The following is a 56,856-nucleotide window of genomic DNA, read 5'->3' on the forward strand; positions in this document are numbered from 1 at the left end:
TTCCAGAAGGACTGCTGGACGATCTCCCCGTAGAGCTCGGTAAAGCCCATCTCGAGGAGGATCTCCCGCATCTCGCCGATGATTCTCTGGTAGGGGTGGATCTTGCCGGGATATGCCTTCTTCGGCAGCTTGGTGACGTCGTAGCGGCGGAGATTTGCATTCTTCCACGAGCCGGAGATGATCTGTTCGCGGGTCAGGGTACCGGTCTCTTCGCGGAGGTCGAGGCCTTTTTTTGCCAGCGCAAGTCCCTCCGGGGTCGCCGCGATGAGGTACTTCACGGTCTCGGACAACTGGAGGATCCCGCGCTTGATGAGTTCCTTTGTCTTCGGATCGGAGAGCGACGGATTCTTCAGGGCGGCTTCATCGGCTTCTGTTGAGATGCCGGGAGTCTTTGTGACGGCAGACCCTTCGACTTTGATCAGCCCTTTCTTCCGGAGCTGCCCAAAGCCAATCCGGAACGACGGCTGTTTCTTGAGATCGTCCAGGGTTGTGCCCGGCAGGATATGGCGGAGGAGCTGTGTCTCGGGCAGGCCGTTTGCGGCATACTCTTTTCCTTCATCGGAGAGCGTGAAATCCGTGGACACAATCCGTTCCACGGTGGCAAAACCCTTGTCTTGTGCAAGATGGGCCCACTGGACAACCGCTTCAGGGGTAGCGTCCATGACCGCGGCAAGGTGCCCTGCGTCTGCTCTCTTCTCCGTTTCAAGGGTTGCAAGCAACCGTTTCTCGTTCTGCGTCAGTCCCGCCATCTTATATCCTGATCCTGTCCTTTGCTGCGTCCATCTTCTCCTTAAAGTCGTTCAGGAACGCAACAACCCGTTCAGCCGTCTCTTTCTTGCACTGGCCACAGGTGATCTCCCCGGCAGTGCACTTCCGCCGGATCTCCGCAAGTTCTGCATCGTCCGTCACCATGTGGAAGAGGTTGAGGAGATAGAGCGAGCACTTGTCGGGTTCGCCGCCCAGCCGCTTCTGCTCCTCCAGGGTCATCCTTCCCCCGGTGATTGCGCTCATCACTTTCTTTCGCACTATTGCCTCGGGTTCATGGAAGGAGATGAAACTCTCCGGGATGCTGCTCGACATCTTCCCTCCCGTGAGGCCGGGCATGAAGATATGGTATGTCGAGGAGGGGGTGAAGAACGCAAAACCCCCGCAAGCCCGCTCGATCTCCCGGACCTTTGCCTTGACATCGGTGCACTGCGCTCCCTTGATGTCAACATGCCCTTCGTACTTCTTTGCATGCGGGAATGCCTTTTTGACCGCTTCCATGGCCGCTTCCGGGGCATTCTTCGACCTGACGCTGATATACCCGTCACGCTCCTCGACAGTGAACATCCGCATCTTGTGCGCGATACCGCGGGTGAGGCGGATGTGCGGGTCCTGGTCTAAGCCCACCGGGACAACGGTCGGTGCAGGCTCGCGATCGATCTGCGGGTAGAGGATGTCGGCGACCTGCGTGATCACGCTGTCCGCGTGGGCAAGGTCCGTGTCGGGCCCGAAACCGTAGATTGCCGAGAGTTCCGAGAAGTTGACCTTTGTTGCCGCCTCGAAGGCAAGGTCCTTGAGCCGGTTGTTCCTGCTCTGGAAATAGGTCTCTCCTTCAAAACCGAGGGCATACAGGCAGGCGAGATACTCTTTCCCGTACTCATCGCACTTCTCCCAGGAGAGGCCGCGGACCGCGTGTGCCTCGCGGTCGGCGATCGTGATATACCCGCTGCCCCCCTGCTGGACGTGCCAGACAACCTCCTTCATCACCATCAGGTGGCCGAGATGCGGGTGGCCGCTCGGCATGAACCCGGTCAGGATATGGAACGGGGACTTGTTCCGGATCGCCCGGGCAATGGGGAGATAGTCCCGGTGGCCGACAACGATCCCCCGGCGCATGAAGTAGGGGATTTCCGGAAGTTCCGGAAGGACCGGTGCGATGGGATCGATACCAAACTCGGCAAATGTCTTTTCGATGTCAAGGGACGGGTTGCTTGACCAGGGGTTGATCTGCGGTTCCTGCATAATAAAAGCTCACAGCTTGATCCGTGCGAATTCGACGAACTGGATTCCTGAAGAATGTACAGCGCCAAACAACATCTTCTTTTTGACACTGTGCGCCATCCGCACGGAACGGGAGATGACGCTCATGGAGAGAGCAGCTTCTTTCTCGACCGCGTGCACGAGCAGGTCCGAGTGGACGGAGGTCCCGCAGTAAACGCGGAAGTGGTGCCCGAACTTGTATCCCGTCCGGGGCGTGAACCCGTGGCGGCGCAGTTCGGTATACACGGTATGTTTCAGGGTGAGCTCGCTGTCGCTCTCGCTTGCGAGAGTAAGATACCCGGCAAAACTCATATCCTGGTTCCCCCGCGTGAGCCGGATCGTACCCCGGTCCATGAGGTAGAGGAGTTCAACGGGGGCAAGCATCAGCCGCTCCGGGTCGAGCCGCTTGCCAAATCCCGCCTTTTCGAGGCTGGAACCCGCCGCTGCCCGGACCATTGCGGATTTGCCGGTCAGTATTGCATCCATGGGGGTGAGAGCCGGTGGCGTGCAGGAAGCATCTGCCAGTTTCTGGAGCTTGATCTCGTAATAGGTCAGTTCCTGTTCGTCGTCAACGACCGCAAGGATGTACTGTTTTCGCATATTACGCGAAGCGATCACTTCCTCGATCAGGCGTTCGAACAGGATAGGATCGCGCTCGGAGAGGACGCGGACAAGATAGAGCGACTCGCCTTTTCCGGGCTTCTCCCCCCGCCGGAAGACCCGGAAGTCATGCGGCCCGGTCTGGACCACATACCCCCGTTCGCGCAGGTCGCGGTACACGAGAAAACTCCGCATGACCGTGGGCTGATCGGAGAACTCGGCAAAGAGGGTGTCAAACGAGTACCCGGACACTTCGATCTTCTGGCGGTGAAGGAGATACAGGGCCTCCTGCGGGGAAAGCCGGAGACCGTCTTTTTCAGGCCTGCCGTACCCGCTCTGCTCGTAGAGGGGGCGGCCTTCCCGCCCGGTGCGGATGGTGGATCCATCGAATGTCGCTTTCACTGCCGGATCTATTTCTCCCGGATGGTATTAAGGGCGCCTGACACGCGCCAGGAGCAACCATGAAATTCTGTACATTACCCAGGTGAAATCCTTATGAATTACAAAAATGCGAATCAATGTCTATAAAAAGGTGAAAAACCAACCTTGAGAGTCCAATCGTATCTCATAAGTATGCTTATTTGCACGTCCCCGAGGATGAACACCATTCCGGGAAATCATGGGTAATACTATAGGATACACTGGTTCCCACACCGGAAATTTTTTCAAAGCCAGAAATACGCGGCGAAAAAAATGGTGAACGAATACAACGACCCCGGATGCCGACGCAGGAGAAGACTCAACCTCTCAGGGTATCTCCTGCATTCAACCGTAAACGGTCCCGGCACCCGGGCCGTTGTGTGGGTACAGGGGTGTCCCCTCCGGTGCAAAGGCTGTTTTAATCCGGCGTCATGGCCCTTCTCTCCTGCGCAGATCATTCCGGCTGAAGAACTCGCCTCCCGCATCCTTGCTGCGGACGATATCGACGGCATTACGTTCTCCGGCGGGGAGCCGTTTGCCCAGGCCGGGCCGCTCGCAGACGTGGCAGAGCGGGTCATTGGTACAGGGCTCACGGTTGTCACCTATTCCGGTTACACGTTTGAACAGCTGGCCTCATGCCGCGATCCGGAGTATGGCCGGCTGCTTGCGGCAACGGACCTTCTGATTGCCGGCCCGTACCGCGACGACCTTACCTGCAGCGACAGGTACCGGGGATCGAGAAACCAGCAGCTCATCCCCCTTTCCGGAAGGATCGCACCGGAACTCCTCCTTCCTTCACAGGCCCAGGAACATGCCGTGGAATTCAGCATCGCGCCTGATGGAACGATCACCACAACGGGTTTTCCCCCCGACAGTATGGTGATGCAGGTGGCCGCACGATGCAGGGGGGAGTAAGAGAGATGTCGCATTTCAGCCGTATCAGGACAACATTCCGGCACCGAGAAGCACTTGTACAGTGCATGCAGGAACTCGGGTATTCGGTGGAGACCGATACGACCATCAAAGGGCACCATGGCCTTCACAACGTGGATATCGCTGCACGGAAGAAGGGTGGGTATGCCCTTGGATTCGTGAAGAACGCTGACGGTGTATACGACCTCGTGGCAGACTGGTGGGGCGTCTCCGGTACGAACGAGCAGAAAACTGCAGAAGAGCTGAAACGGCAGGCCGGCGCCATCCAGCAGGAGTATGCAAAAAAACTGGTGCTGGAACAGGCAAAGAAGGAGGGCTTCGAGCTGGTATCTGAGAAGAATGAACAGGACGGGACGGTGCAGCTCGTGGTCCGGAGGTGGAGGTGAGGCCATGAAGATCGCTGAACCTGACTTTTCCCGCCGGCTGAATATCTCGCTCCGTGCCCGCGTGACCCTGATCGTTGTCATCACGCCCGAGGAGGAGCGGGCAGTATCCGGGATCCGCGAGGTATGCGAGTCCTGGGAACCTCCCCGCCAGTGCATTGCCTGGGACTGCGTGAGTGGCTTCTCCGTGCTTGCCGGTCCAAAAACTTTCCCCGGCCAGTCGCGGGATCCCCTCGCTGCGCTCGACGACATGATCAAGACCGGGGAAGACGCGGTCGTCATCTTAAAGGACTTCCACGAGTACTGGAACAACCCGCAGGTGAAACGCCGGATCCGCAACTTCTCCCAGGAATTCCGGTACAACCGGAGGACGATCGTGATCCTGACCCCGGCAACACGCGTTCCGGACGAGATCCGCGATGAAGCGGTGATCGTCCACTTCCCCCCGCCGAATGCAGCCGAACTCTCGGCAGATCTCAATACCCTGATTTCCACCAGCGGGATCACCTGCTCGCTCACCGAAGGGGGCCGCGAGAAGATTATCCAGGCGGCGCTTGGCATGACACTGAACCAGGCACGGCGGGCGTTCTCGAAAGCAATCGTTGCCCACGGCAGGCTCGATGACCGCGACATTGACGCCATCATCGCCGAAAAGAAGGATATCCTCAGCGCTTCAGACGCCCTGGAGTTCTACAGTTACACCGAAATGCCGGAGAATGTCGGGGGCCTTGCGGTGCTCAAGGAATGGCTGGTCCTGCGCGAGCGGGCGTTCACGCAGGAAGCGAGAAACTTCGGCCTTCCATCCCCCAAGGGAATTGCCCTCATAGGCATCCCGGGTACCGGAAAGAGCCTCACGGCAAAGATGATCGCCGATATATGGCACCTGCCACTCCTCCGGCTCGATGTGGGATCGCTTTTCGGGAGCCTTGTGGGGGAGTCCGAAGAGAGGACGCGCCGCGCCCTTGCCCTTGCAGAGACCATCAGCCCGTGCATCCTCTGGGTGGACGAGATCGAGAAGGCATTTGCGTTCGGCAGCGGGGATGCCGGGACAAGCCAGCGGGTCTTTGCCCACCTGCTGACCTGGATGCAGGACAAGACATCCCCCTGTTTTGTCGTTGCAACGGCAAACAATATCGCAGCGCTCCCGCCGGAACTCCTCAGGAAAGGCCGGTTCGACGAGATCTTCTTTTTAGACCTCCCGACCTTCGAGGAGCGGCGCGAGATCTTCTCAGTCCACTTGCGCAAGCGCAAGTGCATCCCGGCAGAGTTCGATCTCGAGACTCTTGCCCGGGAAAGTGACGGGTATGTTGGTGCGGAGATCGAGCAGACAATCATCGATGCCATGTACCGGGCGTTCAGCGAGAATATGCGCAGGGTCACGACAGAAGACATCCTCACCTGCATGCAGGCGCAGGTGCCCCTCTCGGTTTCGCAGCGGGAGACGGTAGCAGCGCTCCGCACCTGGCTTGCCGAAGGGCGCGCCCAGTCAGCTTCCCGGGCAACCACGTCCCGGGTACCGATCAATGGCAAGACGATTGCACTGGAGACATTTGTCCACGAGCGCCCGTAAGGGAATGAATGCATGAGATCTGCCGCTACGCTTCCCGTTTTCGGCCCCTTACTCCTCCGGCGCGAGGCAGGGAGACTGTCACGGAACCTCCGGGACGGGGATCTGTCCGCAATCGGAAACCTGGCAGACATTGCAGCAACTTGTGAGGACAAGGGTGCACGGCAGGTTGCCCGGGAGAGCCTTGCTTCCCTCGTGAACCAGGAAGCCATCGATGCCCTGTGTAATGAGGCCGTGTTGCGGGAGGATCCTTTCCTGCGGGATGTTGCTCTCGAAACGGGGTATACTCCCCTCGATCCCGGTGCAAAAGCATTGTTCCTGTTTCTTTCCGGGCAGGACGAGGCATTCCTCCGGTTCGATCCGGAGGACCATCATCCCAAGCTTGCAGGGGGATATGCAAACGCACCGGCACGGATCCGGTTGCACGCGCTCCGTTATGCCGCGGAAAATGCTGGCAAAACCCGGGGGAATATCCTCGCCCGTGCACTCCTGGGAAGAGAGCTTGACGGTGCTGCGGAGGACTGGTCGTACGGGGAATGGGAACTTGTCATGAAAACGCTTGCCTGCGATGCATCCTGGGACCTGCTCTGGAGACTCGTACGCATGGCACCACCGTCCCTCTCCCGTGCAGCGCTCGAAACCATGAACCGTGCAGGCTGGCACCCGGGAGGCGATGAACGGCAGGTCTTTGAAGAGCTCGTCGCTGACCTGCCGGAATCCTGGAATGGCCCTGTGCCGGAAAAGCCGCTCAGCTCCCATGCGGTAGTGGACAGCCAGGTGCTGCGCCTCTCGTTCTCCAGGGACAGCACCCTCCTCGCCGCAGGATCGTGCGATGGCTCCATTACCGCCTGGAATGTCGGGTCTGCCCGGCTCCTTGGTTCCTGCACTCCCGGTACCGGGTCCCCGCATTTCCTTGCATTCTCTCCTGACAATACCCTGCTGATAGCCGGGGGCGACAGGGGCACACTCCATGCAACCACCCACTCCGGTGAGCCGGTTTGGACCTTTGACGATCCTTCTCATCCCGTCAGGTGTGCGATCCTCTCGGCCAGTGGCGAGGAGATCCTTGCCGGGGACAGGGAGGGCGACCTTGTTTGTATAGGGTGCAAAACCGGGGCAGTCCGCCTCTCTGCACCCTGCCACCCCTCTCCCATAACCGCCCTTGCCCAGATAGCGGGAGGGGAGTTACTGGCAACGGGCCATGCTGACGGTACGGTCTGTTGCCTTGACGCACTGGCGGGGAAGGTGATCTGGACTGTGCCGGGAGCAGGCGACGCTGTACGGGCACTTGCCTTCTCTGAAGAAAGCGGTGACATCCTCGTGATCCGCGGTCACGCTCTTCCGGTCTGCCTGTCTGGGCAGACCGGGAACCTGGTCCGGGCATTTGCCCGGCACAGCGGCACGGTATCCTGCTCTGCTATCTCCCGGGGATGCCGGACTGTTGTTGTTGGCGGCGATACGAACGTGCTCCGTATCTGGCATGAAGGGGACAATCCGGCCGTGGAAATTCCGCTCTTCAACAGGGTGCCGTCCTGTTGCGCGATCACGCAGGACGGGACCTGTCTCATTGCGGGCTGCAATGACGGAACGGTGTTCTCGTTTCATCTTCCGGGCGGAGGTAAGATCCGGGAGATCCGTGCGTACCGCCGCCCGGTGAGTGCCTGCTCCCTGTCTCCAAATGGAAGACTCCTTGCCCTTGCAGGCTGGGACGGGACAGTCTCCCTGAGAACAGTCCCGGATGGGGAACTCCTGCGCACCCTCAGGCGCTCCGCCGGGGCCGTCACGTCCCTTGCCTTCTCTGAGAGAGATGCCATAATCCTTGCCGGAACAGCAGATGGGACTGTCCGGCTGTTCTTCCCGGGAAATGGCACGACAGGGCGGTGTATCGATCTCTATACCCCGTCATTACGAACGATCGCAGCAAGCCCTGACGGTGCAGTCCTTGCCTGTGCCGGAAAAGAGCCCGGCATCCGGTTCTGGGATATCCGGACCGGAAGCCTCCTTTCTTCCTGCAGCGGGCTGAAGACAACCGTGCGGTGCCTTGCTTTCCTGCCGGATGGGAAAACGCTCATTACCGGGGGATGGGATGGCCGGGTCCGGTTCTGGGACGTCCCCTCCGGGACGGCAAAAGTGGTCTGCAAAGGCCATACCAGCACGGTCACCTGTTGTGCCGTGAGCCCGTCAGGCGAGCTGTTCGTGACCGGCAGCAATGATACAACCGTCCGTATCTGGCGGAGTGCAGATACCAGGGAACCGCGGGTCCTTCGCGATGCGGGTAAGGAAGTCTCCTGTTGTGCCATCTCCCCGGAAGGCACACTTCTTGCAGCGGCCGGGGCAGAACCCGTGATACGGCTGTATCACCTGCCGGACGGGGTACGCGCATATGACATCCCACAAATCCCGGGAATCCCCACAGCACTCTCTTTTACGAGCAACGGCCTTTGTCTTGCTGCAGGGTACGCAGACGGGACGCTGGCGTTCTATTCCCTGCCTGACCGCCACGTAATCCGGACACTGCCTGCCCATGCCGGGGCAGTGACCGGGATCGTCAGTATCCCGGAAACAGAGAATATCGTGACCAGTGGTGAAGACGGGAGAGTCTGTACTTTCAAGGGGCCGTTCATCCGGCCCTTATTGTTCGCATCGTTTGCCGACCTGGAGTTCGCGCGGGAACAGGCCGGAGGCGTTGAGACAATGGCTTCCCCGTGGCGCTTTCTGTACCGGCTCCTTTCCCTCCGGTTCCAGGACGAGATCGAACTCTGCCCGGTCTTCCAGGATGCCGGGGCGCTGGATATCCAGATTGTCGGGTGAGGCTGTGGGGAATTATCCATGAAAGCACCGGAACCAGCACCCCTCCTTGGTGTGGATTTCGGGGACGGGGCCATCGTCTGCGGGAGCATGCTACAGGACGGGAGCCGTTTTTTTACCCATGCATTCCCCGGCTGGTCTGATGAACTCCCGGGCACGGGCGGGTCCGGGCCGGTGCACCGGGTCCCGGCCCTGGTGCGGTATCGCGACGCGGATCACCATGAAATCGGGGAGGAGGTTGTGCGGGGGGGATATTTGGATACCCCGACAACGGCGCGGTGGATCCGCAGCTATCTGCTCGAAGAGAGCGGGGCACTGGTCGCAGCGGGGGATGAGAAACGGGTAACATTCCGCGATGCTGCGTGTGACCTCCTCGGTGCACTCCTTGCACAGACCACGACAGCACATCGGAACATCCGTTCCGTTGTCTTTTCTGTTCCGGAAGATGCGCCGCACTGGTACCGGGACTGGCTTTCAAAGATCGCCCACGCTTCGGGAATGACCGCCTGCCATACCATCGGAGAATGCACGGCAGCCGCAACCGGCTACGGCCTCACGGTTGAGACGGGACAGTCGTTTCTCCTCTTTTCCTGTGACGAAACGGCACTCAGCCTCCGTATAGCATGGAACAACGGGTCTTCAGAAAGCGCAGAGATGGAAGTGATCGGGTCGGCCCGGGCAGATACCGGTTCCGTGATCCTGGATTCCTGGATTGCCCAGGAGATCGTGGGAAAAAGCCACCTAATCTATCATGGGAGGCGGGGACAAAGCCTGTACGATGCGGCACGTGCATGCGTCCCGGGAGTGGTGCAGCAGCTTACCCATGGCGATGAGGCTGTTGCGGGATTTTCCGACCCGGTCTCCGGGAGGCAAATCGTCGTGAGGATAACGGCAGGCGACATCGTCCGGGTCTTTGCCGACCATGGATTGCCCGCGATCCTTGACGATGTGGTCCGGCGCGCACGCGGGGAGGCACTGGCACGGGGATACGCGGGGAGTGCACCGGCAGCAGTCCTGATGACCGGCCGGGGTTCACTCCTTCCCGCGGTGCAGGAACTTGTCCGGGAGCGTTTTTTTGGTGTTCCCGTTCACTCTGATCGCCCGCTCGACGCCATTGCGAGGGGGGCGTGCCGGTTCCGTTCCCATAGCGTGTCCTCAGCCTGCATCCGGAACAAGTACGCGCTCCGGTACTGGGACCCGGCCACGCGGGAACACCGGTACCGTTTTCTCGTCCACAGCGGCGCACGATTTCCCAGCGCCGGACAGGTCGCCCGGATCACCATCAGTGCCGCCTATGACGGGCAGGCCCGGCTTGGTCTCTCCCTGTTTGAGATTGGCAGCAATGGGCCCGGGACAGGACCTGCACTCGAACTGGTCCAGGACCCTGCCGGAGGCGTCCGGGTTACCGGGCCCGAAAAAGATGCGGACGAGGAAAGCAGGCCAAGGCTCGTTAATGGCACACAACCAGCACTGCTGACCGCCGATCCGCCCGGCGTAAAGGGAGAGCCCCGGTTCGAGCTGACATTCACCATCGACCGCGAGAGACAACTCTGCCTCACGGCCCGCGATCTCATCACCGGGGCAATTGTGAGAAGGAATACACCGGTGTGCCGGTTAACATAAGTGGAGGAAATGCAATGGAACTTCAGGAAATGGAAATTACCATCGACAAGGAAGGAAGAATCAAGGTGAACGTGAAAGGAGTACAGGGCACCGGCTGCCTTGCACTTACCCGGGAACTGGAGAAAGCCGCAGGAGTTGTCGAGCAAAGGGAATATACCGCGGATTATTACCAGGTGGAGACAGGTGTCCGCGAGCACCGGACACTAACCAACTGGTAATATCCGGTCTAACACCGGTCCATTCCCCATGATCATAACAGGAGGCAGCCGCTAAAAAACTTAACAGAAATTCTCCGTGATATAGATTGCATTATCTGAAGCGAATGCAACCCCGATCCCCTCCTGCTGGAAGTGGTAATCAAGGATATTGTTCCGGTGCCCTTCGCTGTTCATCCACCCGTTGACTACCTTATTTGCGATGTACTCTTCAGTGCTCCATTGATATTCTGTCTGCATGACAGTCCCGTTGGGCGCTACGAGGTTCTTGTAGGTATCATACCGGTACACCATCGCGATATTCTCGGAAATTCCCTCGGTATAATACGTTTCGTAATCGCGGACACACGGATACCCGGCCCATTCCCCCCGTGCACGGGCATCCATCCCATCCGGGTTCGTATGTTCAAAGAAGCCCCGGAGCGACATATCGTAACTGTGCCCGCGGGCAATACTCGCGAGGAAGGAATCATACGGGAGAGTAGACAGCCCGCTCTGCTGGCGCTGTTCATTGATCAGTGCGTGGATCCGGGCTTCAAGCGAGGAGGGATCGATGAAGGGCGCACCCTCGGTTTTGCTGGTGCAGGTATCGGATGGCGGCTGTGCGGGGACTCTCGTAACTGGAAGGGTATTCTGCGCCGTGAATGCCGGTGTGGGTGTCGCTGTTGGCAGGATCGTTGCAGGGGCCTGTGTTGTCTTCGGTGTGGCAATGGTAGTCTTCGTTGTCGTGATTTTTGTCGTGGGAACCGTGGATGGCGGGGGAGTCGGGAGAGATGTCGCAGGAGTCAGGAGTGCTGTTGTCACGGGTAATGATTCCGTGGGCAGAGGGGTAATCCCGGTAACTGATGCAGCAGGCACGGGAATAGCGTTGCCGGATTGTTTTCCTGCAGCATTTCCTGATATTCCCATGACCCACGGATATCCGAGAACCGCAACGATTGCAACAACGACAACAATGACCACAGCCGCGACAAACCATTGCAGTGGTGACCGGCCGGTCCCGGTCAATGACGGAAGGTCAGGCAGTCTTGTGCCGCACTGGGTACAAAATTTCTGGGATTTGTCGTCTGATATTGCCCCGCAGTTCGGGCAGGTAATGCGCGCCATGCTTGGATGTGCATGGAACCCGCACGGGAAAAAATATTTGGGACAGTCACCGTGCCAGTTCGCGCACCTTTTCAATATTCCCCCGGTCATCCCGCCTGTCATCAACGGGGGTCTCGCAGACCAGAGGAAGACGCGAAAAGACCTTGTTGTGGAGGAGCTGGCGGAATCCCTCCTCACCAATGAACCCGAGGCCGATATGCTCATGCCGGTCGAGCCCGCTTCCCCTTTCGCCTTTCGTATCATTGAGATGGATGAGCCTCAGGTTGTCAAGGCCGAATGCCTCATCAAGCTGGTCGAGGGTTTCTATAATGCCATCCTCTGTTCGCAGCTCATAGCCTGCAGCAAAGGCATGGCAGGTGTCAAAACAGATACCAACACGCTCCTTTTTGTTAATACCGTCCAGGATCCCCCGGATGTGCTCAAAGCTGCTGCCCACACTGTTCTTCTCCCCGGCAGTATTCTCCAGAAGGAGCATTGAAGAAACCCCTGAATCCTTCAGCGCCGTGTTGATGGCGTGAACCACCCTCGATCTCCCCCCGGCCATGCCGTCGCCGAGGTGATGGCCGAGATGCGTGACAAGATATGGGATCCCGAGTGTCGCGCACCTCTCAAGTTCTGCCGTGAGCGTTGCAATGGATTTCTCGTAAATTTCCGGTTTTGGGGAGGCAAGGTTGGGGAGGTAGGGCATGTGGTCAACCGGCAGGAGACCTGTTGTCCTGATCTTTGACCGGAACGCTTCGGCAATGGAAGGGACGATTGGCTGGTATGCCCACCCCCGGGGGTTCCGGGAGAACATCTGGAAAACATCGCAGCCAGCATCTTTTGCACGGTCCACTGCAAGGTCAAGAGAACCTGCAATCGAGACATGGACCCCGACTGTTACCATTCACGAAACTCCTGATCCATCTGATCAGGTTCTTTTGGCGCGGGGCTATTTGGGAATTGTGATCGTGGATATGAGGAAAAAGGATTATTTCCGGAAAATCACGAGAAGTGCCGCACCAATCCCCATTGCCCCGATAACTGCAACGGGCATGCTGCCGGACTTAGTGGGGGGGATGGTTGTTGGTACTTCGGTGGGGACAGCCGTGGGGGTAACTTTGAACTGCTCGGTAAATCCAATCGGGGGGACCACTTTGATGATATAGACCGAAATTGGCTGCGGGCCGGCCATAAGGGATGATCCTCCCACGCAGGTTGCGGATGATGCTTCACCCTTCACAAACGTGACTTCCACGCTGGAACCATCGTTCCTCCCGTTGTAGAAAGCTGCCTGGCGCGGGCCGAGGGTTTTTTCAAGAACGCGGGTTCCGCGGGAGAGGATGTTCACTGAGGAGGTCACTGCCGTGCAGGTTGTCCCAAAACAGGTAGTACAGTCCGGGGCCGTTGAAAGGTCAAGAGAGTAGTCACCGGCAAGTGGCGTTGGAATGGAGCCCGGGTTCCCTACAGTATCGATCACGTATTCCCCGGCCGGGAGCCCGTTGTAGAGTTTGGCAATGGCAATCCAGTTTCCCCCGGCGCCCCCGAGGCTTGTTGCGACAACCGTGTCACCCACGTTGAAGATGGTGAGTGCACTGTCCACAGGCACAGAGCCGGTCAGGAACGATGTGTTCATCTGGGTGAACGAACAGACCGGGTCGCCACTCGCGGGATATGAACAGCCATACTGTTCCGGGTTCTCGATCGTGATCGTCTTATCTTCTTTGCTGATTGACGATACCATGCCCTTTACCGTAACTTCCTGGATTACTGCCGCAGCGGGCAGGACACAGAAGCAGAGGAGAAGGACAGGGACTATCAGGTGTACTGCTTTCATGGTTATTTGCTCCCACAAGGCCCCTTATGCAAGAACCTATAACGAGAGTTGCCGTTGAAGGATAAAAAGACTGCAGGAAGGAAGCTCTCATTTTCTTATAACGCAAATCATCTTACCATGAAGGTGACCTTCCTTGGGACCAACGGCTGGTTCGATACCCCGACTGGAAATACCGTCTCGGTCCTCCTCCAGTCGGAGAATTATGATATCCTCTTCGATGCCGGCAACGGGATTGCAAAAGCCGACCGGTACATCACCCAGGACAGGCCGGCATTTTTGTTCCTGAGCCACATGCATATCGACCATATCGCCGGCCTGCACACTCTCTGTAAGTTCAGGTTCCAAAAAGGGCTGACAGTTTTCACGCAGCAGGGAACACGGGAACAGCTGGAGACGTTCGTTAATGAACCCTATACCGTGCCGTTCGCCATGCTCCCCTTCAAAAACGAGGTGCGCGAACTTAGCCCGGGAACCCACCAACTCCCGTTCACCGTCACCTGCCTTCCACTGGTCCACCCGGTTCCCTGTTTCGGTTACCGGGTGGAACTGGACGGAAAGGTGATCGCGTACTGTACGGACACCGGTGTCTGCGACAATGCCGTCACGCTCGCCCGCAATGCAGACCTCCTGATCACCGAATGCGGCCTGAAACCCGGGGAGGCGAGCCCGGAGTGGCCGCACCTGAATCCCGAAAATGCCATCGCGATCGCAAAAGAGGCCGGGGCAAAGAGACTTGCGCTGATGCACTTCGGGGCCGAGGTATACCGGACCGTTGCGGAACGCGAGGCGCTCGCCGCACAGTACAGCGGAATGTGGCCAGGGCTGATCGTGGCGCGCGATGATCTGACTGTGGACATATGATGTAACGGATGATGTCACGGACACTTTCGCGCGACTGTTTTATCTGAACGTCCATTTCTGGCGGCCCTGCACGAGGAGAACCGGAACACCACAGCGCTTTCTTTTTTCTGCACAGGGACTCTCCCCCTATTCAGCCAGGCTGTCAAAAAGGAATTCCTGTCATAACCAGATGAAATGAAGGGGGCAGAAAGGAAAAGGTGAGGGGTGTTCCTGTCCTTCCTCGCACTGCCATTGAATGCAACAACCTTCATCGTATTCACCTGAGAAGTATCCGACGACATGCGCAAGAATACGCACACCTGCCTCTTCCTGAGTGCGCCATCTTAAGACCCCTCACGCCAAATGGTGGTGCGATATGCAACAAAGAATACAGTTTTCCGACCTCCATCTCGGAAAGGAGCTCGGGAAAGCAATAGAAGATATGGGATTTGAGGAGCCATCGCCCATCCAGGCCCTCGCAATCCCCTTAATCCAGGAGGGCCGTGACGTAACAGCGCAGGCCCAGACCGGCACCGGCAAGACCGCTGCCTTCGGTATCCCCATCATCGGCCGTATCGACCCCGCACGGAGGAGCGTACAGGCCATCGTGCTCTGCCCCACCCGCGAACTTGCCATCCAGATTGCCGAGGAGTTCTCAAACCTCCTTGCACACATACCCCGGATCTCCGTTCTGCCGGTCTATGGCGGGCAGCCGATAGAACGCCAGCTCCGCGCACTCCAGGCAGGCGTCCACATCGTCATCGGGACGCCCGGCCGCGTTATGGACCACCTCGACCGCCGCACACTCCGTCTCGACGATGTCGGGATGGTTGTGCTGGACGAAGCTGACCAGATGCTCGACATGGGATTCCGCGACGACATTGAACTGATCCTGCGAAAGGTCCCGCAGAAACGCCAGACCCTCCTCTTTTCGGCAACCATGCCAAAACCGATCCTCGAAATATCCCGGCAATTCCAGAACAATCCCGAATTTGTCCGGGTCGAGTACGCGGAACTCACTGTCCCGCAAATCGAGCAGTCCTATATCGAGGTTCGTGAACGGGAGAAACTCGATGTGCTCTGCCGCCTGATCGACCTTGCCGATCCCAACCTTGCCATCATCTTCTGCAATACCAAGCGTCGTGCCGAGGAACTTTCCACGAAAGTCCGGGCCCGCGGGTACCGTGCCGATGAACTCCACGGCGATATGAAGCAGTCGCAGCGCGACCGGGTCATGGGGGGCTTCCGCAAGGGAATCATCGACATCCTGATCGCTACCGATGTCGCGGCACGGGGAATCGATGTCGACGATGTGGACATGGTGATCAACTATGACGTGCCCCAGGACGTGGAGTATTACGTCCACCGCATCGGGAGGACGGGGCGTGCCGGGAAAAGCGGCCGGGCAGTCTCCTTTGTCACACCAAAGGACTTCACCAAGCTCCGCGAGATCATGCACTATGCGAAGATCCAGATCCCGCGGATCCCGGTCCCGACCCAGAGCGATGTTGCCCAGACCCGTACCCGGCAGATGATCACCCGGGTGCGCGAGACCATCGAAGCGGGAGGACTTGAGCCGTTTGTCCGGATCATCGAGGCTGAAGCTGAAGGTGACCTCTCGACAATCGACATTGCAGCCGCGCTCCTGAAAATGCAGATGGAGCCCGGCTCAGGAGCTGGTGCAGGAACACCTTCGGAGGCAGTGGACTTCGGGGATACCGGTGCAGAGCCCGGCATGGTACGGTTCTTCCTTGCCGTCGGGAGACAGCACAAGGTCGCACCCAAGGACATTGTCGGTGCAATCGCCGGCGAGACAGGCATCCCCGGGAGAGCCATCGGCGCAATACGGATCCTGGACAGTTACTCCTTTGTCGAGATCCCAAAAGAGCATGCAAACGAAGTCTATACCATCATGAAAGAGCGGACGATCCGGAACCAGCCGACCGGGATCGAGCCCGCATCGGGGTAGCGGGCCTGACCGTCTTCTCTGTTCTTCCGCCCATTTTTTTAGAAGGTTTGCGAAGCCTGACATATCAGGCGCAACCCGCAGCAATCGCGCATCATTACGGGAACAATTGTTGCGATCACCCGGCCAGCGGCACAAACCTAATCTATCCCCAAGGGCAATCTGTCGGTATGAACAAGATCGTTGTAAGCGCTTTCATCCTGGGAGCATGTCTTGTACTCACTCTCGTGGCCGGCTGCACCCAGCCGGCAGCTCCTGCCACAACACCCGCCCCTACCAGTGTTGAGACCACGGTAGCGGCAACCGAGGAACCGACGGCTGTGGCGACAGTTCCGGAATCCATCACCCCCGGCCCGACGCAGACGCTGCCGGAGATCTGGAGCATGGAGGTCCAGGTAAACAGCAATGGCGAGGCGATCAACCCGCAGATAACGGCAACGCTCCGTGGCGGGAAGGGAATGAACGTCATTCCGGCGATCGATGTCAAGGTCACGAGATCGGATGGCGGTGTTGAGACCGGTCGGATAGTCCAGCCGCTCCACGTGGGGTCATCGGTTACCCTCAAGGGGACCACCAGCAACAATGACCGTGCAGAAGTGTGGGTCATCACCCCGAACGGCGATTCAGTAAAGATCTACGATGCGTACGTCCCGTTCAGGTCATTCAATTAACTTTTTTTCCATTACCGTGACGAGAATCCCTTGGTGAGATGCCCTACATAAAGCATGATCAGGGGGATAAAAATTCCGACTGCCATGATGGCATACCCCTGGGGTTCGTCGCCAAACGGGGGGGTCATGGTGATCCAGACGCCGTTCACAAAAATGAACAATCCTATCAGGCAACTGAGTACTTTTATGATCGCTTCCATGACCTGCACCTTTCTTTACAAGGTGATGCCTGCGCATGCTATTAAGTGCTCGTATCCGTGCGCAGATAGTGCAGGGCCTGTTATGAACCATCTGCCCTGACAGGTGTGATGCATTTTTCATCTCTGCGAATGAACAGATCAGGGACACACCTGCCGGTTGTCGGAAATCCACAGCCGGCAAAAACGGAAAATGGGGAAAACCATGGGAACAGCGCTCCTTACCGACCTGTATGAGCTCACCATGGCCCAAAGCTACCGGGAGCATGGGAAGACCGGTACAGCGGTCTTTTCCCTGTTTACGCGGTCCCTTCCACCTACAAGAAATTTCCTCGTCGCTGCCGGGCTTGAGACGCTGGTTACAAAACTGGAACAGTTCCGGTTCACGGGAGACGATATCGCTTATCTGGGATCCCTTGGGCTCTTCAGCAGGGATTTCCTTAACTGGCTGGAACAGTTCCGGTTCAGCGGACGAATCTCTGCGATCCCTGAAGGAACGGTTCTCTTTGCAAACGAGCCCCTTCTCCAGGTCGAAGGTCCCCTTCCCGAAGCCCAGGTCCTCGAAACGCTTGTCCTCAACTGTATCCATTTCGAGACCCTTGTCGCTTCGAAGGCTGCACGGATCGCCGCCGTTGGCAGGGGAAAGAGCATCGTTGACTTCGGCTTTCGGCGATCACACACAACAGAAGCGGGCATCGCCGCAGCGCGGGCAGCCTGGATTGCCGGATTTGACGGAACATCAAATCTCGAAGCAGGGAAGCGGTACGGCATCCCCGTTGTCGGCACGATGGCGCATTCCTATGTCATGCTCTTTGACAGCGAGGAGGCGGCATTCAGGGCATACCAGTCATCATTTCCGGACCGTGCCATCTGTCTTATCGACACCTACGATACCCTTGCCTGTACGGACACCATCATCCGGCTGGCACGGCAGGGCGTGCCGGTGATCGGCGTTCGGCTTGACAGTGGTGATATCGGGATGCTTACACGCAATGTGCGGGAGCGGCTTGACGCAGCCGGTCTTCCCGCGAACCGGATTTTCGTGAGCAGTAATGTCGACGAGTATTCCATCGACCGCTGGCTCTCTTCCGGCGTCCCGATCGATTCATTTGGCGTGGGAACCCATTTTATCACTTCATCCGATGCACCGTTTCTCGACATGGTTTACAAGCTGGTGGAATACGAGGGGACGCCGCGGTTCAAGACCAGCCCGGGCAAGACCACGTTCCCGTACCGGCGGCAGATCGTGCGGCATCACCGTGATGGGATCCTTGCCTATGACGAGGTGGTGCGGACAGGAAAAGACCTGGTGCCAGGTCTTCTCGAACCGGTAATCATCGATGGCGGTCTCTCCCGGCCCCTGCCCACACCTGATGTGATCAGAGAGCGCTGTTCCCGTGAGATTGCGTCGCTGCCTTCGCCGTTCAGGTCGCTCGAAAAACAGCACTATGATGTCCGGATCCTGCCATGAGCTCCGGGTCCCAATGCCACCAAATCCGTGATCTCATAAAAAAACGCATATAGTGCCCTGACAAATGCTTTGGCATACTGTCAGGAGGCGATTACTGTTTCCCTTGTCCCCATACCCTTGCGCATTGCTGCACTTGTCCAGGAGAGAAACAGCCTCTTTGAGTACCCGCACGAGCAACTGGCCGGAATCATCCGTGAGATCAAATTCCGCTGTACCTGTTGCGCCAGGTGCTGTACCCGTGCATTCAATGGCCACGTCTTCCTGCTCGACAGGGATGTTGCCGCAGTAAAAAGGATTGATCCAGATGCCATCGAGCCGGCACCGGACCCTGAGTTCTGCGACCAGAACGGAACGTTTTATGTGTCCGGGTACGCCCTCCGTGCAAAGGGGGATGACGCAGGATCCTGCTGGTTTTTGGAGAACGGCCGGTGCAGGATCTATGACAATCGTTTCTCTATCTGCCGGATCTACCCGTATATGCTCCACCGCGAGCCGGATGCCTGGGGAACTGTCGACTGGCGGCAGATCTCCGGTCTGGAACAGCATGGGGAGTATGATGCAGAGATTTCAGAAGACGAGGCAATGGCGATCGCACGGGAGACAAAGGAGTACGAGGACGCCTTCCTTAATCAGGAGATCGCCTTCCTCGAATACATGAAAGAATATTTTACTGAAAACCACCTGAAGCACGTGCAGAAAGTGTACGATGACCGGATGCGTGCATTCTCCCGCGGGTATCCCATCCGCATCATGGTATTCTGCGATGGCGGTCTCGCAGAGCACACTATCCGGATGGAGGGGGCCAAAAACTAACAGAGCTGTCGCTCAGGCCCTGTTATCCACGGAATCCCAAAACTGCGTCAGCACGCGCCATATCCTCTCACGCAGTTCCAAGACCCGGAAACGGGCAGGGCTTTTTTTTGGATCCCCTTGCAGGTCCGGATCATAAAGGGCACGGTTTACCTCGATCTGGATCCAGGGAATACCTTTCCTCCAGTAATGGGCATTGGAAATGAATCCTCCTGAGAACGGATTATTGATTGCCACATCCTGTGTAAGGGAAAATTCAGTACGGAACGCTTCGGCCAGCACATGGATCCATTCCGGAGGGCAGGTCGTGATACCGTTCTTCCCTGCCTGCCCCCAGCGGTTCCCATTGTTGCCAAGGCAGATGAGCGGGCGTTTTTTTCCGGCATCTTTCTGTGTCCCGTACCCCCGCGGGAGCATCGAGTGACAGTCGAAGGCAATCGCGACACCGCAATCATCAATGAGTTCGTCAATCTTCTGGTGGTAGGGGAAATACCATGCCATGAGGAGCTTGTGGATCAGGGGCAGATCCGGTACCTCCCCTTCGCAGTAGACCGGCCGGCCATCAACGGTGCGTATCTTGATGATGCCGTCCGGGTCACGGGGTGGGAGGGGCAGGGGAGGCCGGTTGAGGTCAACCACCATGCGGGAGATGTCCGCTTTAATCAGGGCTGCAGTTTTGTCACCAAACGAAAACAATTCCTTAGTACGCGGATCGCTGTAATAGTGAATGTCTTTCTTACTGAGCTGCAATCGCCCGTTTAGTTCTGGAGGGACATCTGTACCCCCATGGGGAATGGATATCAGGAAGGGGTAGTGTCTCTTCACGTTTCTACGTATCCAGCTGTGAGCCTGTTAAGGTTTTCATCATACCATGCCGTTTCTTTCACAGACAGGGAAAGGATCCATTTGAATGGAAAGCACCTTCATTTCGTGTGCAGGAATCCTATTTTTCCGCGCGCAGCGGGGGTTTATAAATACCGCAGGAAAACCGGCATTTTCATGATTGGCACGAATAACAGAGGTTCTCCAGTGGAAGAAAAGGGGTATAAAAGGATGATCAAACAGCCGGATTACCCGGAAAGCCGAGGAGAAAAACCGTTTTTCCAAAACTGGGCCATAGGCCGGTTTTTTTTCTCGTGAATTTTCGCTCCGTTTTGCATAGAGGCAAAAAAGGGTTATAAGGATTACCCTGTGCTGGGCGGAGCATCATACTGATATACTAATCCCGTTTATAGCCCAGTTTCCGGAGGAATTCCTTTCTTTCGGTCACGGCACCGGGATCCTCGACTCCCCGCGGTTTCTCCCCGTCGATTACACCCATGATCCCCCTGCCCTGCGCAGATTCTGCAACAATCACTTCGGCAGCATTTGCCGTTGCGCAGTAGATGGTGCAGACTTCCTGGACCTGTTTGATCGCATTGAGGACATTGATCGGGAAGCAGTCCCGCAGGAAGAGAATGAAGCTATGGCCCGCCCCGATGACCCGGGCATTATCGCGGGCAATGGCGATCAGGTCTGTATCATTGCCATCGAGACGAATGAGGCAATCACCGGATGCTTCGCAAAAAGCAAGACCAAACCGTGCCCCCGGGACTCCCCCGACAACCACCTCGCTGATATCTTCAACGGTCTTGATAAAATGGGACTGCCCGAGAACCATGTTCACGTCTTCGGGCTTGTGGATCTTCACTACCCTGAACTCAACCGCTCCGCTCATCCTTTACCACAAGGAGGAGATAGGTCTTGCACAATATAGGGATTCTGGTCAGGGGATACCGTTCTTTGGAGCCCGCCGGGGGTGGATCTACGCTCCTGATACAGATTCCGTATCCTTTTAATAACACGAGAAAAAAGCATTGCTAAAGAGAACAGGCACCCTGTTCGAGGTTTGGTTTCTATGCGCGGGAAACACCGGTACCATATATCCCTGGGTACATCACTGATCCTTTTCATCTGCATCATTATCCTGGTACTTCCGGTATCAGGACTGCAATCATCGGAACAGTCCGTAAGCGACTCACTGACACGGGGGAGCCGGTTCACCATTACCATCACCGGCCACCCGAATACAGCGTATTACATCTGGCTCACCAGAACATCGACCATGACCGGGGAACACTATGATCAACCGCCAATTATCTCAGATACTGAAGGCATAGTAAAAGATCCCGACGGCGGCCCGTACACGATTGGATCGTACCAGTACAATAATGGCGGCGGAAAAACGATCCTCGATGACGTAGCCCCTTCATCGCCGGTCATGTCCGCCACGAATTATTACGCGCAGGCAACAACCGATGAACGGGGGCAGATCATTGTCGAATTCCGGACTTCGATCTATACCGGGCTCCGCTCATATTCGGTAAAAGTGGAGAATCCCGGAGCACCCGAGAGCGAGAATTTCCGGGTCGAACAGACCGTCTACAGCCGTACAGCCCGCCCGATGATCAATACGCCGGCGGCAACCGTGGCAATCCCCGCACATACCGTAACCTATACAATGGTATCTACACCGGTCCCCACAACCCTCCTTCCGGTCACAACGGATATCGTCCCAACAGAAACGATCCCTGAAATCCCCGTCACCCCGCAGCCGACACAAAAATCACCGCTCGCAGCTGTAGGGATGGTACTTGCCGCTGCCGCGGGGGCCTGTCTTGCGGTGCGGGATGTCCGCCATCACCCCTGACTCAAAGGATGCCCTCTCAAAAGAGAACATCCCTGCTGGCCTGAACATGACCGATAATTCCTGTACAACAAACGGCACTGACTGCCCGGAAATGGATGCCATCCAGCGGTTCTTTATCCGCCCGTTCTTTCTCAGCCTGACCATCGGCATCCCATTCTGCATCTTCAAAATCCTCTTTGGGATCAGTGCCCTGCGCCACCTCTCGCCGGGCGGAGGCATCCTTGCATTCCTGGCACTCGCGGTAACGGTCTGGGCATTTGCAGACCTCCTGATGAATACAGGGCGCTCCCTGTTCGACCTGCTCCACCGCGATGCACCGTTCGAATTCTGCACCATTGCCCAGCTCGGGCGCATCTTCAGGATGCCTCTTGTTTTCCTCGCTTTCGATACCCTGCTGACATTCGCGATCATCTGCGCCATGCTCTGGACCGGGTGGATTGCAACGCTCACTCCTGCGGAGTCCTGGCTCTGGTATGGTGCAACCACGATGAACCTGATCAGCCTCTCCTTGGTCTCGCTCTATAACGAGATCCGCAGGGGACATACCTGACAGGCCGGAAGAAGATCCAAAAAGTTACTTGTTGTCGTCGCCGAGAGACTCGCGGCTCCGCATCTGGTACAAAACCATCGGATCCATCTCTTTGTACGTGTCCGGCCCGGTCCGCATGATTACATTTGCGATCCCGGTGTTGACGATCATCTTCGAGCAGAGGAAACAGGGCCAGATCTGCGTGGTCTCGTCTGTCTCGACATCGAATCCCGAGAGGTAGAGCGTGCATCCCCGTGCGTGTTTTCCTGCCTGGAGGAGCGCGTTCATCTCTGCGTGGACGCTCCGGCAGCGTTCATAGTTCGAGCCCGACGGGATATTGTGCTCTTTTCTCCAGCAGCGGTTCAGCTCCGTGCAGTCCATCTGCTTCCGGGGTGCCCCGGTATACCCCGTGGAGACGATAGTATTGTATTCGTCGACGATGATCGCCCCAAAGTTTCTTCGGAGGCAGGTACCCTGGTGGGCACACCGCGTGGCAAGGTCGAGGAAGTACTGGTGCCTGTTGGTCCGCATTCAAGAGAGTATGGAAAATCCCGGTATTAAAGCCGTAGGATCAGGAGAAGGTACAGGATGAAAGACCCATGGATGGCCAGAAAGACGGGGACAAGGAAAAATTTGAGTTTCCGGGTCTTGTGGCGGAATACCTGCATGGAGAGAAACGCGCCGAACGGCCCGAGAAAGGCCAGTACAAGGAGGACACCCTCGCTTGTCCTCCATGCATTCCGTTTTGCCCGGGATTTATCGTATGCAAAGGCCAAAGCCGCGATAAGGTTCAGGCCGAGATAAAGACCTGCCAGGGCCGTGAGGGGATCGATCGCGATCAGCTCCCGGGAGACGTATCAAGAGTGAACCGCCATTTGCAGAACATATCCGGCGGATGCGGATCGGGAGGTGCAAAGAGACACTCCACCCGGATCGCGGGATCGATCTCCCGGGCAAAACTGGTGAACTCCGCCCGGTGCATATCCCGGCAGACGTACTCCCCCTGGCCCCGGCGCAGCCGGGCTTCCTGAGTCGGGCACGAGGGGACCGAGATTACCACCTCGTCCTTTCTCTCCTCGATTTCATACCCGACGATCATTGCCCACGGGAAATGCCGGAGTGCCCGGACAAAACCGGAAAGCCCCTTTTCAGTGATGCCGAAGCGGTGGACAATGTCTTTTGCGGCCATGCCAGCCACCCTTCCCCAGACCTGCTCGTTGACCTTCTCTGCAACCTCCTGGCCATAGGTGTCGGAGATATTGATGAACCAGAATGCGTCCACGACACGATAGTGCCAGAGCAAAAACTCCAGGTACTGGTGTTTTTCTGCATCCGTCATCTGATCGAAGATCGCAAGGTCCATGTACGTCATAGGGGATCGCCTCAGGAATGGTAAGCGTCATGCCCGTGCCGATATGAACATTTGGATTTGTGTTGCCAGGCACCACATACGGGCCCTGGCACGTAATAATACCCTCCATCCGCAAAGGGAGGGGGTCCCACCCCTCCGGTTTTTCCGGGCCGGAACCAGCGCCAGGGACCCCTCCCTACCCCACCCTTAGTAGCAGGAGGGGGTAGGGGCCCTGTTCTGCGGGTTTTGAAATGGCGGGAGGGGGGACCCCTCGTACCGGGGGAGGGGTGGGTACTCCCCATGCCAGATATGCAGCGGAAGACCCCCCTCCGCTATCAACAGCGGTTTCAAGAGCTGCCACTGCGTACCCGTACAGGCTGAATGGGAAGGTGCAGGGATGCAGGACGTGTCACTGGAGTTGATTGTCATCCTACACAGGAATGTACTTACAGATGCACAGGCCGATCTCCGGAACATCTCCGAAGGGAACCTGCACCAGCTGGTCTTCCAGGCCAACCTGACAGACGACCCGTTCTCCCGGGCGGCGCTTGCATTCTGGTCCCTGTGCGCATACCCTGCCTTCAGGGAGGGAAACAGGAGGACTGCATACCGTCTTGCAGAGGAGATCCTGGACTCGGCAGGCTGCCGGGTAAACCTCCCCTGCCCGGATGTTCGGGCACTGGTGCAGGGAATCGATGCCTTCACGGTCGAGCCAGAGGACGTGGAACAAGTGTTCATGAACGCAGCCGTACCTGTCTCCCCTGCAGGATCAGAGCGGTAACGTGGCCTGGGATGCATCTCTCTTTTCGAAAGATGATAGCCGGATGCCGATAAGCCGGACTGTCCCGCCCTGATATTCTTCGCGGAAGAGGGCATGGGCCAGTGACTTCATTGCAGCTGGGTTATCCGTACCACGGGAGAAGCTTCGTCCCCTGTTCCGCGTGATGAACCCGGAATACCGGATTTTCAGCGTGAGCGTCCGTAAGCGGAGCCCCTCGGAAGCAAGGCTTTCGCCAACACACCTCACAAGTTCATCGATTACGGAGAGAAGATGCTCCCTGTCGTCCGTATCGGTTTCGAAGGTTGTCTCCCGTGAGATTGATTTGGCCTCACCCGATCCTTCCGGTACTCCGGTGCTGTCGATCCCGCAGGCAAGCTGGTGGAGAGAGACGACACTTCGTCCGAACCTGCCGATCAGGACCTGGACATCCTGCTGTGCAAGGTCGCCGATCGTCCGGATTCCCATCTCGAAGAGCATCGCCTCCGCTTTCTTTCCTACTCCCGGGATCCTCCGTACGGGAAGCGGGGAAAGGAAGTCCCTCGCTGCGGATGGCGTTACCATGGTAAGCCCGCCAGGTTTCCGGAAATCCGAGGCAATCTTGGCAATGGTCCGCGAAGGGGCAATGCCGATAGAACACGAGAGGCCCAGCCGCTTGCGGATACACTCCCGGACTTCCATAGCGAAGGCCTGCGCAGTCTCAAAGCCACCCAGGTGGCTGATATCGAGGAAGGCTTCATCGATGCTCACCTGTTCCATCCGGAAACCGTACGACCTGAGGATCGCCATCACGGCCGCCGATGCCTGGATATATGCGGGAAAATCCGGGGGGAGGAAGACGGCATGGGGGCAAAGGACGTACGCCTGGGATATCGGCATGGCTGAACGGATGCCGTACTTCCGCGCTTCGTAGGAACAGGTCGAAACAACCCCGCGTCCTTTTCCCTGTTTGGGATCCGCCCCGATGACAACAGGTTTTCCCGCCAGTTCCGGTTGTTTCCGTTCCTCCACGGATGCGTAAAAACTGTCCATGTCGAGGTGGAGAATGATCTGACCGCCGGGGGTATCAGGAATTCCTGCTCCACCGGGTATTGTTTCTGGTAACCTGTAGCCTGTTTCCCGTGACTGCGACACAAGCACCATACAGCACCCTCACCCACCGAGAGAGAGGAAATCACCGAGCCGGCACTGCCTCTCGCGGATTGCCGATTGCAGGAGCGGCCCTTCCTCGATGAACCGGCTCACCGGCAGCATGAATTTATCCGTCAGGTACCGGAGTGCCGGACGAATCCCCTCAAACTCTGTGGGGGCCTGCTGCATCGCGCTCCGGACATTCTCCCTGACATTGAAGACTCCCATCGGGACATACCCCTTCCTTGCCTCCCGTAAAATGATCGCTCCCGCCTGTTTTCCCTCACGGGCAAGTGCTTCGAGCACCGCCATCTTGCAGGAGTAGTAGCAGCCCCCGAGAGGGGAGTAGGTAGTCTTTTTCTTCGTGCTCTCGTGATCGGAAAAAACCAGTTCCTCATTTCCCAGCACATGAAGGAATGCCTCCGACCATTCGTACTGCCAGGCTGTCGGCATCAGGATGACGGCATAATGGTTGTTGAGACTCGAAAACTCGTGCACCTTCCAGGTGTCGATCACGGGATTTTTTTTCACACCAGAGAGAAGCCGGTCGCCGATGATGGTGTCGCACGCCGTGATCGACCACCGGGTCGGGACAAGGTGTCGTGCCCTCCCCTGGCCCATTATCCCGACAGAGAATGCTTTCTGGATACTGGAGAACGGCACCCCGTTTTTGTGCAGGTCCACCACGGCATCTGCCGCCCGGAGCTCCGTATCATAGAACGTACGTTCCAGTTTCGGGTTCCACCGCCCAGGTTCGACATCGAATCGCTCGATCCCCGCACTCGGCCCGAACGGCGTGTGCTCTTCGGAAAATGACTGGCCCTGCGGCGTGGCAGTGAAGGAAACCTCGCTCTCAAGCGATGCTTGAGAAAGCGAGATCTCCTGGAGTTTTCCGATATAACGGTTATCGAGATCCGCTGCATTCACCTGCTGTTTCCCCCGGATGAGGTTCATCCGGTACCCGATGATCTCTTCCTGCGTATGGTTTCCTGGTATCCATGCTTCGGGCATGTCCATGACCATCGTGTCCCCATGCTCAGGCACGACCATGGGGCCAGCAAAGACATCCGGGAAGTTCCAGCTCCCGATAAAAACAGATGGTGGGGTACTGCCTTCGATCTCCTTACCCATGGCAACCGATTTCATCGGTATGGTCGATGCCGTCAGTTGCCGGAGGTAGGCACCTTTCCCGATCATAGGATAATAACATTAGGACCGGGGGTGCTTTTAAGAGGGTTGGTGCGCGAGGAGAAAGTGAAATGTCCTATCTCCGGACCGAGTACCCGGCATTCCTGAGGATCCGCATCATCGCATCCTCCCATTTCCGGTCATCCGGCTCCCGGTGCTCCTCAACACAACTCTCCCAGAGATTGTTGAGACTGGCATTATCGGAGAGAAGGGTCCGGGCATTCTGGATCCTGCCAACCCTGCTCCCCCGGTGGTCGAGGATCAGGAGCCGCCAGCACCCGTAGTCCCGGCAGATCTCGGGACGGGTCAGGTGCACCGTGCACCAGGCCTTCTCTGTCCCGGGCTGGTGACGGAAGAACGGGCAGGTGTGCGGGAGTTTTTCAAAGATACTTTTGTCATCGAATAGATCGTGTTTGTCGGGGTCTATCGTGACTGGTGTATTTTCCCCGGTATAGTTGTTGTGGACGAGGAACTTGTAATCCCCGTACTCCTCTCTGATGGTATGGACATCACCAAGATAACTGCAGCACTCCCCGCACTGGAAGCATTCGAATGGCAGGACGCATTCCTCCAGGCGTTAATGCAGGATATTTTCCCAGACCACAAGCAGGATCTCAAGGGCAATCAGGATGATGACGATCCATTCCAGGGAGTTGGAATGCTGGATCCGTACCTCGTCAGAGAGCATCGAGTAATTTTCCTTGATCACCCGCATCTTCCTGCTGACGTTCTCGCTCCACTGGCCGCTCCGGAGGACTTTGAGCGCCGTGGCATAGACCCGGGCATAGTACACATCCTCGGTGACCTTGATCAGGTTCTCGACCTTCTCGATGATCTCCGATATTTCGGCCGAGCTCTCCATCAGCTTGGCCATGATGGCATGGTATTGCCGGCTCCGGAAGAACGGGGACATCCGGTCCGCGTGCTCAATATCGTCATACATCTTCTCCATCTCCCGGGCAAGCTCACGGTCATAATACCGGAGTTCCAGCACCTGCACGTTTGCAAACTCGATGAGGTCGATGAGGTCCGTCGGGTTTTCCGGGTTGCAGAGCAGGGCTGAATCCCAAGAGAGGATTGCGAGATCATCAGTCGTGTAACTGAGGGAGTTCCTGATTATCTCCTCGCGCATCTGGGGGGAGATGTTGGTCTTCTCTCCCAGCAGGAGCGCGACCGGGTCAATGGAATCATCCCGCTTGTCGGTCACATAGACAGAATAGTCCTCGTAAAAATCCGGGTTGATGGCAAATCCCTTGATATGAGGGCGGATGATCTCTCCAAGTGTCTTGAGGTACTGGACGTAAAAGTCTGAAAGCCCCTCCTGACCGGCAAACAGGAAGGCAATCTCTTCCAGTTGGCTGATCCCGGCATCCGGGTTATCGTAGATAAAACAGAAACTGATGGCACCGATAGCGTATACGCGGGCGACGACAGAAAACTCAAACGGCCTGCCGTCCCGCTCCACCCGGATCGGGTGCATCTGGATCATGAGAGGCGGATCCTCGATCATGATAGATTTGGGTTTGACCCGGACAAAACTCGTCCGTGCAGTAAAATAGTTCTGGGCAAGCGCCTTCTCGAGCCAGTCGAGATCGATCTCTTTGCCAATATCATAAATCCGGTAAAACCGGAGCGTTATCATAGGTCTCTCTCCTGTATGGGATGTTTTTCGTATCTGCAATAATGAACAACCATGGAGATGATAAAGGCTTGCGACAGCCCCCAGACATCCATGCAGCTGCCGTCTACTGTTGGAACACTCTTGCCGGTTTCGGGGAGAATGCCTGCATTTTGTTCAATAAGTAAACAGTTCAATAGTAAAACTATTAATCCCGTAATACCTATACCCGCATCATGGACGAGCGAGTCAGGGAGAAGATATCCGACGACCTCATCGCACTCCTGCCCTTCTACCACAATAAAATATTCAGGCTGCAGCAGGGGGTCAGCGGCATGCAGGTCGCACAATACCGGACGCTTGGGGTCCTTTTACGGGAAAAATCCCCCCTGTCCATGTCTGAACTCGGAAAACGGCTCTATATCTCAAAACCCTATATGACAGTGCTTGTCGATCTGCTGATCCGGGATGGGTATGTTGAACGCCTTCGCGACCCAAAAGACCGCCGGATCGTCAACATCTCGATAACCCAGAAGGGTGCACGACACCTCAAACAGGCTGCATCGCACTACCGGGACACCCTCAGGGAACTCCTCGCCACCCTTGATTCTCGGGACCTTGAAGAACTCGCATCCTCGCTTTCCACGATACGGAAGATCATCTCACGGATGGATTGATATGCCAGGGCAGGATCATTTTTCGGGAGCAGCGGCATGACATCCCATGACTCCGGACACGAAGTGATCCGCATCGACCACCTTATGAAGGTCTTTAAAAACAAACACAAGTCCGTCACTGCAGTGGATGACGTCTCATTCTCCGTTGCACGCGGGGAGATCTTCGGTCTCCTCGGTCCGAATGGTGCCGGGAAGAGCACCCTGATCCGGATCCTGACCACGCTTCTTGCACCCACCTCCGGGACTGCGGTTCTCGATCAGTACGATATCATAAAGCAGCCGGAAAAAGTCCGCAGTATCATCGGCGTATGCCCCCAGAACAGCACGCTCGACATGGAACTGACTGCCTACGACAACCTCGATTTTTACGGGAAACTTGTCGATGTCCCCGAGGACATTCTCGATAAACGGATCTGGGAACTCCTCGAAATGACCGGTCTTTCCGACCGGGCATACATGAGGGCGGGCACGTTCTCAGGAGGGATGCGCAGGAAACTTGAGATTGTCAGGGCATTTATCCACCGGCCGCTCATCCTCTTCCTTGACGAACCCACCATCGGTCTCGACCCGGAAGCACGCCGTGAGGTCTGGCAGCAGATTGAAGAATTAAACCGGGAAGAGACCACCATCATCCTCACCACCCACTATATGGAAGAGGCAGAGAAACTCTGCAACCGGATCGCATTCATCGACAGGGGGCGCCTGATTGCCCTCGACACCCTGGAGAACTTAAAAAAGATGGTCCCCGAAGGGGATCTCATCACAATCGGGCTCGATGCAACGGATGACCGGATCCTGCCGTTGATCCGCGCAAACCCGCATGTCAGTGCCGCAGAGATCAACAACAGCGTCCTTACCCTCTCTGCAAAGGAGGGGAGCCGGATCCTTCCCGCGCTTGTTACCCTCATTGAACAGTATTCCCTCCCGATGAATTCCATCTCAATCCATTCGCCCTCGCTTGAGGATATCTTCATCTATCTCACCGGTAGTGCCCTGGGTGCCGACAGCGGGGATACCGGGGGCGTAAAAGGCAGGGGGAGATTCCCATGATCCGCGGGGCGCTTGCCATCTTCAACAGGGATTTCAAGAAATTCTTAAGCAATCCCTTTGTCGTCATCATGACCCTCATGATGCCGATCATGTACCTGGTGATCTTTGGCAACGCAATGGGGGGGACTATCAGCCACATCCCCGTGGCAGTTGTCCAGGAAGGGCCGCCCTACGCCCCGACAACCCTGTTCACCGACATGAGCTACGAGCTCAACCATATCATCCAGAAAGACGGCCCGAAACTCATCGATGTCCGTACATACAATGACGAGGCTGCCGCAAAAGAGGATCTCACAAAAGGGAGGGTGTCGGCAGTCGTTGTCGTCCCTTCCGACATCTCCAATGACCATGCTGTCCGCTTGTACGTAGACAGTTCGGACTCAGTCACCCCAGCGCTTGTCGAGTCCGCAGTCATGAAAGTCCTTGCCAGACTCCATGCAGACAATCCGGTCATGGTCAACAAGATCTACGGGGATATCAAGTATATCCAGTTTTTTGGCGTGGGGGTCATCATGATGGGGATCTTCACGTCAACGATGTTCGGAGGGGGGATTGCGTTGATCCGTGACCGGGAAGCAGGTATCCACGAGGGGTACCTGGTCACACCGGTCCAGCGGACGAGCATCATTGCCGGCATCATTTGTAGCGGGACAATCCGGGCATTCATCGCCGGTTTTGCCATCTTCTTCATCGATATCCTCATCACGGGAATCATGATCCACAGCATCGGGCAGTTCCTTCTGGCAATGCTGGTCATCCTTATCGCCTGTATCGGGGTTACCAGTCTCGTTGTCTCGTTTGCCTCGCGGTTCTCCGCGCAGCAGGAATATGCTTCCGTTGTAGCATTCCTCAACCTGGTCCTGTTCATGACCTCAGGTGCCTTCTACCCGATCATCGGCATGCCGGAGTGGCTGCGCTGGATAACCGTGATCAATCCCGAATATTACGGGATTGACGCACTCAGGGGGATCATACTCCGGGGGCAGGGGATCGACGTGATCGGTATCGACCTTATCGCACTCCTGCTGTTCTCCGGCGCGATGTTCATCCTCGGGATTGCATCGTACCGTCGTACCCTGGAATGATCAAAAAAGTTTATTTTTGGGCCCGTGAAACGGCAATCGCGGCAATCATCAGCGCAATCCCGGTGGCCCAGACAAGAAGAGATGATTTTTGGACCGGCGTTGTTTCGGATGATGACGGTGCCGAAAGGTCGGTTGCCAACGTTGCATACAGGTTGACAGTCTCGCCTTTCACGGGATACCGTTCGATACTCCCCGTGTAGGGGAGGTATCCGCTCTTCGTAACGGTAAACGTCTTGTAGGGTGTGCCGGTAACATAGACCTGCACAAGGAGACTGCCCTGTTCTATCGTTCCTTTCTCATCTTTATCGAAAAACACCGTGGCACCATCGACATTACCATTCACCTTGTAATACCCGATATCCCCGCCGATTGTCGAACCGGGGGACGGAGCTGTGGTCGGGTTGAGGGTGGCGTAGAGGTCAAAGGTCTCCCCTTTCCCGGGAACCGTGGGGACTGATCCGGTGTAGCTGAAATAGCCATCTTTCTTCACGGTGAATTCGCGGTACGGCGTCGCGGTACTATAGACCGGAACATAGACAACACCCCGCGTGATCTCCCCCTTGTTCAATCCGTCAAAAAAGACGGTCGCCCCCTCGATATTGCAGTGGACAACATACCAGCCCATATCTCCGCCATCCACGGCCTCGGTCGTTTCCGGGAGCGGGCTGATGGCTGTATACACGTGCACAATCTCATCCTGTAACGGCGATTTCACGAGAGAATCGGTGAATGTCGCGTACCCGTGCTTCTGGACGCGGATTTTCTGGTAACTCGAGCCTGCAGGCACCTGCACCGTCAGGGCTCCCAGGGTAGTCTCGCCGACATATTTGTCATCGAGATAGACCTTGGCCCACTCAACATTGCAGTGGATGACATACCATCCCTGCCCCCCTTCTTCGGATGCTGTATCGGCCATGGCAGGGATAATGCATATTCCTGCAAGAAAAATCAGGGTGAGTATTCCCCTTAATACAATGTTCATTTCTATCTCCCTTTGTTACTGACTGCTATGAGGGAATCTTATAAAAAACCGTGGGAAAAAGCCGGGCACGCCGGAAAAAGGGTTATTTCCGGGAACGCTGCACAACAGCGATCCCAAGAAGGCTGATTGCAGCAATTACTGTAACTAGCGTTACCGGAGATTTTTTCGTTGTGGTGACAGGCGCTGGCAGAGCAGGAGTGCTCGCCGGAGCAGCAGTTCCGGCTGCAACCAGCTGGAAGGTACACTTGGAGTAGATATCATCAACACCTGACTGGTTGAAAGCATCAGAGAGGGCCTGGGCTGCTGCAGAGTCCTGGACACTGCCGGTGCCCGTGAATGTGAAGACAGGTTTTCCCGTCATGGTGTTCATAACCTGCCCGGAGAACTGGCCGGTTGTTTCCATGAGGATATTCAGAGAACCATCCTTACCCGGACTCTGCACAATGACATAATACAGTGCAGCGGGAAGTCCGGTTGTCTGGTATACTGCGGAATACGTGCCGTCACTGGTGACCGGAACGGTGCTGACATTGACATAATTACCGGCAAATACCCATATCTGCACGCCGCTGGTGAGGTTCCCTCCGGTTGCCACTCCGCTTATCGTGACAGGTTCCCCGATGGTCGCTTTTGCAGGGGTGGCTGTGGCAGAAATATACGGAACGGCGGATACCGGGGCTTCATTGCCGGATGCATCCCCGGTTGTTTCGGCACCGGAAACGGGGAGGATCAGGACGGCAATCAGCAACACACAACTGACAAGAAAAACCGACGATAATTTTATGAGAATACCTGTTGCGGAGATCGATATAGGGGTTCCGATTTTTCCGGCCGTCCAAGAACCGGGAATCATGAGAACGCACAAAAATCGATTCGTGTGTCCCGGGCGCCGAAGCTGATGATGCTCCGGTGGCTATCTATATACGCATCCGGTTTCAATTACCCGGTTAACCACCCGGATCAAAAGCCGGGCTCATGGAATACACGGTGATACCATGAAGATGCACAACACCCAGCAGACATCATCAGGCCCGGTCACGGTCCCGTTAAGCTTCTGTATCCTTTTGCATCCCGACGGCAGGATCGAGAGACTGGTGGACCTTAAGGTCGAAGAATACTTTACCGCAGTCCGGGATGCCAGCATCGCATGGATCGACTGCAGCATCCATGACGAGGACAAGGAGATCGAGAAGCTGGCCCAGCTGGCCGGCTTCACCAAAGTCCCGGTCCCCAAACTGACCCACGGGTTCTATTCTGCGTACGAGGACTACGATACGGAACTTGGGATCATGCTGCCGTCGGTCACGGTCAAAGGCGAGAGAATGACCATCCACCCGTTGTTTATCCTGATCCGCGACAACCTCGTCCTCACCGTCCACTCCGACCAGATCAACCGGCTGCTCCGGTTCTCGCGTTATGCACAACAGTTCTTCAAGCGGGTGGCTGCTGAGAATACCCCGGACAAGATCACCCTCACACTCGAACGGATCATTGACGAGAACAATGACCGTAACTTCGAGTATTTACGCGAGATCGAGATGCACGGGGACACGATCAGCAAATCCCTGATCGAGGAGAAGGTAGCCAAGAAGAAGGTTGCCCATGATATTTACCGGATGAAACATGTCTTAATCGACTACCTGAACGTTCTTTGGGCAACAAAGGACGTGGTGGACTCGCTCCGGTATGGCGATGCCGACCTGATCACAAACGATGAGAAACTCCTGGGGCGGGTTGGTATCCTCTCGGATAATATCGACCGCCATATCGAGCTCTCCGAACAGATGTCGAATGTTCTTTCCTCCGGGCTGGAGGTGATGCAGAGCATCTACAACAACCAGCTCCAGACCATGAACAACCGGTTCGCCCTCGTTACTGCATACCTGACGGTCCTCGGCACCGCAGCCTTGGTCCCGAATACCATCGCAACTATTGCCGGCAGCGGGGTGATGGAGGGGACCATGGCCGCCCAGTGGTGGTATATCCCCATGCTGGTTGCAACAACGGTGATCGCAACGCTCGTCTCCCTGCTCTGGGTTGTCCATGTCTGGAAACGGCGGGAAGACGACTGAGATCTGAGCCTTCTGCCTTGCTACGGTTTTTTCAGGATTAGCGCAGCCGAGTTCATGCAGTAGCGTTTTCCGGCAGGTGCCGGCCCGTCATCGAATACGTGACCAAGATGTGCACCGCACCGGGCACAGAGGACTTCGATCCGGACCATGCCTGCCGAACGGTCCGGCCGGGTTTTTACATTCAGTTCCGATACCGGAGAAAAAAAGCTCGGCCAGCCCGTTCCGGAATCGAACTTGGCTTTCGCATCGAAAAGGTCGGTACCGCAACAGGCACAGGCATAGATCCCCGGTTCTTTGCAGGCATGGTATTTCCCGGTAAACGCATATTCAGTCCCGTTCTTTCTCGCCACTTCGAACTGTTCGGGAGTGAGAATCTGCCGCCACTCATTATCAGTCCTGATCACTTCAGGAAGATTCTCGACAACCCCGATCCGGGCATTGAAGATGGGTATCGTACTTTCTTTTTCCCCAGGAGAATGCATAAACGGTCCTTCAGCTCCTGCTGAAGTCATGGCGCAACCGGATAATAGAGGTATGGATAGCGGCACCGCAGGTACGCGCTGCCATATCAGCCATCGTATCCTGCAACCCGTGATCAGAATAGTCTTGCCGGCGGGTTTGAACAGCTTCCGGATTCCCCCGGAACACGCCGATCCGGAGAAACACCGGAACACTGGTTATTCGCGGCAGATCTCACGGAGGACGGCATCCCCGAACTCCCGTGTGCCGGCACAACCCCCGAGGTCACGGGTACGGATTCCGAGGGTAAGCACACGGTCAAGGGACACCTCAACACGGGACGCCCCCTCGTGGTCCCCGAGGTAAGAGAGGAGCATCGCGGCGCTCCTTAGCGCAGCAATCGGGTTTGCAATGTTCCTTCCCGCAATATCCGGTGCACTCCCGTGAACCGGTTCAAAGAGGGCATACCGGTCGCCGATATTCGCACTCGGCGCGAGCCCAAGACCGCCGACAAGGTATGAGGCAACATCCGAGAGGATATCGCCAAAGATGTTGGTTGTCACAACCACATCATACGCGGCCGGGTGCTGGAGGAGGTCAAGCGCAAGGGCATCGATGAACCGGTCATTGAATTCAATGCCCGCCTCTTTTGCCTCGCTGCGGCACACATCCCGGAAGAGGACATCCGATTTGAGGACATTTGCCTTGTGACCGATTGTCAGGTGCCCTTTTCGTTCCTTTACGAGCCGGATTGCCGACCGGACAATCCGTTCGCTGCCGGCCCGGGTCACGACCCGGAGCGTTGTTGCACGGTCGGAAGAGAACTCTTCGATCCCCGAGTACAGGCCCTCCGTGTTTTCCCTGACGATCATGATATCGAAACCATTGCCCCTGACCGGGCGCAGGTTTGCGTACAGGTCAAGTGCCTTCCTGATACGCAGGACGACACTCTGGTAGTCTTTCATTGGCGGAGTGGTGACTGCGCCAAACAGGACCGCATCGGCAGTCTTGAGATCAGCTATCTCCTGATCGGCACAGGGACAGCCGGTCTGCTCCCACTTCCCGTACCCCACCTCTACCATGAAATACTCAAACTCGGGGTGAAGGGCTTCAAGGACCTTACGGGCAACCGGAATGACCTCGTGCCCGATCCCGTCACCTTCCACTACGGCAATCTTTTTCATTGCGCCCTCCACCGTAAAACAAGGTCATTGACCGCCCGGGCAACGGTTGAAGGGTTTGCACCCCAGTGGACGACATGCCCGGATTTCCCGTTCCAGGTGCCGGGCCCCTCACGCTCTGACCGGCAGCAGCGGGCGATGAATGGCTCCTCCTGCACCTGCCCGAGAGGACAGATATTCTCCAGCGTGAAATTGTTCCCGTAACATTCCGTATAGAACTGGGAACCGGTAAGGCATCCTGCAAGGCGTTCCCCCCCGTGCATGGGATCCGCATCAAGGGTATGATCAAACCCGGCAGCACGGCAGGGGTGGACATCCGCCCGGATCTCCCGGATATCCCGCACATGGTGGCAGAACTGTAACGAGAGATCGCCAAACAGGCCGGCGGCCTCCAGTTCCCGCAGGCACATCGAGAGGTTTGGTCGCGGCGGGCTCACATCATAGACATGGACCGTGAGGAGTCCCGACAGATCGGGATCGAGGACGAATGTGATGTGCTCGTCAAGACCGGTAAAGACCGTACACCGGTGGCCGGAATCGCGGGCAAGCCGGATCAGGTTGGTGCGGTCATGCAACTGCACTTTTTCAGGGTAGCAGAAAACTTCCTTCGCTGGCGCAAGGACCCGGGACGAGACGATCCTGCGCATCAGTCCCGTTTCCTCCGGATCAGGAGTTACCTCCAACAGCTCGAAGCCGCTTCCGGTTTCGTGGAGAAGGTACCGGCTCAGAAAATAGACCCTATCACCGCACGGTTTTGCCGAGGCGTGGCCTACGTACTTGCAGTGTTCCGGGAAGATCATTTTCGTTTTCTCCAGTACTCCACGAGGCCACCGGCTTTCAAGATATCCTGCATCCTCGGCGAGAGGGTCTTAACCGTATGCCGTTTTCCCGAGACCTCGACAATGCCCTGTGCGAGGTTGAATGTTATCTGGCTGCCCTCATCGCACGCGATATCGGCTTCGATGAGTGGCAGGCCGACGTTGATGGCATTCCTGAAAAATATCCGGGCAAATGTGGGCGCAATCACCGCAACTGCCCCGGCCTCCCGGATCGCGATGGCTGCCTGTTCTCTCGAGGACCCGCACCCGAAATTCTTTCCGGCTACAATGACAGCTCCCTTGAGCCGGCGGGCGAGGGAAGGGTCAAGATCCTCGAAGACATGGGATGCCCAGATGCTCTTGTCCTTTGTCCGCAGGTACCTCCCGGCGATCACAACATCGGTATCGATGTCGGCAGGCAGGCAGATTGCACGACCCGCTCCCTTCATCACGCCACCTCCGGGGCAGTGATCTCTCCTGCCAGTGCGCTGGAAGCCGCCGTGGCAACCGACGAGAGATAGATCTCTCCCCCGATACCCATGCGGTTCTTAAAGTTGCGGTTAGCCGTGGAGAGACAGACCTCGTCTTCGCCGAGAACGCCCATATGGGCGCCAAGGCAGGGACCGCAGCCGGGTGTACCAACCGTGCATCCCGCCTCGACAATGTCGGCAAGGACACCGGTCCGTGTTGCCTGGAGAAGAACGGAGGCCGAAGCGGGGACGACAATCGTCCGCACCGCTACTTTCTTTCCTTTCACGATACGGGCAAGGCGTGCAAGATCGGAGTACCTCCCGTTGGTGCACGTGCCGATGAATACCTGGTCAAGGGGAAGCCCGGCAAGTTCGTCAACGGGTTTTACCGTGTCGACGCGGTGCGGTACGGCAACGAGCGGAATTATGTCGGAGAGGTCGAACTCCAGCTCGCGGGAATAGGTGCATGATTCGGGGATCTGTGGCTTTACTGTATGCCCCCGTTCCCGGAGATAGCGGACGGTTACGTCATCGGCATAGAAGAGCCCGGCTTTTGCCCCGGCTTCAACGGACAGGTTGGAGAGGACCATACGCTCGTCAATGGACAGGTCTTTGACCGCATCTCCAATGAATTCCAGTGCCTGGTAGGTTGCCCCGTCAGTCCCGAGCTCGCCCACATAGGCAAGGGCGAGATCCTTAGCCTCCGCAGCCCCGGCAAACCGCCCTTCGAGCCGGAGCGCAATCGTTTCCGGAACCCGGAGCCAGGTCTCACCGGTCAGCCAGATCGCCGCCATGTCCGTTGCACCGACACCGGTGGCGAATGCCCCGAAAGCCCCGAGCGTAACGCTGTGCGAGTCGGCGCCGATGATGATCTCGCCGGGGAGAGCATTTCCCTCGCCCATCAGCTGGTGGCAGATACCTCCGCCCACATCGGAGAAGTTCATGAATGAACTTTTTGCAAATTCACGGAGCTCGTGCTGGAGGGTTGCGGCAGCGGAATTGTTGGCAGGGGCGATATGATCGAAGAAGATGGAAAACTCGGTATCACCAGCAAGATGTCGTGCACCCATGTTCTTCCATGCCTCCAGTGCCAGCATGCCGGTACCGTCACAGGCAAATGCCCGGTCTACGTTCCGATCCACATATACGCCGGCCGGGGCATTCAGGATACGTTCAGACAACGTGCTCATGCCGGGTACTCCTGTACTTTTCGTATCAGTTTTCGCAACACTTCCGGGGTGATGTTGCATTTCCGCTCGGAATGATCCTTAACGAGGTCGAGGACGGCGCAGATCTGGTTTTCCGTCAGCTCGCAGCCAAGGGACGCGACAACGTGCTCAAGGGCCTTTTTCCCGGTGTGTTTCCCGAGGATGAAGTGGCGTGTTCCCCCCACGAGTTCGGGAGGGAAGAACTCATAGGAAGATGGATCATCGAGGATTGCCGCAATGTGGATGCCACTCTCGTGGGAGAACGCCAGTTCCCCGGTAACAGGCTTGTTCCGGGGCAGGGAAATACCGGAATAGTGCTCAACAAGGTGAGAGAGTTCCGTCAGTTTCGAGAGATCGTACCGGTCAATCCCCTTCTTTGTCCGCAGGAGGATGAGGAGCTCCTCAAGCGAGGTATTCCCTGAACGCTCGCCAATCCCGTTCACCGTGGTATGGAGCTGGAACGCACCGGCTTCTGCGGCGGTAAGCGTGTTTGCAACGGCACAGCCCATGTCGTTGTGGCAGTGGGCGCAGAGCGGGCGGTCCACCGATGAGACGAGTTCTGCCATTACCGCGTGCATCTCGGAGGGGATGAGACAGCCCACGGTATCGGCATAGCTGAGGAGGACGGCCCCGCGTTCTGCTGCACGCCGGTAGACCTGTTTCAAGAAAGGGAGATCCGTGCGGGACGCATCCTCTGCGGCAAACCGCACCTGCATCCCATGGTCACGGGCATAGTCGATCATCTCCAGGGATTCTTCCAGTACCTGCTCGCGGGGTTTTTTGAACTTGAGCCGGACGTGAAGCTCAGACGTGGGGATAAAAATGCTCACCATATCGATCCCGCAGTCAATCGCGTCCTGGATATCGGATTTTTTCGCCCGGCAGAAGCCGCTGATCCGGGCGTCAAGCCCGAGATTCGCAATCGTCTTCACGCAGTGCTTCTCGTTTTCCGATACTGCCGGAAAACCGGCCTCGATCATCTCGATGCCGATCTCGTCCAGCAGGGTGGCAATTTCGACTTTCTCCTTGCAGGAGAATGAAACTCCCGGGGTCTGTTCGCCGTCCCGTAACGTCACATCACAGATCTCAATATTCAATGGTGTCATGGCTGCTCCATTCCGGACAAGTCCCGTTCACGACGAGCGTCCGCGGCCTGTCCGTAACCACGAGCTCGCGTTCAAGTGCCGGTACATCATCAGCCCGGCAGGCGACCGGGTCCGCCCATCGCAGGTACGGGAGCGGGTCGTATGACGGCTGCTTACCGGTCATTGCGGTGCAGGTGTTGTTCATCACGATACAGAGCATCGGGAGACCTTTCTCGTAAACGTCGATGAGCGCATTCAGGCCGGAATGCAGCAGGGCATAGTCCCCGATCAGGGCGACTTTCGTGCTCCGCGCCGCAACAGCGATACTGGAACCCATGCCATAACTGGCTGCCCCCAGTTCGTAGGGCGGGGTCATCCCGAGCACCGAACACCCGGCATCGCAGATCAGCGCCATCCTCCGCTCTTTCAGGATATCCATCATCGGAAGGAACGGACAATTCCTGCAAAACGTACGATAGAAGCCCCGGTCTTCCCAGGACTGTGGCCGGTCCTGCGGCACCGGGGGAAGGATCCCGCGATGGTCGCGGATGAACGTCCTTCCACGCTCCCGTATGTCCTGGATCCCCGCCACCTGCTCCGGAGGGGGATTCACGGTGACAATCCGGGTCTTCCCGGGACACGGGCCGGCACCCGCCGGCTCCCCGTTCCACTGGTTCAGGGACGAGGTGGAAGACCACGCAAACATGGTGCGGTAGATCTCCTCGGCTGCGGTAACCCGGCCGTTCATGGTCCAGGTCCGTTCCGAGAGCCTCCCCTTCCCATCTTTCGGTTTAACGGGGACATACTCCGCTTCCGAATCCAGCAGGGACGGGGTGAGGCGGAGCATCGCAACCCGTGAGAACTGTTCCGAGGCCTCCAAGGCAGATACTACACTTGCGTAGCAGCTGTCAGTACCGGGTTCGAAAACCGGCAGTTCCGCAAGTTCCCCGTAATACCGGGAGTCCTGCGAGGTCTGCGATCCCTCTGCATCCGGATCATCGCCTGCAACCAGCACCACCCCGCCGATCAGGCCCTGGGCAGTGGCCTGCAGGAGGGGATCTGCACAGGCATTCACACCGACATTCTTGACGATGACTGCGGCTCTCCGCCCTTCCAGCGAATCGCCGAGGGCATATTCCAGGGCGGTCTTCTCGTTTACCACCATCTCCGCGTTCACGCGTGTGCCAAGATCCGTTACCGGAAAACCCGGCACGGTATACTGCCGGTCAGTACAGGCCAGCAATGCCTCGGCTATGACATCAATGCCTTTCATCCATCCCTCCCGGGAACAAGGTCGCACCCGGTGCAGCTCGTGCACATTGTCTCCGCAAGGCGGGCATCAAGTCCTGCCGCTTCAAGAGCCTGCCCGTGAACTGCGAAGATTTTCTTCAGCCGATCAGCAGACGGACGGGGCACATTGGAAAGCTCAGCAACCGGGTTGAGCGGGCGAAGGACCGGAATCACGCCGTGGCTTGTCAATCTCCGGATACAGGCCGCCAGTTCAGCATCCGTCTCGCCAAGGCCTATGATGACATTCGAAAAGACACGATTCTTCCCGAAGAGTTCTACCGAACGGTCGAGAGCCTGCCAGATCCGGTTGTAATCCAGCCCGGGACACATCTTTAAAAACAGTTCCGGCGTCGCAGCTTCGAGGTTGAATTTTACTTCAGCAACGCCGATCTCATGGAGCCGGTCGGGAGTATTCTCCGTAGGGTATATGGAGACGCCGATCGGAAGGCCAAAGGAAACAAGGTGCCTGACCACTTCCAGCACATATGCCTCCTCCTCCTCGATACTCTCCAGCACACCGCTCGTGATCGAGATCGCATGGATACGGTGCCGCACGGATTCCACCATTGCCATGATCTCGTCAATACTCTTTCTCTTCCCAGGGGTATTCGGCACATTACAGTACCGGCACCGGAAAATACAACTGCCCGTTACGGCGATGAAGGCCTGGTCCGGGCAGTGGAAGCCGGGCTCGAGGAGGCGGCCGCTGATGAGGTGCCCGTCAAGATACAGGTCAGCCACACCGTTCCCCCGGTGAACAACTTCCACGTTGCTGAGCGGATCGAGGGCAAGCTTCACCCGGTGGCTTCCCATGGCAAAGAATAGTGCACCGCTGCCACCGACCCCGGGACCTGCCGCAGAACGAGCGATGAACCGTTCTGCCGGTTCACCGGTCAGGCATACAGATCCAGTCTCAAGCAGTTGTGCCTTCAGGTCTTTCCACTGCATAGTTCCAGCGCCTCATCGTACCGTGTGAAAAAGGGGATGGCTGCCACTGCACCGACAATTCCCCTCCCGTTCATGATGATCCTCAGGTCCGGATCCCTGAGGGAATCCAGCTCGCCTGCATCAATCTCTCCCCGCTTGACACGGTGCCCGTATGCCACCAGTTCCTCCGAGAGCGCGAAACCGGAATATACAGCCATCCCGGTTTTCTTCGACAGGGTGTACGTTTCGAGCAGTTTGTGGAAGCGGCTGACCAGTCCTTCGGGATCGCTTGTCGCGAACTCGGCGACCAGACCGACGCAGTTCTTGGTCCGGTACGGTACTGGGTAGAGCTGGACTATTGTATGGGACAGGTAGATCGACCGTTCATCCTCAACAGCACGGGCGATATTGTGGACAAGGGTCCATGTTGCGCCTTCTTCAGGAGTGTCCGTGTCATCGACACCAATCAATACCCGCTGCATTCTTGGGAGCCATACCGTTGCACCGGCGATCTTCCCCCCGCCAGCAGGATCGCACCGGCTCCGGAGGACCCCGGCTGCATCAGAGCGGCATGCCGCAGCACCAACACCCCCGCCGCCCATCCCGATATAGGTAACGGCGATCTCATCTCCGTCGACCTGACAGGAAGAGATCCCGGCCGGGAACCGTGATCCCTCCAGCGCAAGGTCAACCGTCCCGGTCTTCAGAAGGTAGCGCATCGTGGCTCCCACGCACCGTACATCCTCTACCAGCGGGCTCTGTGCGTAATGGAGCTTTGACCACATTGCGCCGCCAATACAGTCAAAGAACTCGATGAGTTCTACTGTAGTCCCGGCGACATCCGCCACCGCAACGATCCTCGGGTAGTGAATTACATACGGTTCAGAGATGTTCGCCATAGAGTCCCGCTGCCTCGATGCCCCGGTTGCCCCAGAGCACTGCACCAAGTGCGCCGATCCTGCCTTTCCGGCCATTGGTATCGATGAAGGTTATGCCCATCTCCCGTGCTGCTTCTTCTGCCCTTCCAACCGTCATGATCTCCTGCTTCACCTCGGCAAATGCCGGTGAGTCGCGGATGAACCCGATACCCCGGTGGTACGCTATGCCGGTATCCTTTGAGAACGTATTCTGCTCCACGTATGCCCTGACAAAATCGAGGAGTGCCTGCGCCTTGTCCGGCCTGACGGCGAAGTTCAGGGCGGATCCAACGCAATTCGTGGTCTTGGTGGGGACCGCCGGATTGAGCTGGATAAGGCGCATGTTTAAGAATTCCACCCCGGGGATCGTGCAGGCACCGGCGCATTTCAGCGCCATCACCCAGGTTGCACCTTCCGTTTTGGTATCGGTGTCATCAATGCCGATACAGATCTTCTCGTACCGCGGGGAGACGATCCGGACATGGTTGGTGCGTGCCCCGCCAATCTTCAGGTCCTCCTCGCCTGGATATTCCGCCCGGATAACACCGGGTGCCTGGGGGAGGCAGGCAGCAACACCGACACCGGCACCGGCAATGCCGGCCCACGACGTGATCACCTCGTCACCCGATACCTCGACTGCTTCGAGGGCCTGCCCGCCAATCTCGCCTGCCGCGGCACCAAAATTCACCGGGTGCCTGCCCAGTTTTGCCGCGATCACCATGCTGGTCCCCTCAACAGAACATCCTTCAACAGCACCACCCGCTCTCTTCCGGTTCATGGCATCCCATTCAATGGGTCCGCGTGCCCGGCACTGCTCAAGGATCTCGGCCCTGCCGTTCTGTTCATCAACCATAACCAGGAATTTCTGCGAGAAGAGCGGTCCGAACCGCTTCGTGACTTCGTCGGGAGTAAGGGTGATCATGTTATCGCCGAAATTTTCGTTAACAAAATAATCGGCAATAACCCTATTTATTTAGATCGATCTTTCCCGTACAGTTTCCCACACAATATGCGTAGTAACTATAGGGCAGGAACCGGAATTCTGCACTATCTAAGTATAGCGGCATTCACACAGCGGGAATGGTAATTCGGCAGAACAGAAAAAAAGGATGAAATCAGAGGACTTTGTGGAGCTCGATCTTGAAGGGTCCGAGCGTGCCGCCAAAGTTACCGGCCGAGATGAACTTGACACCCGGCACGGTTACTGCTGCCTTGATACCGGCTGCCATTGCTGCTGCAACCGACTTCTCGTCCACACCATCGATAACGATCTCGTACACTGCCTTGACACCGGCCGGGATCTTGGAGTCGGGCACCTTCTCGCGAAGGGTGGGGCAGTACTTCTCGTTCGTGGATGCGGGCATGAACTTGTACTTCAGGCTGCCGACCTTGGAGCCGCTCGCAACAACACCGCCGGGGAAGCTCGTGATGGTCCCGGCAACGCCGTCGATTGCCTCGACTGCTGCCTGGGCACCCATGAGGGCTGCCATCTGGTTCTCGCCCATGACAAAGAAGTTCCCGCCGGCAACGCCCTTGACGATGCCGAACTCTTCCTCACCAACATATTCGCCTTCCATGATCGGGATGACCCAGCACTTCCTGCCGCCGACTTCCTTCTGGTACTCGTGCCCGTCGCCGAAGAAGTGGAGCTTGACCGGGATCTTTTCCTCGGCACTGGTGATACCGTTGAAGACAGCAGTTGTGGGTGCCGTCAGGACGCATTCCGCAAGGCGCTCGACGACCTGTTCTTTCAGTTTCTTCTTGCTGGCACAGATCAGGATTGCCACGCCGGGGCGCCCGTCAGGGGTCTGTGAGCCATCCAGCTCAGATTCGATACCTGCCTCACACGGGCAGCCTATCGCAGATGTTGCAAACCCGGTAGCCTCGGTTGCTGCCTTCTTTGCCCATTCCTTGTTCACTGCAGTGATGATGATCCGGCAGACCCAGGTAGGGAATGCCTCTGCATAGGTATTGTCAATAGTAACGCCGTTGATTTCCATGAGATAACCTCCGGTACCACAAAGGTACCATGATGGTCACTGAATAAAGTTTCTAATTACATTTACGGGCAGGACATAACAAACGAAAGCGCAGTAAAATAACAAGAGATAATCCCAAGAGGTACATCAAAATTCATTAACTATGGCTTGTTTCCTATTAACATGCGAACCGGGTATTTAAACTAACATAATACAATCGTCTATAAAACGGCGGTACATCGCCAATAAATTTCAGAACATTTATCTATCATCTTCTACCACTTTTTGTTAGTCGATTTTTAGAATCGATCTATAGCTGGTGCGTGAAGATCAAAAATGGCATTTGCAGTGCACATAACAAAAAAACATTGTACTAGCTGTAAAATTTGTGTGGTTGCTTGTCCTGGTTTCGCAGGTGAGCTTCGTGCAGCGGATTCTGTGCCAACAGATGATGTCTGCCGGATCGGGAACGGATTTCCGTTCTTCCTGATTTCAGAGGGAAGCTCACACGCCGGATCCGGCGTCTGCGTCCAGGCGTGCCCATACGGTGTTATCAGAATTGCAGGCCACGGGTATGGAATACCCGGGGCATGTGTGCAATAAGAAACAGCGTGAGGGTGAATACATGGCATTGTTTCCCAAGTTTTCGAAAAAGAAGGATGGGGTAAACGTTGTGATGGAGCAGCGGCTCCTTCAGAACACCAACAACCTTATTCTCAATGCTGAGACCTGCACGGGCTGCGGCATCTGTGTCGACGCCTGTCCCGAGGAGGCTATCGTCCTCGGGCTTGTCGGTGCGTCGAGGCGTGGTGCTATCAACTACGCTGCCCCGATCGATGTTGACGAGACCAAGTGTTCCTACTGTGGTGTCTGCGTCATCATGTGCCCGTTCAATGCATTGACACTGAAGGTGGATGGAAAGGAGAGACTTCCGATCATCGAGAAGGAAGGATTCCCGCAGTACGACATGAAGGCGGAGATCAACGACGAGAAGTGTGTCAAGTGCACCACCTGCGAGGAGGTATGCCCGCGGGATGCAATCGACCGGAATGTCCCCGCCTACGAAGGGACCTACAAGGGCCCGGTTGCCGGCGCAAAGCCCAAGTCTGCCGCAATGAAGAAGAAGACGACCTTCACCGTTGACAAGGAGAAGTGTTCGCTCTGCGGCCTGTGCGGTGCCCTGTGCCCGGCAATTGTCGTGAAGCACAAGGAATTTACGGCTGAGTCCGGCAAGGTGGAAGGCGACGTGATCTGGGACGAGACCAAGTGCGACGCCTGCAAGGTGTGTGTTGAAGTCTGTCCCGAGGAATGCATCACGGTCGAACGCGAGATCATTTCCGACAAGATCGATGGAAAGGTCGACATTATCCAGGACAACTGCTGCACCTGCCGGTGGTGTGCGATAAACTGCCCGACCGAGGCAATCACCGTTGAGAAGATCTTCGAGGGTGACATCGAGTTCCATGCAGAGAAGTGCCCCGGCGGCTGCTCAACCTGTGCAGAGATCTGCCCGGCAAACGCGATCTACCTGCCGACCCCGAAGCCCGCGGCCGACATGAAGCACGAGATCGAGCCCACCATCGCCGTCAACAAGGACTTCTGTATCCTGTGCGGCGCCTGCGTGAATGCCTGCCCCGGTGAGGATATCATCGTCCTCAAGAGGACCGGTATCCGCATGAAGGGCACGGAGACCGACCTTTTCAAGAAGATCAAGGCAAAACTCTGCACCACGAGGACCTCGAAGGTGAAAGAGGATGTGCCCGGACAGGTTAACCTGAAAGTAATGGGGAAGGCGTGAAGATCATGGCACGAACAAAAGGTTACCCGGAAGCGCTGGAGAAGAAACTCCGCGACCAGAGATATGTCCGTGAAGACTCGAATCCAGATTTCTTAAAGAATGTAAAATCGATCTCACGCACCATCGCCCACATGTGCTACCAGTGCGGTACCTGCACCGGCTCCTGCCCCTCTGCACCCCGCAGCTCGTACCGTATCCGCAATTTCATGCGGAGAGCGGTTCTCGGGCTCGAGAACGAGGCACTGACCGATCCTGATCTCTGGCTCTGCACCACCTGCTACAGCTGCACGGACCGGTGCCCGCGTGATATCGCCCCAACGGATGTCATCATGTCCATGAGGAACCTCGCGTTCAAGCGCGACATTGTCCCGGTCAATTTCTTAAAGACCGTCCAGGCGATCTACTCCTCGGGCCACGGTGTGCCCAACAACGATGTCAACCGTGCAGCCCGCGAGAAACTCGGACTGACACGCGACCCGCCGACGACCCATATGTACCCAGAATACATCAAGGGCATCCAGACGATCCTCAATCATTACAAGCTCAAGGCGAATGCCGACCGCATTGTCAAAGAGAGGGAGGGCTAAGTCATGGCTGAATCAGGCGCAAACCACAAGTTCGCATTCTACCTCGGATGCATTGCCCCCAACCGTTATCCCGGCTGTGAATCCGCGGCAATCAAGACCTGTAAGAAACTCGGTATCGAGCTCCTTCCCCTCAAGGGCGCAAGCTGCTGCCCGGCACCCGGTGCATTCGGTTCTATCGACCTGAATGTCTGGTATGCAATGGCAGCCCGCAACCTCGTGCTTGCCGAGCAGATGAAGATGGATATCGCCCTTCTCTGCAACGGCTGCTACAAGTCCATCTGGGAGGTCAACCACAAGCTCAAGCACAACAAGGACCTCCGCGACGGTGTCAACGAAGTCTTAAAGGAGATCGACATGGAATACAAGGGCTCAATCAATGTGTACCACATCGCAGAGCTCCTGTACAACCCGAAATATGTCGGTCCTGAAAAAGTCCGCGACAGCATAACAAACCCCCTGACAGGTGCCCGCATTGCCGTCCACTACGGCTGCCACCTGACCAAGCCCCACAAGGAGAGGGAGTTTGAAGACGAGGTCATGCTGAACACCGAGCACCCGGTCTGGATGGAAGAACTCGTTGCAGCTCTCGGGGCAACCCCGGTCGAGTACCGCAACAAGATGCAGTGCTGCGGTGCCGGCGGCGGTGTCCGCGGGTACGACATTGTTCACTCGCTGGACATCACGAACGAGAAGCTGATCAACCTCAAGGAAGTCGGTGTCGATGCGCTGACCGACATCTGTCCGTTCTGCCAGCTCCAGTTCGACCGCGGCCAGATCGAGATCCAGGAGAAGTTCGGCGTTTCCTACAACCTGCCGGTACTTCACTACTGCGAACTTCTCGGTCTCGCGCAGGGAATGAGCCCGCAGGACCTCGGGCTGGACCTCCATGGTATCAGCTGCGAACCGTTCCTGCAGAAGGTGCTGTGAGGTGGTAAAAATGGCAGAAAAGAAAGCAACCACCAAGAAAGCCCCGTCCAAGAAAGAGGACTCAAAGAAGGTAGCTCCCGTGAAACAGGAAACCAAGAAAGCGGCAGCACCTGCCGCAAAGCCCAAGGCAGCTCCGGCAGATGCCCCGGCACAGGCAGCAACAGTCATGCCCACCATGAACCCGGGCGATGCACGCGTCGGTGTATTCATCTGTCACTGCGGTACCAACATCGCCGGGTCAATGGACATCGAAGCAGTGCAGGAAGCCTCAAAGAAAGTCCCGCACGTGGCCTATGTAGACAACTACAAGTACATGTGCTCGATGCCCGGGCAGACCGTCATCAACAAGGCTGTCAAGGAACACAAACTGACCGCTGTTGTTGTTGCAGCATGCACCCCGCGTCTCCACGAGCCGACCTTCCGTACAGCAACCAAGGATGCAGGATTAAACCCCTTCCGGTTCGAGATGGCAAACATCCGCGACCAGAACTCGTGGGTGCACATGCACGACCGCGAGGGGTCCACGGACAAGGCAATCGATGCCATCAAGATCGCCGTGGCAAAAGCCGCACTCCTCCAGGACCTCCACCCGAAGTCCGTGCCCGTTGAGAAGGCCGCCATGGTCGTCGGCGCCGGTGTTGCCGGTATGCAGGCAGCCCTTGACCTCAATGCCGCAGGCATCAAGACCTACCTCATTGAATCCGACATGAGCATCGGCGGACGCATGTCCCAGCTCGACAAGACCTTCCCGACACTCGACTGTTCGCAATGTATCCTTACACCGAAGATGGTGGATGTCGGCAGGGCCGAGAACATCGATCTCATGACATGGTCCGAGGTCCACGAAGTCGAAGGGTACATCGGAAACTTCGATGTCACGATCCGCAAGAAAGCCCGCGGTGTCATGACCCCCAAGGAAGCCGAAGCCAAGGGTATCGTTGGCGGCGGCTGCAACGGCTGCGGAGACTGTGAGAACGTCTGCCCGGTCGTCAAGCCAAATGAGTTCGAAGTCGGCATGAAGCCGAGGAAAGCGATTTACATCAACCACCCGCAGGTCGTTCCCCTCATCTACACCATCGACTTCAACTCCTGTGTCAAGTGCGGCCTCTGTGTAACCGCCTGCGGTCCCGAGAAGCGTGCAATCGATCTTGAGATGAAGGACGAGTTCATCAAGGTCAAGGTCGGTACCGTCATCCTCGCAACAGGGTACGATATCTTCCCCATTGAGAACAAGAAGGAATGGGGATACAAGAAGTACGAGAACGTTATTTCGAGCCTTGAGTTCGAGCGTCTCATCTGCGCATCCGGTCCAACCGGTGGCCACCTGGTCCGCCCGAGCGATGGCGAGACTCCCAAGCGGGTCGCGTTCGTGCTCTGTGCCGGATCCCGTGACAATACCGGGATTGGCAAGCCCTACTGCAGCCGGTTCTGCTGCATGTACTCGCTGAAGCACGCCCACCAGATCATCGAGAAGATCCCGGGATGCATCCCCTACCTCTTCTACATGGATATCCGTTCCTTCGGTAAGATGTACGAAGAGTTCTACTACCGTATCCAGGACGAGGGCGCGAAGTTCATCCGCGGCCGTGTGGCAAACATCCTTGAGGACCCCAAGACCAAGAACCTCCATGTCTACACCGACGACACGCTCCTCAACCGCCCCATCGATATGGAAGTCGACCTGGTCGTGCTCGCAGCGGCAATCGAACCCAAGGCGGATACCAACCGGACCCGGAAGCTCTTCGGTGTCTCCTGTTCAATGGACGGCTGGCTCCTCGAAGCCCACCCGAAGCTGAATCCGTGCGGTACCACAACAGCCGGTGTCTTCCTTGCCGGTGTCTGCCAGGGCCCGAAGGATATTCCGGACACGGTAGCATCCGCAGAAGGTGCGGCATCCGCAGCATCGATCCCGATCCACATGGGAGCAGTCGAACTCGAACCGTACTTCGCCATGTGCATTGAAGACAAGTGCGCAGGCTGCGGTATGTGTGTCAACCTCTGCCCGTACTCCGCGCTCTCGCTTGTCGAGAAGGACGGCCGGACCGTCATGCAGGTCACCGAGGCCAAGTGTAAGGGCTGCGGTACCTGCGGTGGCTTCTGCCCCGGTGGTGCCATCTGGATGAACCACTTCGCGACACCCCAGATCGTGGCACAGATCGATGCCTTCCTGCTCGGAGGTGAGCAGTAATGTCTGCACCCGGAAACTTCCCCATCCCCAAGCGTGGCCCCGGCATCTGGCAGCCCAAGATCCAGGGTATCGTCTGCAACTGGTGTTCCTATGCCGGTGCTGACCTTGCCGGCGGTGGCCGTATCCAGTACCCCCCCGATGTCCGGATCGTCCGTGTCATGTGCACGGGCCGTATCGACGCACTCTTCGTGCTGAAGGCCTTCGCTGACGGCGCCGACGGTGTCCTCGTATCGGGATGCCACTTCGGTGACTGCCACTACCTTGAGGGCAACTTCAAGGCAGCCAAGAGGATGTTCATGGTCAAGCGCCTGATGAAGAGCATCGGCATTGACGACCGCCGCTTCCGGATGACCTTTGTCTCGGCATCCGAAGGTGCAAAGTGGGGCGCTGTGATCACCGATGTGGTCAAGACCATCAACGAGCTTGGCCCCAGCCCCATCACAGAAATCCGCAAAGAGATGGAGATCAAGTAACGGTAAAACCGGGGAGATGATATCTCCCTTTTTTCCCGCATTCCAGCTCAAAATCGCACCAGAAAGCACTGCAAATCCAGCTTTCGGGGAGATTCACGGGTACACGAACCCTGCCCCAAAAGCACCTTTTTTATAGAGAGCGCATACCGGAATCCGCAGTTTTTATATACAATATAACAACGAGTTGTACGAATTTTATTTTTGTTAATACCGAGTACAATAATAAAACCCATGGAATATCCAGTATTTTAACGTTGCCCTGTTTTTTATTTTGATTCGCCGCGGATTATAAAATTATTTTCCGGGATAAAATAGGAATACTTATATGGCGAAATTGGGAATTATTGGTTGTCCCATCTTTAGGGGACGTGCAATAGCGACTTTCATTCATGACTCGTGTTCCTGAAGAGGACACGCTCTCGTTCAGCGACAGTATTGTATCGCGGTTAAATGAAATTTGGAGGAATTCAAATGGCAAAATACAAAGACACAATCGACCTCTACGACGATGAGGGTAAGCTCTTAAAGAGCAACGTCGCACTCGACAAGATCAGTCCCCTGAAAAACAAGGGAACCACTGGTATCATCGACCTTACCAAGAGGACCGTTGCAGTCAACCTTGGCGGTATCGAGGACGCACTCAAGACCGGTAAGATGGGCGGCAAGGCCAACCAGATTCTCGGCCGCAGCATGAGCTGCAGCTGTGTCAAGGACTGCGATGCACTCGCAGCCAAGATCAAGGACATGGTCCAGGTCGAAGCCGGTGACAACACCAAGATCACCAAGGTCGGCGGCGGCAAGATGCTCCTCGTCGAGGTCCCGTCTGCCCGGCTGAACGCGGCAGCAACCTACGATGCAGCATCGACCTGTGTCGCAGCAGCCACCACCTATGCACTGATTGAACAGTACAAGGTAGGTATGTTCGACGGCGCGTACGTCAAGGGTGCAGTCTGGGGTACCTACCCGCAGACCATGAGCATGGACGGCGGCAATATCGTCACCATCATGTCCATCCCGCAGAACAACGAAGGCCTCGGCTATGCACTGCGCAACATCCCGGCAAACCACGCGGTCATGATGACCCACCGGAACGCAATGCAGGCAGCAGCCCTCATGTCGACCTTTGAACAGGCCGGCGAATTCGAGATGGGCGCCGCAATCGGCCCGTTCGAGCGTGCCCAGCTCCTGCTCTACGGGTACCAGGGACTCAACGCAAACAACATCGTCTACGAACTCGTCAAGAAGAACGGCAAGACCGGAACCATCGGTACTGTCGTCCAGAGCCTTGTCGAGCGTGCCATTGAGGACAAGGTCATCAAGGCAGGCAAGAAGGGCAAGAGCGGCTACATCTTCTACGAGACCAAGGACCCCATGCTCTGGAACGCCTACGCATCCGCAGGCACCCTCGCTGCAACCATGGTCAACTGTGGTGCAGGACGGTTCGCCCAGGCAGTCTCCGCAACCCTGCTCTACTTCAACGACCTGCTCGAGCACGAGACCGGCCTCCCAGGCTCCGACTACGGTCGTGCAATGGGTGTCGCAGTCGGGTTCTCGTTCTTCAGCCACTCGATCTATGGTGGCGGCGGCCCCGGTACCTTCAACGGTAACCACGTCGTGACCCGCCACGCAGCCGGTGTCGGTATGCCCTGTATCGCAGCCGCATGCGCACTGGATGCAGGTACCCAGATGTTCGGCCCCGAGGCCACATCCAAGGTCTACCAGGACACCTTCGGCCAGATTGACGCGTTCAAGAAGCCGATGCAGGCAGTTGCAAAGGGTGTATAACCCCATTCGATACAAATGACGGAAGCCACGTTCCCCCAGTGCAGGGTTGACTCCGAACGGTTCATGAACCCCGAGACAACCGAACGCCTGCTGAACCAGATCATATCAGTGCCCGGAGTGCGGCGCATGGTCCTGAACGGACCACGCCTCCCGGCAACAGTTCCCTACGGCCCTTCCAAGGGCATCGCAAATCCCCATCCCATGCGGAAAACCATCCGCGTCGGTGACCAGGAGATGGAACTGCAGGTTCACGTAGGCACGGTCCTCTTAGAGCTCGAGAACCGGGATATCATCCCTGCGCTGAAAGCCGCAATCGAACCGGTGTTCAGGGATTTTTCTTTCCATATAAAGGAAGGCAGGTTCATGAAGACCGAACCGTCGCTTGTGGATTTCTGCAAGTACGGACCGGATGCGGACAAGGAAATTATCGGCCTTGCTGATCCAAACAGCAGGTCAAAACCCATAATCATCCAGGGAACCAAATAAGATGCCAATCGGACGAGTAACCCAGGTTGTTGACTGCCGCGAGGCGATGGGCATGGGTAAAGGAGGCGGGCTCGCCCAAAGGGGCACCATCTCCGAATGCCGGTACCCGGATGTCATCGTGGTCGGGATGTCCCCCGGACGCCGCCACGTGACCAAGCCGGTCTGCGATATCACCTCAGGCCTGCGACAGCAGGGCGTTGAATACAGCATCAGTACGCTGGTGCTGAACGCCGGAAGCGGCGTACCTGCGGACGCACCGAAACTTGCCGGTGGCGTCCTTGGCGCTGCAATGGGACTCACCGATAAAGAGATCGCACAGATTGAGAAACACAAAGTCGCCATCCTTCACCACGGGAACGTACGTTCCCATGTCGTCGAGAAGGTCAGGTATATTCTTCAGGCCTGTGATGTGAAGGCAATTGTCGTTTCCCAGTGCCCTGTTGATTTTGAGGATTTCGCAAAGGCGGGTGTGAAGACACCGGTCGTGATGCCGCCTGAAGACAAGATCCGGACCAAAGGTACGGTGATGTCCATCGTGAGCGGCGTAACCCGGGGCCAGACCCCCACGCGCGAAAAGATGGCAGAAGTCATTTCATCCGTAATGAGAATCGTGAAAAAGAAAGATTCATTGGAGTGATATAACAATGGCATACAAACCCCAGTATGGGCCCGGCCAGTCTGTACCCGCCGCTAACAGGCGCAAGCAGATGGACCCCAGCCGCAAGCTCGCAAAGCTTCGTGATGTTTCCGACAAGGACCTCGTCCTCGTCATGGGACACCGTGCACCCGGCTCTGCATACCCGAGCGCCCACCCGCCGCTCTCCGAGCAGCAGGAGCCCGCCTGCCCGATCCGCAAGATCGTAACCCCCACCGACGGTGCAAAGGCCGGCGACCGCGTCCGCTACATCCAGTTCTCCGACTCGATGTACAACGCACCCTGCCAGCCCTACCAGCGGAGCTACCTCGAGGCATACCGCTTCCGCGGCATTGACCCGGGTACCCTGTCCGGCCGTCAGATCGTCGAGTGCCGCGAACGCGACCTCGAGAAGTACGCCAAGGAACTTGTCGGAACCGAGCTCTTTGATACCGCACTTACCGGCATCCGCGGCTGCACTGTCCACGGACACTCCCTCCGTCTCGACGAGAACGGCATGATGTTCGACATGCTCCAGCGTGCTGTCATCGACAAGAAGTCCGGCGTTGTCAAGATTGTCAAGGACCAGGTCGGTGTCCCGCTCGACGCCGAAGTCAAGCTCGGCAAGGCAATGGACGCAAAGTGGCTCAAGGCAAACACCACCATGTTCCACTCAGTATCCGGCGTTGGCTTCCGGGACGACCCCGAGTACGTTGAGTACATCCAGCGCATCCACTCGCTCAGGACCAAGTACGGCTTCATGCCCAAGGAGGCATAATTATGGCAAAATCAGCAAAGATTGAGAGGACGCAGAAGCTCTTCCTGAAGGCAATGAAGGAGAAGTTCGCAGAGGACCCCCAGGCACAGGCAACCGTCTTCAAGCGCGAAGGCCTCAAGCAGTCCCCCAGGAAGATGGAGTTCCTCAAGGCCAGCAAGGCTGTCGAGATGGAACGCGGCATCTCCATGTACGACCCGGCCCGCTGCCACTGCGGTGGTATCCCGCTCGGTCAGCGCCAGCTGATGACTTACGAGATCAGCACCACCGGCGTCTTCGTCGAGGGTGATGACTGCCACTTCGTCAACAACGCTGCCATGCAGCAGATGTGGGACGACATCCGCAGGACCATCATCGTCGGCCTCGACCTTGCCCACGGCACCTTACAGAAGCGTCTCGGCAAGGAAGTCACCCCTGAGACTATCAACGAGTACCTCCACGTGCTGAACCACGCAATGCCCGGTGCAGCAGTCGTGCAGGAACACATGGTCGAGACCCACCCGGGCCTCGTTGACGACTGCTACGTCAAGGTCTTCACGGGCGACGACGAGATGGCAGACGACCTCGAGCCCCAGTTCGTCTTAAACGTCGACAAGCTCTTCCCGGCAAAGCAGGCAGCCCAGCTCAAGGCAGCTGTCGGCAAGTCCATGTGGCAGGCTGTCCACATCCCGACCATCGTCTCCAGGACCTGCGACGGCGGAACCACCTCCCGGTGGTCTGCAATGCAGATCGGTATGTCCTTCATCGGCGCCTACAAGATGTGCGCTGGTGAGGCAGCAGTCGCTGACCTCGCATTCGCCGCTAAGCACGCCGGTGTCATCCAGATGGCAGACATCCTGCCCGCACGGCGTGCACGTGGCCCGAACGAGCCCGGTGGCATCAAGTTCGGACACTTCGCCGACATGATCCAGGCCGACCGCAAGTACCCCAACGACCCCGTCAGGTCATCCCTTGAAATCGTCGCTGGTGGCTGCATGCTCTTCGACCAGATCTGGCTCGGCAGCTACATGTCCGGCGGTGTCGGATTCACCCAGTATGCAACCGCTGCATACACCGACAACATCCTTGACGACTTCACCAGCTACGGTGTCGACTACGTCAAGAAGAAGCACGGCGCCCTCGGCAAGGTCAAGGCAACTCAGGAGACTGTCAACGACATCGCCTCCGAGGTTACCCTCTACGGTATGGAACAGTACGAACAGTTCCCGACCACCCTCGAGAGCCACTTCGGCGGCTCACAGCGTGCAACCGTCCTCGCAGCAGCATCCGGTGTCTCAACGGCACTCGCAACGGCAAACTCCAACGCCGGTCTCAACGGCTGGTACATGTCCATGCTGATGCACAAGGAAGCCTGGTCACGTCTCGGCTTCTTCGGCTACGACCTGCAGGACCAGTGCGGTTCCGCAAACACCCTCTCCGTCAGGCCCGACGAAGGTCTCCTTGGAGAACTCCGTGGACCGAACTACCCGAACTACGCAATGAACGTCGGTCACCAGGGCGGATACGCCGGTATTGCCGGTGCCTCCCACATTGCCCGCGGCGATGCCTGGGCACTGTCCCCGCTGATCAAGATCACGTTCTCCGACCCCTCGCTCAAGTTCGACTTCTCCGAGGTACGCCGCGAGTTCGCAAAGGGTGCAATCCGCGAGTTCATGCCTGCCGGCGAGCGCTCGCTCATCATCCCCGCGAAGTAAGCACGGATCCCCACCTACCAAATTTTTTTTTCTTTTTCCGACAGGTCATCAGACCTGGAGGACGAGAAGAAACCGCAGGTTTCTTCGAATTAATATCCCGATTGCAGGTGCGATCACAAACGTAATCCCAGATCCTGATTTCATTTTCACAATCAACAGCTCCTTAACCAGAAGCATGAGAAGAACCTCAAAGCCTTCTTTTGAATCACGATCATGATCACAAAAAAGTTCCCGGCCGGTTTCAAAAGCACGTTTACCCTGCCCGACCCCCCTTGGCTTCCCATGGACGAAAATTGCCGCATTTTCCGACGAAATTTCAACTGGAAATCAAGGTCTTTTTTACCACTTGAAAAAGGGGGGTCGGGCAGGGGAAGAATTTTCGTTCGCGGAACAGGGGCGATCTTTTTTGCAGTAAATTCCTGGGGAAACACTGGCCCGGGCAGGCTGGTCTGGTCACCAGTCAGGGGCCAATTATAACTCTTTTTACAAAATTTCAGGAGGATTGACGAGATTCTCCCGGGAACGTAAACTGTGCAATAATCAGAAAAATAGTGAACAGACCGGGATTTTTTT

General features: G+C 56.9%; 57 protein-coding genes and 1 pseudogene. 28 read left to right on the top strand and 30 right to left on the bottom strand.

The window, feature by feature from the left end:
• The 3 genes and pseudogenes from PHF39_RS06845 to endA all read right to left on the bottom strand — a co-directional run.
• Window positions 1-749, bottom strand: a pseudogene (locus PHF39_RS06845) (phenylalanine--tRNA ligase subunit alpha); the annotation flags it as partial.
• 1 nt (window position 750) lies between these two features.
• A complete protein-coding gene (locus PHF39_RS06850) occupies window positions 751-2,007 on the bottom strand; it encodes a tryptophan--tRNA ligase (RefSeq protein WP_300222069.1) in 1,257 nt (418 codons plus the stop codon).
• Between the two features lie 9 nt (window positions 2,008-2,016).
• On the bottom strand, window positions 2,017-3,027 hold the full coding sequence (endA, locus tag PHF39_RS06855; RefSeq protein ID WP_300222072.1) for a tRNA-intron lyase: 1,011 nt from the start codon (window positions 3,025-3,027) through the stop codon (window positions 2,017-2,019).
• A gap of 291 nt (window positions 3,028-3,318) precedes the next feature.
• Here endA and PHF39_RS06860 point away from each other — a divergent pair, with 291 nt between their 5' ends.
• The 6 genes from PHF39_RS06860 to PHF39_RS06885 are packed head-to-tail and all read left to right on the top strand — an operon-like array spanning window position 3,319 to window position 10,577.
• On the top strand, window positions 3,319-3,960 hold the full coding sequence (locus PHF39_RS06860; protein ID WP_300222075.1) for a 4Fe-4S single cluster domain-containing protein: 642 nt from the start codon (window positions 3,319-3,321) through the stop codon (window positions 3,958-3,960).
• 5 nt (window positions 3,961-3,965) lie between these two features.
• Window positions 3,966-4,364, top strand: coding sequence for a DUF1257 domain-containing protein (locus tag PHF39_RS06865; protein ID WP_300222078.1), 399 nt, complete (start codon window positions 3,966-3,968; stop codon window positions 4,362-4,364).
• A gap of 4 nt (window positions 4,365-4,368) precedes the next feature.
• Complete coding sequence (locus PHF39_RS06870) at window positions 4,369-5,931, top strand: AAA family ATPase (RefSeq protein WP_300222081.1); 1,563 nt, start codon at window positions 4,369-4,371, stop codon at window positions 5,929-5,931.
• A gap of 12 nt (window positions 5,932-5,943) precedes the next feature.
• Window positions 5,944-8,739 (top strand): WD40 repeat domain-containing protein, encoded by a 2,796-nt coding sequence (locus PHF39_RS06875; RefSeq protein ID WP_300222084.1) that lies wholly within the window; start codon window positions 5,944-5,946, stop codon window positions 8,737-8,739.
• Window positions 8,740-8,757: 18 nt separating this feature from the next.
• Window positions 8,758-10,359, top strand: coding sequence for a rod shape-determining protein (locus PHF39_RS06880; protein WP_300222087.1), 1,602 nt, complete (start codon window positions 8,758-8,760; stop codon window positions 10,357-10,359).
• 14 nt (window positions 10,360-10,373) lie between these two features.
• A complete protein-coding gene (locus tag PHF39_RS06885; RefSeq protein WP_300222090.1) occupies window positions 10,374-10,577 on the top strand; it encodes a DUF2997 domain-containing protein in 204 nt (67 codons plus the stop codon).
• Between the two features lie 60 nt (window positions 10,578-10,637).
• Here PHF39_RS06885 and PHF39_RS06890 read toward each other — a convergent pair whose 3' ends face one another.
• From PHF39_RS06890 to PHF39_RS06900, 3 genes are all read right to left on the bottom strand, one after another.
• Entirely contained in the window at window positions 10,638-11,681 is a 1,044-nt protein-coding gene (locus tag PHF39_RS06890) for a CAP domain-containing protein (protein WP_300222093.1), read from the bottom strand.
• 46 nt (window positions 11,682-11,727) lie between these two features.
• Window positions 11,728-12,567, bottom strand: coding sequence for a deoxyribonuclease IV (locus PHF39_RS06895; RefSeq protein WP_300222096.1), 840 nt, complete (start codon window positions 12,565-12,567; stop codon window positions 11,728-11,730).
• A gap of 84 nt (window positions 12,568-12,651) precedes the next feature.
• On the bottom strand, window positions 12,652-13,497 hold the full coding sequence (locus PHF39_RS06900) for a hypothetical protein (protein ID WP_300222099.1): 846 nt from the start codon (window positions 13,495-13,497) through the stop codon (window positions 12,652-12,654).
• A gap of 117 nt (window positions 13,498-13,614) precedes the next feature.
• Here PHF39_RS06900 and PHF39_RS06905 point away from each other — a divergent pair, with 117 nt between their 5' ends.
• Window positions 13,615-14,358 (top strand): MBL fold metallo-hydrolase, encoded by a 744-nt coding sequence (locus PHF39_RS06905; RefSeq protein ID WP_300222102.1) that lies wholly within the window; start codon window positions 13,615-13,617, stop codon window positions 14,356-14,358.
• Between the two features lie 14 nt (window positions 14,359-14,372).
• Here the strand turns inward: PHF39_RS06905 and PHF39_RS06910 are convergent, their stop codons facing one another.
• Window positions 14,373-14,609 (bottom strand): hypothetical protein, encoded by a 237-nt coding sequence (locus tag PHF39_RS06910; RefSeq protein ID WP_300222105.1) that lies wholly within the window; start codon window positions 14,607-14,609, stop codon window positions 14,373-14,375.
• Window positions 14,610-14,713: 104 nt separating this feature from the next.
• Here PHF39_RS06910 and PHF39_RS06915 point away from each other — a divergent pair, with 104 nt between their 5' ends.
• Together PHF39_RS06915 and PHF39_RS06920 are read left to right on the top strand one after the other, a co-directional pair.
• The gene (locus PHF39_RS06915; RefSeq protein WP_300222108.1) at window positions 14,714-16,306 is read left to right on the top strand and encodes a DEAD/DEAH box helicase; all 1,593 of its coding nucleotides are present in this window, start codon (window positions 14,714-14,716) and stop codon (window positions 16,304-16,306) included.
• A gap of 167 nt (window positions 16,307-16,473) precedes the next feature.
• Window positions 16,474-16,974, top strand: a complete 501-nt coding sequence (locus PHF39_RS06920) for a hypothetical protein (protein WP_300222111.1) — start codon at window positions 16,474-16,476, stop codon at window positions 16,972-16,974.
• A gap of 11 nt (window positions 16,975-16,985) precedes the next feature.
• Here the strand turns inward: PHF39_RS06920 and PHF39_RS06925 are convergent, their stop codons facing one another.
• Window positions 16,986-17,174 (bottom strand): hypothetical protein, encoded by a 189-nt coding sequence (locus tag PHF39_RS06925; RefSeq protein ID WP_300222114.1) that lies wholly within the window; start codon window positions 17,172-17,174, stop codon window positions 16,986-16,988.
• Window positions 17,175-17,376: 202 nt separating this feature from the next.
• On the opposite strand from PHF39_RS06925, the gene PHF39_RS06930 reads away from it, so the two are divergent.
• Complete coding sequence (locus tag PHF39_RS06930) at window positions 17,377-18,642, top strand: nicotinate phosphoribosyltransferase (RefSeq protein ID WP_300222117.1); 1,266 nt, start codon at window positions 17,377-17,379, stop codon at window positions 18,640-18,642.
• A gap of 69 nt (window positions 18,643-18,711) precedes the next feature.
• Window positions 18,712-19,455: a YkgJ family cysteine cluster protein gene (locus tag PHF39_RS06935; protein WP_300222120.1), complete on the top strand. Its 744-nt coding sequence runs from the start codon at window positions 18,712-18,714 to the stop codon at window positions 19,453-19,455.
• A 12-nt stretch (window positions 19,456-19,467) separates the two neighbouring features.
• On the opposite strand, the gene PHF39_RS06940 is transcribed toward PHF39_RS06935, so the two are convergent.
• Both PHF39_RS06940 and PHF39_RS06945 read right to left on the bottom strand, forming a co-directional pair.
• Window positions 19,468-20,277, bottom strand: coding sequence for an N-formylglutamate amidohydrolase (locus PHF39_RS06940; protein ID WP_300222123.1), 810 nt, complete (start codon window positions 20,275-20,277; stop codon window positions 19,468-19,470).
• A 394-nt stretch (window positions 20,278-20,671) separates the two neighbouring features.
• Window positions 20,672-21,169 (bottom strand): adenosine-specific kinase, encoded by a 498-nt coding sequence (locus PHF39_RS06945; RefSeq protein ID WP_300222126.1) that lies wholly within the window; start codon window positions 21,167-21,169, stop codon window positions 20,672-20,674.
• A 180-nt stretch (window positions 21,170-21,349) separates the two neighbouring features.
• On the opposite strand from PHF39_RS06945, the gene PHF39_RS06950 reads away from it, so the two are divergent.
• Window positions 21,350-22,141, top strand: a complete 792-nt coding sequence (locus PHF39_RS06950) for a hypothetical protein (RefSeq protein WP_300222129.1) — start codon at window positions 21,350-21,352, stop codon at window positions 22,139-22,141.
• Entirely contained in the window at window positions 22,122-22,691 is a 570-nt protein-coding gene (locus PHF39_RS06955) for a hypothetical protein (protein ID WP_300222132.1), read from the top strand. The genes PHF39_RS06950 and PHF39_RS06955 overlap by 20 nt, the downstream gene beginning before the upstream one ends.
• Window positions 22,692-22,715: 24 nt before the next feature.
• On the opposite strand, the gene PHF39_RS06960 is transcribed toward PHF39_RS06955, so the two are convergent.
• From PHF39_RS06960 to PHF39_RS06970, 3 genes are read right to left on the bottom strand one after another with little or no spacing between them, the layout of a single operon-like run.
• The gene (locus PHF39_RS06960; RefSeq protein ID WP_300222134.1) at window positions 22,716-23,201 is read right to left on the bottom strand and encodes a cytidine deaminase; all 486 of its coding nucleotides are present in this window, start codon (window positions 23,199-23,201) and stop codon (window positions 22,716-22,718) included.
• 26 nt (window positions 23,202-23,227) lie between these two features.
• The gene (locus PHF39_RS06965) at window positions 23,228-23,512 is read right to left on the bottom strand and encodes a DUF1294 domain-containing protein (RefSeq protein ID WP_366144202.1); all 285 of its coding nucleotides are present in this window, start codon (window positions 23,510-23,512) and stop codon (window positions 23,228-23,230) included.
• Entirely contained in the window at window positions 23,509-24,042 is a 534-nt protein-coding gene (locus tag PHF39_RS06970) for a DUF6125 family protein (RefSeq protein WP_300222137.1), read from the bottom strand. The genes PHF39_RS06965 and PHF39_RS06970 overlap by 4 nt, the downstream gene beginning before the upstream one ends.
• 376 nt (window positions 24,043-24,418) lie before the next feature.
• Here PHF39_RS06970 and PHF39_RS06975 point away from each other — a divergent pair, with 376 nt between their 5' ends.
• Entirely contained in the window at window positions 24,419-24,802 is a 384-nt protein-coding gene (locus PHF39_RS06975) for a hypothetical protein (protein WP_300222140.1), read from the top strand.
• Here PHF39_RS06975 and dinB read toward each other — a convergent pair.
• From dinB to PHF39_RS06995, 4 genes are all read right to left on the bottom strand, one after another.
• Window positions 24,791-25,942 (bottom strand): DNA polymerase IV, encoded by a 1,152-nt coding sequence (gene dinB, locus PHF39_RS06980; RefSeq protein WP_300222142.1) that lies wholly within the window; start codon window positions 25,940-25,942, stop codon window positions 24,791-24,793. The two genes, PHF39_RS06975 and dinB, sit on opposite strands and share 12 nt — an antisense overlap.
• 9 nt (window positions 25,943-25,951) lie before the next feature.
• Window positions 25,952-27,127 carry a hypothetical protein gene (locus tag PHF39_RS06985; protein WP_300222145.1) on the bottom strand — a complete coding sequence of 392 codons (1,176 nt, stop codon included), beginning with the start codon at window positions 27,125-27,127 and terminating at the stop codon, window positions 25,952-25,954.
• A 67-nt stretch (window positions 27,128-27,194) separates the two neighbouring features.
• The gene (locus PHF39_RS06990) at window positions 27,195-27,692 is read right to left on the bottom strand and encodes a YkgJ family cysteine cluster protein (RefSeq protein ID WP_366144203.1); all 498 of its coding nucleotides are present in this window, start codon (window positions 27,690-27,692) and stop codon (window positions 27,195-27,197) included.
• Between the two features lie 3 nt (window positions 27,693-27,695).
• Window positions 27,696-28,760 (bottom strand): hypothetical protein, encoded by a 1,065-nt coding sequence (locus tag PHF39_RS06995; protein ID WP_300222147.1) that lies wholly within the window; start codon window positions 28,758-28,760, stop codon window positions 27,696-27,698.
• Window positions 28,761-28,972: 212 nt separating this feature from the next.
• Between PHF39_RS06995 and PHF39_RS07000 the strand changes: the two genes are divergently transcribed.
• The 3 genes from PHF39_RS07000 to PHF39_RS07010 are packed head-to-tail and all read left to right on the top strand — an operon-like array spanning window position 28,973 to window position 31,548.
• Window positions 28,973-29,413 (top strand): MarR family transcriptional regulator, encoded by a 441-nt coding sequence (locus PHF39_RS07000; protein ID WP_300222150.1) that lies wholly within the window; start codon window positions 28,973-28,975, stop codon window positions 29,411-29,413.
• Window positions 29,414-29,449: 36 nt separating this feature from the next.
• Window positions 29,450-30,463, top strand: coding sequence for an ATP-binding cassette domain-containing protein (locus PHF39_RS07005; protein ID WP_300222153.1), 1,014 nt, complete (start codon window positions 29,450-29,452; stop codon window positions 30,461-30,463).
• The gene (locus PHF39_RS07010; RefSeq protein ID WP_300222156.1) at window positions 30,460-31,548 is read left to right on the top strand and encodes an ABC transporter permease; all 1,089 of its coding nucleotides are present in this window, start codon (window positions 30,460-30,462) and stop codon (window positions 31,546-31,548) included. The genes PHF39_RS07005 and PHF39_RS07010 overlap by 4 nt, the downstream gene beginning before the upstream one ends.
• A gap of 10 nt (window positions 31,549-31,558) precedes the next feature.
• Here the strand turns inward: PHF39_RS07010 and PHF39_RS07015 are convergent, their stop codons facing one another.
• Together PHF39_RS07015 and PHF39_RS07020 are read right to left on the bottom strand one after the other, a co-directional pair.
• On the bottom strand, window positions 31,559-32,464 hold the full coding sequence (locus tag PHF39_RS07015; protein ID WP_300222159.1) for a PEGA domain-containing protein: 906 nt from the start codon (window positions 32,462-32,464) through the stop codon (window positions 31,559-31,561).
• A 148-nt stretch (window positions 32,465-32,612) separates the two neighbouring features.
• Entirely contained in the window at window positions 32,613-33,278 is a 666-nt protein-coding gene (locus tag PHF39_RS07020; RefSeq protein WP_300222162.1) for a hypothetical protein, read from the bottom strand.
• A 247-nt stretch (window positions 33,279-33,525) separates the two neighbouring features.
• Here PHF39_RS07020 and PHF39_RS07025 point away from each other — a divergent pair, with 247 nt between their 5' ends.
• Window positions 33,526-34,602: a CorA family divalent cation transporter gene (locus PHF39_RS07025; protein WP_300222165.1), complete on the top strand. Its 1,077-nt coding sequence runs from the start codon at window positions 33,526-33,528 to the stop codon at window positions 34,600-34,602.
• 20 nt (window positions 34,603-34,622) lie between these two features.
• Here the strand turns inward: PHF39_RS07025 and msrB are convergent, their stop codons facing one another.
• From msrB to fhcD, 11 genes are all read right to left on the bottom strand, one after another.
• On the bottom strand, window positions 34,623-35,084 hold the full coding sequence (gene msrB, locus PHF39_RS07030) for a peptide-methionine (R)-S-oxide reductase MsrB (RefSeq protein WP_300222168.1): 462 nt from the start codon (window positions 35,082-35,084) through the stop codon (window positions 34,623-34,625).
• A 195-nt stretch (window positions 35,085-35,279) separates the two neighbouring features.
• Complete coding sequence (locus tag PHF39_RS07035; RefSeq protein WP_300222171.1) at window positions 35,280-36,245, bottom strand: isocitrate/isopropylmalate dehydrogenase family protein; 966 nt, start codon at window positions 36,243-36,245, stop codon at window positions 35,280-35,282.
• Window positions 36,242-37,042, bottom strand: coding sequence for a hypothetical protein (locus PHF39_RS07040; protein WP_300222175.1), 801 nt, complete (start codon window positions 37,040-37,042; stop codon window positions 36,242-36,244). Before PHF39_RS07040 ends, PHF39_RS07035 begins: the two co-directional genes overlap by 4 nt.
• Window positions 37,039-37,509, bottom strand: a complete 471-nt coding sequence (locus tag PHF39_RS07045; protein WP_300222178.1) for a 3-isopropylmalate dehydratase — start codon at window positions 37,507-37,509, stop codon at window positions 37,039-37,041. Before PHF39_RS07045 ends, PHF39_RS07040 begins: the two co-directional genes overlap by 4 nt.
• Window positions 37,509-38,720, bottom strand: coding sequence for an aconitase/3-isopropylmalate dehydratase large subunit family protein (locus PHF39_RS07050; protein ID WP_300222181.1), 1,212 nt, complete (start codon window positions 38,718-38,720; stop codon window positions 37,509-37,511). The genes PHF39_RS07045 and PHF39_RS07050 overlap by 1 nt, the downstream gene beginning before the upstream one ends.
• Complete coding sequence (locus PHF39_RS07055) at window positions 38,717-39,844, bottom strand: homocitrate synthase family protein (protein ID WP_300222184.1); 1,128 nt, start codon at window positions 39,842-39,844, stop codon at window positions 38,717-38,719. The genes PHF39_RS07050 and PHF39_RS07055 overlap by 4 nt, the downstream gene beginning before the upstream one ends.
• Window positions 39,825-41,096: a thiamine pyrophosphate-dependent enzyme gene (locus PHF39_RS07060; RefSeq protein ID WP_300222187.1), complete on the bottom strand. Its 1,272-nt coding sequence runs from the start codon at window positions 41,094-41,096 to the stop codon at window positions 39,825-39,827. Before PHF39_RS07060 ends, PHF39_RS07055 begins: the two co-directional genes overlap by 20 nt.
• On the bottom strand, window positions 41,093-42,061 hold the full coding sequence (locus PHF39_RS07065; RefSeq protein ID WP_300222190.1) for a radical SAM protein: 969 nt from the start codon (window positions 42,059-42,061) through the stop codon (window positions 41,093-41,095). The genes PHF39_RS07060 and PHF39_RS07065 overlap by 4 nt, the downstream gene beginning before the upstream one ends.
• Window positions 42,043-42,939, bottom strand: a complete 897-nt coding sequence (gene mmp11 / locus PHF39_RS07070; protein WP_300222193.1) for a methanogenesis marker protein 11 — start codon at window positions 42,937-42,939, stop codon at window positions 42,043-42,045. Before mmp11 ends, PHF39_RS07065 begins: the two co-directional genes overlap by 19 nt.
• A complete protein-coding gene (locus PHF39_RS07075) occupies window positions 42,923-43,879 on the bottom strand; it encodes a tRNA(Ile2) 2-agmatinylcytidine synthetase (RefSeq protein WP_300222196.1) in 957 nt (318 codons plus the stop codon). Before PHF39_RS07075 ends, mmp11 begins: the two co-directional genes overlap by 17 nt.
• Window positions 43,880-44,072: 193 nt before the next feature.
• Complete coding sequence (gene fhcD / locus PHF39_RS07080) at window positions 44,073-44,957, bottom strand: formylmethanofuran--tetrahydromethanopterin N-formyltransferase (RefSeq protein ID WP_300222199.1); 885 nt, start codon at window positions 44,955-44,957, stop codon at window positions 44,073-44,075.
• Window positions 44,958-45,561: 604 nt separating this feature from the next.
• Between fhcD and PHF39_RS07085 the strand changes: the two genes are divergently transcribed.
• From PHF39_RS07085 to mcrA, 10 genes are all read left to right on the top strand, one after another.
• A complete protein-coding gene (locus PHF39_RS07085; RefSeq protein WP_300222202.1) occupies window positions 45,562-46,734 on the top strand; it encodes a 4Fe-4S binding protein in 1,173 nt (390 codons plus the stop codon).
• 5 nt (window positions 46,735-46,739) lie between these two features.
• Window positions 46,740-47,321: a CoB--CoM heterodisulfide reductase subunit C gene (gene hdrC, locus PHF39_RS07090; protein WP_300222205.1), complete on the top strand. Its 582-nt coding sequence runs from the start codon at window positions 46,740-46,742 to the stop codon at window positions 47,319-47,321.
• A 3-nt stretch (window positions 47,322-47,324) separates the two neighbouring features.
• Window positions 47,325-48,248 (top strand): CoB--CoM heterodisulfide reductase subunit B, encoded by a 924-nt coding sequence (gene hdrB, locus PHF39_RS07095; protein WP_300222208.1) that lies wholly within the window; start codon window positions 47,325-47,327, stop codon window positions 48,246-48,248.
• Between the two features lie 10 nt (window positions 48,249-48,258).
• Window positions 48,259-50,436 (top strand): CoB--CoM heterodisulfide reductase iron-sulfur subunit A family protein, encoded by a 2,178-nt coding sequence (locus tag PHF39_RS07100; RefSeq protein WP_300222210.1) that lies wholly within the window; start codon window positions 48,259-48,261, stop codon window positions 50,434-50,436.
• Window positions 50,436-50,909, top strand: a complete 474-nt coding sequence (locus tag PHF39_RS07105; protein ID WP_300222213.1) for a hydrogenase iron-sulfur subunit — start codon at window positions 50,436-50,438, stop codon at window positions 50,907-50,909. The genes PHF39_RS07100 and PHF39_RS07105 overlap by 1 nt, the downstream gene beginning before the upstream one ends.
• Window positions 50,910-51,380: 471 nt before the next feature.
• The gene (mcrB, locus tag PHF39_RS07110) at window positions 51,381-52,694 is read left to right on the top strand and encodes a coenzyme-B sulfoethylthiotransferase subunit beta (RefSeq protein ID WP_300222216.1); all 1,314 of its coding nucleotides are present in this window, start codon (window positions 51,381-51,383) and stop codon (window positions 52,692-52,694) included.
• A 15-nt stretch (window positions 52,695-52,709) separates the two neighbouring features.
• Window positions 52,710-53,180, top strand: a complete 471-nt coding sequence (gene mcrD, locus PHF39_RS07115; RefSeq protein WP_300222221.1) for a methyl-coenzyme M reductase operon protein D — start codon at window positions 52,710-52,712, stop codon at window positions 53,178-53,180.
• 1 nt (window position 53,181) lies between these two features.
• Window positions 53,182-53,817, top strand: coding sequence for a methyl-coenzyme M reductase I operon protein C (mcrC, locus tag PHF39_RS07120; RefSeq protein ID WP_300222224.1), 636 nt, complete (start codon window positions 53,182-53,184; stop codon window positions 53,815-53,817).
• A 7-nt stretch (window positions 53,818-53,824) separates the two neighbouring features.
• Window positions 53,825-54,592, top strand: coding sequence for a coenzyme-B sulfoethylthiotransferase subunit gamma (gene mcrG, locus PHF39_RS07125; protein ID WP_300222227.1), 768 nt, complete (start codon window positions 53,825-53,827; stop codon window positions 54,590-54,592).
• Between the two features lie 2 nt (window positions 54,593-54,594).
• The gene (gene mcrA / locus PHF39_RS07130; RefSeq protein ID WP_300222230.1) at window positions 54,595-56,283 is read left to right on the top strand and encodes a coenzyme-B sulfoethylthiotransferase subunit alpha; all 1,689 of its coding nucleotides are present in this window, start codon (window positions 54,595-54,597) and stop codon (window positions 56,281-56,283) included.
• Window positions 56,284-56,856: the final 573 nt, after the last annotated feature.

Source organism: Methanoregula sp. (assembly GCF_028712425.1).
GTDB lineage: Archaea > Halobacteriota > Methanomicrobia > Methanomicrobiales > Methanospirillaceae > Methanoregula.

Bases quoted from the DNA above. Each gene is read 5' to 3' on its own strand.
- PHF39_RS06895 (WP_300222096.1), bottom strand. From the start codon at position 12,567: ATGGTAACAGTCGGGGTCCATGTCTCGATTGCAGGTTCTCTTGACCTT.
- PHF39_RS06860 (WP_300222075.1), top strand. From the start codon at position 3,319: ATGGTGAACGAATACAACGACCCCGGATGCCGACGCAGGAGAAGACTC.
- hdrC (WP_300222205.1), top strand. From the start codon at position 46,740: ATGGCACGAACAAAAGGTTACCCGGAAGCGCTGGAGAAGAAACTCCGC.
- PHF39_RS06970 (WP_300222137.1), bottom strand. From the start codon at position 24,042: ATGACGTACATGGACCTTGCGATCTTCGATCAGATGACGGATGCAGAA.
- PHF39_RS07025 (WP_300222165.1), top strand. From the start codon at position 33,526: ATGAAGATGCACAACACCCAGCAGACATCATCAGGCCCGGTCACGGTC.
- PHF39_RS07050 (WP_300222181.1), bottom strand. From the start codon at position 38,720: ATGAGCACGTTGTCTGAACGTATCCTGAATGCCCCGGCCGGCGTATAT.
- PHF39_RS06925 (WP_300222114.1), bottom strand. From the start codon at position 17,174: ATGGAAGCGATCATAAAAGTACTCAGTTGCCTGATAGGATTGTTCATT.
- PHF39_RS06920 (WP_300222111.1), top strand. From the start codon at position 16,474: ATGAACAAGATCGTTGTAAGCGCTTTCATCCTGGGAGCATGTCTTGTA.
- mcrD (WP_300222221.1), top strand. From the start codon at position 52,710: ATGACGGAAGCCACGTTCCCCCAGTGCAGGGTTGACTCCGAACGGTTC.
- PHF39_RS07085 (WP_300222202.1), top strand. From the start codon at position 45,562: ATGGCATTGTTTCCCAAGTTTTCGAAAAAGAAGGATGGGGTAAACGTT.
- PHF39_RS07105 (WP_300222213.1), top strand. From the start codon at position 50,436: ATGTCTGCACCCGGAAACTTCCCCATCCCCAAGCGTGGCCCCGGCATC.
- mcrC (WP_300222224.1), top strand. From the start codon at position 53,182: ATGCCAATCGGACGAGTAACCCAGGTTGTTGACTGCCGCGAGGCGATG.
- msrB (WP_300222168.1), bottom strand. From the start codon at position 35,084: ATGCATTCTCCTGGGGAAAAAGAAAGTACGATACCCATCTTCAATGCC.
- PHF39_RS06930 (WP_300222117.1), top strand. From the start codon at position 17,377: ATGGGAACAGCGCTCCTTACCGACCTGTATGAGCTCACCATGGCCCAA.
- PHF39_RS06985 (WP_300222145.1), bottom strand. From the start codon at position 27,127: ATGATCGGGAAAGGTGCCTACCTCCGGCAACTGACGGCATCGACCATA.
- mmp11 (WP_300222193.1), bottom strand. From the start codon at position 42,939: ATGGCGAACATCTCTGAACCGTATGTAATTCACTACCCGAGGATCGTT.
- PHF39_RS06950 (WP_300222129.1), top strand. From the start codon at position 21,350: ATGCGCGGGAAACACCGGTACCATATATCCCTGGGTACATCACTGATC.
- PHF39_RS07010 (WP_300222156.1), top strand. From the start codon at position 30,460: ATGATCCGCGGGGCGCTTGCCATCTTCAACAGGGATTTCAAGAAATTC.
- PHF39_RS07005 (WP_300222153.1), top strand. From the start codon at position 29,450: ATGACATCCCATGACTCCGGACACGAAGTGATCCGCATCGACCACCTT.
- PHF39_RS06890 (WP_300222093.1), bottom strand. From the start codon at position 11,681: ATGGCGCGCATTACCTGCCCGAACTGCGGGGCAATATCAGACGACAAA.
- PHF39_RS06865 (WP_300222078.1), top strand. From the start codon at position 3,966: ATGTCGCATTTCAGCCGTATCAGGACAACATTCCGGCACCGAGAAGCA.
- fhcD (WP_300222199.1), bottom strand. From the start codon at position 44,957: ATGGAAATCAACGGCGTTACTATTGACAATACCTATGCAGAGGCATTC.
- PHF39_RS07045 (WP_300222178.1), bottom strand. From the start codon at position 37,509: ATGAAGGGAGCGGGTCGTGCAATCTGCCTGCCTGCCGACATCGATACC.
- PHF39_RS07015 (WP_300222159.1), bottom strand. From the start codon at position 32,464: ATGGCCGATACAGCATCCGAAGAAGGGGGGCAGGGATGGTATGTCATC.
- hdrB (WP_300222208.1), top strand. From the start codon at position 47,325: ATGGCTGAATCAGGCGCAAACCACAAGTTCGCATTCTACCTCGGATGC.
- PHF39_RS06910 (WP_300222105.1), bottom strand. From the start codon at position 14,609: ATGAAGGTTGTTGCATTCAATGGCAGTGCGAGGAAGGACAGGAACACC.
- PHF39_RS06905 (WP_300222102.1), top strand. From the start codon at position 13,615: ATGAAGGTGACCTTCCTTGGGACCAACGGCTGGTTCGATACCCCGACT.
- PHF39_RS06915 (WP_300222108.1), top strand. From the start codon at position 14,714: ATGCAACAAAGAATACAGTTTTCCGACCTCCATCTCGGAAAGGAGCTC.
- PHF39_RS06975 (WP_300222140.1), top strand. From the start codon at position 24,419: ATGCAGGACGTGTCACTGGAGTTGATTGTCATCCTACACAGGAATGTA.
- PHF39_RS06900 (WP_300222099.1), bottom strand. From the start codon at position 13,497: ATGAAAGCAGTACACCTGATAGTCCCTGTCCTTCTCCTCTGCTTCTGT.
- mcrB (WP_300222216.1), top strand. From the start codon at position 51,381: ATGGCAAAATACAAAGACACAATCGACCTCTACGACGATGAGGGTAAG.
- PHF39_RS07100 (WP_300222210.1), top strand. From the start codon at position 48,259: ATGGCAGAAAAGAAAGCAACCACCAAGAAAGCCCCGTCCAAGAAAGAG.
- PHF39_RS07065 (WP_300222190.1), bottom strand. From the start codon at position 42,061: ATGCAGTGGAAAGACCTGAAGGCACAACTGCTTGAGACTGGATCTGTA.
- PHF39_RS07040 (WP_300222175.1), bottom strand. From the start codon at position 37,042: ATGATCTTCCCGGAACACTGCAAGTACGTAGGCCACGCCTCGGCAAAA.
- PHF39_RS07060 (WP_300222187.1), bottom strand. From the start codon at position 41,096: ATGAAAGGCATTGATGTCATAGCCGAGGCATTGCTGGCCTGTACTGAC.
- PHF39_RS07075 (WP_300222196.1), bottom strand. From the start codon at position 43,879: ATGATCACCCTTACTCCCGACGAAGTCACGAAGCGGTTCGGACCGCTC.
- PHF39_RS06850 (WP_300222069.1), bottom strand. From the start codon at position 2,007: ATGCAGGAACCGCAGATCAACCCCTGGTCAAGCAACCCGTCCCTTGAC.
- PHF39_RS06875 (WP_300222084.1), top strand. From the start codon at position 5,944: ATGAGATCTGCCGCTACGCTTCCCGTTTTCGGCCCCTTACTCCTCCGG.
- mcrG (WP_300222227.1), top strand. From the start codon at position 53,825: ATGGCATACAAACCCCAGTATGGGCCCGGCCAGTCTGTACCCGCCGCT.
- PHF39_RS06885 (WP_300222090.1), top strand. From the start codon at position 10,374: ATGGAACTTCAGGAAATGGAAATTACCATCGACAAGGAAGGAAGAATC.
- dinB (WP_300222142.1), bottom strand. From the start codon at position 25,942: ATGGTGCTTGTGTCGCAGTCACGGGAAACAGGCTACAGGTTACCAGAA.
- PHF39_RS06955 (WP_300222132.1), top strand. From the start codon at position 22,122: ATGTCCGCCATCACCCCTGACTCAAAGGATGCCCTCTCAAAAGAGAAC.
- PHF39_RS06880 (WP_300222087.1), top strand. From the start codon at position 8,758: ATGAAAGCACCGGAACCAGCACCCCTCCTTGGTGTGGATTTCGGGGAC.
- PHF39_RS06995 (WP_300222147.1), bottom strand. From the start codon at position 28,760: ATGATAACGCTCCGGTTTTACCGGATTTATGATATTGGCAAAGAGATC.
- PHF39_RS06960 (WP_300222134.1), bottom strand. From the start codon at position 23,201: ATGCGGACCAACAGGCACCAGTACTTCCTCGACCTTGCCACGCGGTGT.
- PHF39_RS07035 (WP_300222171.1), bottom strand. From the start codon at position 36,245: ATGAAAAAGATTGCCGTAGTGGAAGGTGACGGGATCGGGCACGAGGTC.
- PHF39_RS07055 (WP_300222184.1), bottom strand. From the start codon at position 39,844: ATGACACCATTGAATATTGAGATCTGTGATGTGACGTTACGGGACGGC.
- PHF39_RS07000 (WP_300222150.1), top strand. From the start codon at position 28,973: ATGGACGAGCGAGTCAGGGAGAAGATATCCGACGACCTCATCGCACTC.
- PHF39_RS06870 (WP_300222081.1), top strand. From the start codon at position 4,369: ATGAAGATCGCTGAACCTGACTTTTCCCGCCGGCTGAATATCTCGCTC.
- PHF39_RS06945 (WP_300222126.1), bottom strand. From the start codon at position 21,169: ATGAGCGGAGCGGTTGAGTTCAGGGTAGTGAAGATCCACAAGCCCGAA.
- mcrA (WP_300222230.1), top strand. From the start codon at position 54,595: ATGGCAAAATCAGCAAAGATTGAGAGGACGCAGAAGCTCTTCCTGAAG.